The following is a 57,671-nucleotide window of genomic DNA, read 5'->3' on the forward strand; positions in this document are numbered from 1 at the left end:
CAATCATATGAAACTGGTAGAGAAGTTTAAAAGCAGGATTATCCTGCTTTTTTATTCTTTTAAAACTCCTACTATTCTAGCTTTTCTAAGTGTATCTCTATCTCCTTTTAAACATGAATAAAAAACTTCAGTTGCGTCTTTTCCTAGAGGAAATTTACAATTCCCATTAACGAATTCTTTAATTCCAGTAACATCATAAACAGTTCCATCAATAACTATGTATGCTAAGTTATTTCCTATTCCATTGTATTGAGATAACTCTTCCATAGTAAAATTTTTAATTTTACGTTTAAATTCATTTTCAATAAAAATAAGTTCCTCTAATTCTTCCATTACATATTTAATTTTTTCTATAATTACTTCCCTCTCTTCAATTCTTGCACTTAACATTCCTTTTAAAATATTTATTTCTCTATTTTTTCTTATAATTAAATTATTTAGTAACATATTTCCCCCATAAAAAATATTATTATATAACTATTCTATGTTAATTCCTTGATTTTGATTTAAAAATATTGTAAAATCATTTTAATATAATATTTCAATGAAACGTTGACGAGAAGAGTAAACTTAGGAAGTAGTTTTAGCGAATAAGGGATGGTGTAAGCCTTATACGAAGCCTATTTTGAAGAACATCTCTGAGTATCTAACCGAAAACTTTAAGTTAGTAGGCTTAGACGGAACTTCCAAACCGTTATAAATTTGGAAAGCATAAATTTTGTGTTTTAAAGCTGGTTTTCTTTTTTAGAAAACAAATTGGGTGGCACCGCGTATAGTATCCTTTCGTCCCATACATACTGGGAAGTGAAGGATTTTTTTTATATAATTTTTTATTAATAGGAGGAAAAATAATGGATAAAAACGTATTAGTTAGATCACTATACAGAAACACTTCTGACCATTTAGGAAAAGAAATAACAATAACAGGATGGATAAGAACTTTAAGAGCTTCAAACGCTTTTGGATTTATCGAAATTAATGATGGTTCTTTCTTTAAAAATATTCAAGTTGTATTTGATAATAAATTAGAAAACTTTAAAGAAATATCAAAACTACCTATAAGTTCATCATTAAAAGTTGTAGGGACTTTAGTTGAAACACCAAATGCTAAACAACCTTTTGAAATTCAAGCTAGCGAAATCGTAATTGAAGGTATGTCAGATTCTGACTATCCACTACAAAAGAAAAGACATACTTTTGAATATTTAAGAACTATAGCACACTTAAGACCAAGAAGTAATGCATTCTCAGCTGTATTCAGAGTTAGATCAGTTGCTGCTTATGCTATACACAAATTTTTCCAAGAACAACACTTCGTATACACTCACACTCCAATACTAACTGGAAGTGACTGTGAAGGTGCAGGAGAAATGTTTAGAGTAACTACTTTAGATTTACAAAACCCTCCAAAAACTGAAAATGGAGATATTGATTATTCAAAAGATTTCTTTGGAAAAGAAACTAACCTTACTGTTTCAGGACAATTAAATGGTGAAACTTATGCTTTAGCATTTAGAAATATTTATACTTTCGGACCAACTTTCAGAGCTGAAAATTCAAATACAGCAAGACATGCTGCTGAATTCTGGATGGTTGAACCTGAAATATCATTTGCTGATTTAGAAGATAACATGAAATTAGCTGAAGATATGTTAACTTATGTAATAAAATATGTTATGGATGAATGTCCTGAAGAAATTCAATTCTTTAACCAATTTATAGATAAAGGATTAGTAGAAAGATTAAATCATGTTGTAAACTCAGACTTTGCTAGAGTTACTTATACAGATGCAGTAGAAATATTAAAATCTTGTGGAAGAACTTTCGAATATCCAGTTGAATGGGGAATTGACCTTCAAACTGAACACGAAAGATATCTTACTGAAGAACACTTCAAAAAACCAGTTTTCGTAACTGATTATCCAAAAGATATAAAAGCATTCTACATGAGAATGAATGATGATAATAAAACTGTTGCTGCAATGGATCTTCTAGTACCAGGAATAGGTGAAATAATTGGAGGAAGCCAAAGAGAAGAAAGACTTGATCTTCTTAAGAAGAGAATGGCTGAACTTAACTTAAATGAAGAAGATTACTGGTGGTATTTAGAGCTTAGAAAATACGGAGAAACTAAACATTCAGGATATGGATTAGGATTTGAAAGATTAATCATGTACATTACTGGTATGACAAATATCAGAGACGTAATTCCATTCCCAAGAACAACTGGTCAATCTGATTTCTAATATTAATTAAAATATATAATAAAACTCCTTAGATAAACTAAGGAGTTTTATTTTGTAATTTTCTATCATTAAAATAAGTTATGTTTCTACATTTCTATTAACAGTTAATTAATAATCAATATTATACACCCATGTTATAATAAATAGTATTAAATATTAGGAGGAGAAGTTATGCTAATTCTTATCGGATTAATAGTTTTATTAATAATAATAGCATTAAACATTCCATTAGCATTAAAAACTCAAAAGAAATTTTTAAGCACTTGTGAAGGTGAATATAAAACATTTCAAGATGCTAATCTAAAAAAATTCACTATATTATTCTTCGTTATATTAATAATAGCAATTGGATTTGCAATTGTGTCTAAAAAATATATCTTCTTACTTGCAGCTGCACTTATGTTATTCCTTGTAGTTGGTGCAGTAAAAAATGCAATGATAGTTACTAAAGATAAATTATATTTTAGACAATGTACTGTTCCATTAACAGAAATAAAATCTGCAGAACTAACATATACTGCTCAACAAAAAATTATGATATTATTCACTATGCAAAATGATCATAAATTTGGATATGCTCACGGAAAAATAGATACTCCAAAAGCAATAGCAGAAGCTATAAAAGAAGTTGGAATTCCAGTAGAAAATAAATTAAATAAAAATACTGATATTAAATCAGAAAACTAAGAATAATAAGAAAAAAGTCTGTGCCATTATCATATGACATAGACCTTTTTCTTATATTTTTAATATTTAAACTCTTGCCAAAGACTAACTGCTTCTTTAGGATTCCATGATTCTTGTGAGGTATGATTTTGTATACATTTATAATTCCTACCTTCAAATACAACTTCATCATCTACTTTATACTCAATAGAATTTTTATTCCAATTATTAATATTATTTTCTGCTAAATTTACTTTGTCAATTTTTCTACTAAAAGAAAATCTTGATTCACTTCCATTAGATTTTGCTATTAATTCATAATAGTCATCTTCTTTACTTTCTAAGAATATTTTTATTCCATCTTTATTATTAAGTAATTTTCCTTCGAAAACTTTAATATCCTCTTCATTTTTCATTTTTTTATTAATTACTAAATCTATCTCATGTGGATAAGTGGATGTTACTTTTATATAATTTTTTGTTTCTACATCAACTTCTATATTTCCATCCAACTCAACTACCATATCTTTTTTATCATCTACACTTTCATTTTGTTTAGACCCACAACCTACTATTAAAAAAGAAGCTCCTACAAGCACCATTAGAATTACTCTCTTTATTTTTATATTATTATCTCTTTTCCTTCTAAACTTTAACAACTAATTATTTTCTCTCTGAAATATCCTCTTAATACTTACATCTTTAGCTTCAACATATAATTCATACCACTTATCTTTATTTGAAACTTTATCTTCTTTAACCGTAGCTTCATTGTTGTTTTTATCTAAAACTTCCTCTAATATTTTAATACTTTTTCCACTATCTGTTGCTTTACTTAGCTCTACTCTTACATCTTCATAATAACTACTTTTAATCTTTATGTATTCTTTATCTTCCAAATTAACTTTTATACTATTTTCTAATTCAGAAATTTTCTCCATACTCCTTTTTTCACTTCTAGTTAATCCATCAGAGTCCCTACATCCAACGAAAACTATAGAACTTAAAATTGTTATTCCTAAAACCCATTTTTTCAAAATCATTCCTCTCCCAAATAACCTTTTAATATAAAATCAAACCCTCATTTAATTTTACCAATTTATGTTAACTAATACAATAAAAAATACACTAATCCTAAATTTGATTAGTGTATTTTAATTAAATTCTTATTTTGAACTTCTTTTTTTCAATAACTCATATAAAGTATTTACTGGAATTCCTGTTCCACCTTTTGCTTTATAAGGTTTTGGTGAATCTGTCCAAGCTGTTCCTGCGATATCCATGTGAATCCATGAAGTTCCCTCTTTTATGAATTTCTCAATGAAAAGACCTGCTGTGATTGTTCCTGCATATCTTCCACCAATATTTTTTATATCAGCAATATCTGATTTTATTAACTCTCTATATTCATCAAATGCTGGTAATCTCCAAAGTTTTTCTCCACATTTTAATGAAGCTTCTTCAATTTCATTAAAGAATTTATCATTATTTGAAAGTATTGCAGTTGTTGTATCTCCAAGTGCAACTAAAGCAGCTCCAGTTAATGTTGCTAAATCTATTACTTCTTTAACATTTTCTTTTTCTTGAATATATGTTACTGCATCTGCAAGAGTTAATCTACCTTCTGCATCTGTATTAAGAACTTCTATAGTAGTTCCTTGCATACTTCCAATAATATCTCCTGGTTTATAAGCTCCACCTGAAATCATATTTTCACAGGCTGCAACTACTGAAACAACATTTACTTTTAAACCTCTTTTAGCTATTAAAGCCATTGTTCCTACTACTGCAGCAGCTCCTCCCATGTCTGATTTCATTGTATCCATACTAGCTGTAGGTTTTAATGAATATCCACCTGCATCAAAAGTTAATCCCTTACCAACTAATCCTGTTACATTTTCTTTATTAGAATCATCTCCAAAGTATCTCATAACAATTAGTTTTGGTTCTCTTATTGAACCTTTTCCAACAGTTAAGAAAGCTTCCATTCCAAGCTCTTCAATTTTTTCTTTTCCTAAAACTTCTACTTGGAATCCATATTCTTGTCCTAGTTTAGTAACTGAATTAGCTAAAACTTCTGGATACATTACATTTGCAGGTTCATTTACTAAATCTCTTGCAATTATAATTCCTTCTGCAATATTTTCTCCTTCTTTAACAGCTTCCTTAATAGAATCTAATTTTGAATTATCAATACTACATCCTGATAATGAAACAAGAACTTCTTTTTCTTCTTTGTTTGATGATTTATATTTATCAAATTTATAATCTGAAAGAACTAAAGAAACTGTCATAGCTTTTGCTCTTTCACATACATCAAATTTATCAGTAACTATCATTCTTACTACTAAATCATTTACTTTTAATTCTTTAGCTTTTTTATAAGCTTTTGAAAGATTTACTTTAATTCCTTCTAAAGTACATTTATCTTCTTTTCCAAGTCCTAATAAAATTACATCTTGAATTTTTCCTTCAACTTCACGAGTATAGTTATAAACTTCTCCTGATTTTCCTAAGAATTTTTCATTCTTACTTAAGTATTCTACCATTTTCTTTATTTCAGGATTTTTTATTTCTAAACTATCCTCAAATAAAGATACTATTAATCCTTCTGATTCTTTACACTTTTTTGATTTAACACTAACTTTCATTTATTTCACTCCTTACATATATTCTTCCATTAATATTATTTTTCCTAATCTTAAGGTTTCTTGAACATTTATTATTCTCTGATTAGATGAGCCTCTAAATTTTAAACCTTTTCTAGAGAGCATTTTTTCAAATTTACCATCAATAAGTACATCTATATTTTCTAAAAGGTCTCTAAAGCCTTTTCTATTATCTATTTCTTCTAATAAGTACTCAATTGTATAGCCAGTAAATGACCAAACACTTAAGTTATTTTCTTTAAACTTTTTAGCCATATATGCAAATTCCTCTGCCCTTTCAAAAGGATCTCCTCCACTAAAAGTAACTCCTTTTAAAATTGGATTATCTAAGACATCCTGAATAAGTTCATCCATGTCTTTTTCTTCTCCTCCTGTAAAACTATGAGTATCTGGATTAAAACATCCTATACAATTATGTCTACAACCTTGTGAAAAAAAAACTCTTCTCATTCCAGGACCATTAACTAAACTTTCATATGCTATTCCTGCAAGTCTTATCTTTTTCGCCAAAGAAATCAGCTCCTCTAATCTTTGTTTTATATTATACTACTTTACTCTGATTTAATAAATACATTTGATAACTATTATTAATTAATTCATTTTTTACACAACTTCTTTTATTTAATTATAACCTATTTTTCTATATTAATAACAATCAATTAATATACTCTAAAAACTATATACACAAAAATTTATAGGTGTATAATTAAAGCCGAAAAAACTAAACCAGTTCTTTAATTTAAAATTTTTATAATATTTTTCAGGAGATTTTTTTATGAAAAAACGAAGTATGTATATGCCAATTTTAATGGCAATTCCTAGTTTTGGGTTAGGTTTTATGTGGAATATGAAAAGTACTCTCCTTCCACTTTTAGTTAAGACTGTAACACCTTCTGATTTTAAACTAGGATTAATTGCCGCACTTTGCTCTTTTACTGGAATTTTCTTTCCATATATAGGCGGAGTTTTAAGTGATAAAAAAAGATTTAAAATGGGAAAAAGAAAACCATGGTCTCTTTTAGGAGGAATAATAGGTGGAATTTTTGTTTTTCTATTAGGATTTTCTAAGAGTTATATAGAAATGCTTATATGCGTTTTCGTAGCTTGGTCTTCCTTTAATTTTTTCCAAGGAGCATATTATTCTTGGATGCCAGAAAGTGTTGAACCAAATCAAGTTGGTTCTGTTAATGGATTAGGAAAATTATTTTATTCTTTCGGAGGATTATTATTTTATTTATTTGCTGTAATATTATTTAACATAAATCATAAATTACCTTTTATTTTAATCGCAATTTTAGCTTTACTACCAATATTATTTATTTGCTATTTAGTAAAAGAAAAAGATACAGAAACTACAACTCCCCCAAAACTTAATTTAGATTTTCTAAAAAATTTACCTGCTATGAAAGTATTTTTAACAGGTTCATGCTTTTATTTTGCTTATGGAATAATAACTCCATTTTGGATACCTTATTATGAAAAAAGAGATCACTTTAGTGGTACAGAAATAAGTTTTGCCTTAACTGCTCTAACATTAGTTGGGATGATTCTTTCCGTTTTCATAGGAATGCTTTGTGATAAGTGGAGAAAAGATAGAGTTTTTCTTATTTGTTGTATAGTTTACGGAATTGCATTTATTATTGGTTGGGATGTAACAAAACTATATATGCTTTGGATATTTGCAATAATTTCAGGAATTGCATTTATAATGTTCCAAGTAGCTTACTATTCATTAGTTCCTGAAATAGCTCCAAAAGGTCACATAGGTGAATATATGGGAGTAAATAATATATTTATATGTATTCCTCAAATTATTAGTAGTATTATAGGAGGAATTTTACTAAATAATAATGATGGTGTAATTATATTTCCTATTGCAATAATAATGATGATTATAGGTTCAATAATTATAGCAACTTATAAAAAACCTAAATTTGCTTAAAAGAAATGTGTTTTTAGCACATTTCTTTTTTAATTTCCTAATAAATTAATTTTATAATATTAAAAGTTATAATTTAATCGCTAAATATTATAATAGGTTAAATAAAGTAGTATAATCTATTATTGAATGGGGGGATTTTATGCCACTTTGGTTTATTTATGCTATTTTAGGTGCCGTATTTGCAAGCTTAGTAAGTATTTTCACTAAGCTTGGAGTAACAAATATTAGTCCTTCTTTAGCTGGTACTATTAAAGCTATTATTATGGCTATATTTTTTATTATAATTTCATCTTTTAATGGTGATTTCACAAAACTTTCAGGTATAACCAACTATAAGAAAGACCTTTTATTTTTGGTTCTAACTGGAATTTTTGGAGCACTTTCATGGTTATTTATGAATTTTGCCTTTAAACATGGTAGTGTAACTAAAGTTGTACCAATAGATAAAATGTCTATAGCAATCACTATTTTACTATCAGCACTAATATTAAAAGAACACTTATCAGCAAGAACTATAATTGGTGTTGCTTTCATAGTTATAGGTGGAATAGTTATAGCTTTACATTAAAAAAAGAAAGATACTTAAATTTTAAGTATCTTTCTTTTTTTAATTTTTATATTTTACATAATTCAGTCTTCCACCTGCATAAATAACTTCAATTTCTTTATAAGTTAAATCTACAGTTGCTTTGAATTCTATTCCCTTTGTATTATTTCTAAAAGTTACTTCTCCAAGCTTTAATTCATTCTTTATATTATCACAAATAATCTCATCCATTAAATCTATACAATCATAACTTTTTTCATCTTTAAATTCTAAAGGAATAATTCCATTATTTATAAGATTAGCCTTATGAATTCTTGCAAAATATTTTGCTAAAACGGCTTTTATTCCTAAATAAAGTGGTGCTAATGCTGCATGCTCTCTACTTGATCCTTGCCCATAATTATCTCCTGCAATTATTAATCCTCCGCCATTTTCTTTAGCTCTATTTGGAAATTCTTTGTCAACTGTATTAAAACAGAATTCTGAAAGATAAGGAATATTTGATCTAAATGGTAAAAGCTTTGAATTTGAAGGCATTATATGATCTGTTGTTATATTATCTTCAACCTTTAATAAAACTTTTCCACTTAATTTTTCATCTAAAGGTTTATTAACTGGAAATGGCTTTATATTTGGACCTCTTTTAACTTGTACCTCTTTATTAGTTTTTGCTGGAGTTAAAATCATTGAATCATCAATAATAAACTCTTCTGGCATTTCTATATTTAAATCAATTTTCATTTCTCTAGGATCTGTAAGAACTCCATTTATTGCTGAAACTGCTGCTGTTTCAGGGCTAACTAAATAAACTTTAGCTGATAAAGTCCCACTTCTACCATAAAAATTTCTATTAAATGTTCTTAATGATATTCCATCTGTACCAGGTGCTTGCCCCATTCCTATACATGGCCCACATGAATTTTCTAATACTCTAGCCCCTGAGCTTATTATATCTCCTAAAGCTCCATTTCTAGCTATCATCTCCATAACCTGTCTTGATCCTGGTGCAATAACAAGGCTAACATCTGGATGCACCTTTTTTCCTTTTAATATTTTAGCTACTTTCATTAAATCTTCGTAAGAAGAGTTTGTACAACTTCCTATAGCTACTTGATCAACTTTTATTTTACCTATTTTTGAAACTTCTAAAACATTATCTGGTGAATGTGGTCTAGCGGCTAAAGGTTCTAATTTATTTAAATCTATAGTTACTTCTCCATCATAAACTGCCTCTTCATCTGGTTCAAAATATATAAAATCTTTTTCTCTATTTTGCGATTTAAAAAATTCTAATGTTCTCTCATCACTTGGAAAAATAGAAGTAGTTGCCCCAAGCTCAGCTCCCATATTTGTAATAGTAGCTCTTTCTGGAACTGAAAGAGTTTTAACTCCTTCTCCTCCATATTCAAATATTTTCCCTACTCCACCTTTTACTGAAAATTTTCTTAAAACTTCTAAAATTATATCTTTAGCCGCAACCATTGATCCTAGTTTTCCTGTAAGATTTATTTTATAAACTTTAGGAGTATTTATATTATATGCACCTCCGGCCATAGCAAGTGCAACATCAAGTCCTCCTGCGCCCATTGCAAGCATTCCAACTCCCCCTGCTGTTGGAGTGTGGCTATCTGAGCCAATTAAAGTTTCACCTGGTTTTGAAAATCTCTCTAAAAATACTTGATGGCATATTCCATTTCCCGGTTTTGAAAAATAAACTCCATGTTTTGAAGCTACGGTTTGTATAAATTTATGATCATCTGCATTCTCAAAGCCTTGTTGTAGCATATTATGATCTACAAATGCGACAGATCTCTTAGTTTTTACTCTATCTATATCCATAGCCTCTAATTGTAAATATGCCATAGTCCCAGTAGAATCTTGAGTTAAAGTTTGATCTATTTTAATTCCTATTGGTTGTCCACTCTCTATTTTTCCTTCAACTAAATGCTTTTTTAAAATCTTTAAAACTAAATTATCCCCCATATAAAATTCCCCCTAACCTTTTATTCTAATTTCTAGCTTTTAAATCTTTATATTCTTTATAAAGTCTAACTAACTCTTTATCAAAAAGGCTTCTTTTAAGCCTAACAGCTATTGCTCTAACCATATCTAGTATACCCTCAGCTTCCTCTTTATTAAGTTCAATTCCATACTCCTTAAATTTATTTATAATAGCTGATTTACCAGAATGTTTTCCTATGACAATTTGTCTCTCTAGTCCAACAACTTTTGGATCAAAAGCTTCATAATTTTTTGGATTTTTTATAGCTCCATCCGCATGTATTCCTGATTCATGAGCAAACATATTATCTCCAACTATGGCTTTCCATGGAGGTAATTCTCTACCTGCTGCTCTTGATACATATTCTGAAACTTCTCTAAACATTTTTGTATCAAAATTAGTATCATGACAAAGTAATATTTTAAACGCCATAATCACTTCTTCTAAAGCAGCATTTCCAGCTCTTTCTCCTAATCCATTTACAGTTACACCAATATGATTTGCTCCTGCTTTAGTTCCTGCTAAAGCATTAGCTGTTGCCATTCCAAAATCATTATGTGTATGCATTTCTATATCAAATCCTGTATTTTTATATAAATATTCAATATCTTTTTTCAATCTAAAAGGCTCCATTATACCTACAGTATCACAATATCTAAATCTATCTGCTCCTGCTTTTTTTGCTGTATTCATAAATTGAACTAAAAAATCTTTATCTGCTCTTGATGCATCTTCTCCATTTACAGAAACATATAATCCATTTTTCTTCGCAAATTCAACTGACTTAACCATATTTTCTAGAACCCATTCTCTTGAAGTTTTTAGCTTATGTTTTATATGAATATCTGAAACAGATATAGATATTGCAACTGCATCAACTCCACAATCAATTGATTCTTCAATATCTGAAATTACTGCCCTATTCCAAGCCATTATACTACTTTTTAAATTTCTATTTGCTATATTTTTTATTGCTCTTTTTTCATCCCCACCCATAGTAGGAATTCCAACTTCTAATTGATCTACCCCAAGCTCACTTAACATTTCAGCTATAGCAACTTTTTCAGCATTTGCAAATACTACTCCTGCTGTTTGTTCACCATCTCTAAGGGTTGTATCTACTATATAAATTTTTTTCCCATTCTCAGGATTTATTATTGCCATTTATTACGCCCCCTCTTTAATCCCCAATTTAATTTCTAATTTATACCATAATATCATAATAAATACATTTATTCAATGATTTTTGCAGGATTATTTTTTTCTCTTGCATTTTAAAATATTTTTATTATTTTTTTATTCATAACGCAACACTTATTTGCAACTTTTTTTTATTTTATTGCATTTATTTAAAATTTTTATTTTTATAGAAAACATTTCTTTATTTTTGTACAAAAAAAGAACTCAAACTTTTAATTTGAGTTCTTTAATATTAGCAATTTCTATAATAATTAGTATGAGATGCAGTATGAGTTATTCTATCTTCTCTCTCATGATATTTACCAGGTCCAAATCTTTCATCAAGACTTAAATATCCTGTAACTCTTGAAACACCTTGTATATCATTTCCTTTGCAATTAGGACAAACTTTATCTTCATTTTTAAGATAAGTTCCACAATCTTTACAATATCTTATATGAAAGTTAATACCTAAATAACTTATATTAGTTTTTTTATAAGCATAATTTAAAATATCCATTATAGCTTCTCCTGTTGGACAATCATCAACTTCTAAGTAACTTATATGTCCTCCATTACATAAGCTATGATAAGGTGCTTCAATATCTATTTTTTTAGTTATTGATATTGGACATCCTACAGGAACATGGAAACTATTTGTATAGTATTCTTTATCAGTAACACCTTTTATTAATCCAAACATTTTTTGATCCTGTTTTATAAATTTTCCGGAAAGTCCTTCTGCTGGTGTAGCATAAGCACTCCAATTAAGATTTGTTTCATTACATAACTTATCACAGTATTGTCTTAAATAAGTTATTATTTTAACTCCTAATTCTCTAGCTTCTTCTGACTCACCATGATGACTTCCTATTAATGCAGTTAATGTCTCCGCAAGTCCTATAAATCCAATTCCCCAAGTTCCTTGTTTTAAAATTGGTTCTATTGAATCATCTTGATTTAAATTTTCAGAACCTTTCATTAAATGTTGTCCTGCAACAAAAGGTAAATCTTTAACTCTTAATTTTTTCAGTACACTATACCTATGCATTAGTGATTCTTTTGCAGTTTCCAATCTCTCATCTAATATATGGAAAAACTTATCAATGTTCCCTTCAGCTTGTATTCCGATTCTTGGAAGGTTTATAGTAGTAGGAGCTATATTTCCTCTACCTTTACATCCAGGTTCTCCATTTACATTTTTCATTAAATAAGTTCTACATCCCATAGTTGCTGGCATATATCCCTTATCATAATAATATTTATTGAAGTCAGCATCTATATTCATAAATGTAGGGTTCATTCTTTTTGCTGCTACTTTACAAGCTAATTCATATAAATAGTAATATTTATCTTCTTTTTCTCTATTTATACCTTCTTTAACTCTAAAGATTATATTTGGAAATATTGGCTGCTCACCTTTTCCTAGTCCTTTTTCGTATTCTAATAAGAATATTTCACAAACTAAAGCTGCATCTTCTGAATTTGGTATTCCTAAGTTAATTGATGAGAAAGGAACTTGTGAACCTGCTCTTGAGTGCATTGTATTAAGATTATATACAACTCCCTGCATTGCTTGGTGAATTCTCTTTCTTAATCTCTTTTCTACTAGTTCATTTAATTTACTTTCATCAATTCCTAGTTCAATAAATTCTTTTTTTATTTCATCTCTTGTCGGTTTAACAAATACTGCCATATCATTGTCAAAATCAGGATGACTTTGACCTCCAAACATATCATTTTGAGTTGACTGTAGAAGAATGCATGAAAGCTCTGCTGCTGTTTCTATTCTTCTTGGTGCATTTATAGTTCCATATCCAGTATTAAATCCTTTTTCTAATAATTCTCTAGTTGGAATATGAAGACAATTTGTTGTTAAGTTATAACTATCTAAATCATGATAGTATAAATCACCAACTTCATGTCCTTTTGATAAATGCTTTGGCATAGTTGCTAAATTGTGCCATTTGTTTGATTCAGATGCAATTCTTAAAAGTTTGGAGCTAAAATTATTTCCAACATTAGCATTATCTCTATCTGTTTCAACACCAATTTTTCCGATGGCTTTCATAAGGTCTGATTTAATTTCTCTAACTTTTGTTCTTTCTTTTCTGTAGTTTCTATAAGCTATAACAACACTTTTTAAACTTGTATCTCCTAATGCTTTTTCAACTAAGTTTTGAACTTCCTCAACAGAAACTCTGTCATTTCCCGTCATTTCTATATAATTTATTACCTTTTGAACTATGTCAAAAATTTGACTTGTTCTAAGTTTTACACCTACTTCTGTAGCTGCTTTCTGAATTGCATTAGCTATTTTAGATGAATTAAATTCAACCTCTCTGCCATCTCTCTTCACAACATATAGCATTTAAACTACCCCCATTACACAATATCTAGTATATTTATTACTGTATTATTATACTTCAAAATATATACAGGTGCAATTACCTTTTCCTATATATTTGTTTGATATAGTTATACTTATGTCTATTTATCTCTATTTTTTAGTTTATTTTGTACTTTTTCTTTTATGATTTAATAAACATTAAGTTATCTTTTTATAGTTCAAATTAATATACATAAAGTATATTAATTTTTGAAAAAGAAGGTGTTAAAATGAAAAAATTATTTTTTATTCTTACTATATTTTCTAGTTTCTTATTGATAGGTTGTAATAAGAATTTAGAAAATAAAGAATCTACTCAAACATCTGCAGGTGTTAATAATAATATTCCAAAAGAACCCCTTATTTATCCATACACTGGTGAAATTTCTTCAAATGATCCAAATTTGCAAACTGCTTACATGTCAATAATAGAAAATTCTTCTTTCGCAAGACCACAAAATGGATTATCAGAGGCAGATATTGTTTATGAAACTTCAGCAGAAGGTGGTATTCCTAGATTTTTAGCTTTATTCCATAAAAATTCTCCTGAAAAAATAGGACCTGTAAGAAGTGTTAGACCATATTTTTTAACTTTTGCTAAAGAACATGCTCTTCCTTTTGGACATTGTGGAGGTTCTTCTGCAGCAATTAGTGAAATTAAATCTGATTCTTCCTTAATGAGTTTAAATGAAATGTTTAATTCTAAAGCTTATTTTAGAGATAATAATAGAAAAGCTCCTCATAATTTATACACTAGCTCAGATAAGCTTAAAAATTTGATAAAAGAAAAAAACTTTAATATTTCCGCAAAGCAATTCTTTAAATATGATGAAAATGCATTAAATACTTCAAAAGAAACAGCAAATAATATTCATATTGAACCTAATAAAATTTATACAATAGACTATAAATTTGAAAATGGAAAATATACAAAATATATGGATAATGAAGCATCTATAGATGCTAATAATAATAATCCAGTAGCCTTTAAAAATGTAATAGTACAAAAAACTGATATTTATTTAAATGAAGATGGATCACATTTAGACATAGATTTAGTAGGTGAAGGAACAGGTTACTTATTTACTAATGGAAAAAAATCTGATATTACTTGGAATAAAATTTCTGAATATAGTCAAACAAAATTCTATGATTCTAAAGGAAATGAAATCAAACTCTCCCCTGGAAATACAATAATAAATGTTATTGATAAAGAAGCTAAAATTTCAATAGAATAAAAATTTAAATTTTCTAAACTCAATTTTTATTAAAATTATAAAATTTGAGTTTCTTTTTTTAGAATTTTTTAGAAATAAATTGCAAAACTATATCAGTAGTGATATAGTTTTAATTAGCAATAGTGATATAGATTAAATTAGCAATAATGATATAGTTTGTACTAAGGAGGATTTTAGTATGCAAAAAATTGCTTTAGTAACCGATAGTGGTTCTGATTTAACATTAGAAGAATTGAAGGAAAACAATATAGAACTTGTTCCTTTTAGAATAATATACCCAGAAAAAGAATATAATGATGTTTTAGAAATTTCACCAGATGATGTCTACAATAGATTAAAAGAACATATTCCTACAACTTCATTACCAAGTATTGATTACATGGAAGGAGTATTAAACAGATTAGAAAAAGAGGGATATACTCATGTAATTATGATTTCAATTTCAAGTCATTTCTCTGGTACTGGAAACTCATTTAGATTATTATTAGAAGATCATCCTAATTTAACATCTTTTGTTTTTGATTCAAAAACATTAAGTGCACCTCAAGGAACTCTTGTATTAATGACTGCTAAGATGATTAGAGATGGACTTTCATTTGAAGAAATATGTGAAAAGCTACCTGTTCTTAGAACTCAATCACATGGATACTTCACAATTGATACATTAGAGTATTTAAAAAAAGGTGGAAGAATAGGTTCTGTTGCAGGTACAATAGGTTCTGTTCTTAATATAAAACCTATTATATGGGTTTCTGATGAAGGTGTTTATGAAACATATGCAAAAGTTAGAGGACAAAAACAAGCTCTTTCAAGATTACAAAAAATAGCTAAACAAGAACTTGATAAATATGGTGATTGTGATGTAACTGTTTTATCAGGAGGCGCTGATGATCTTGCTCAAAAACTTTATGAAATGATAAAAGATTTTGAGCACATAAAAAGTATAAGATTTTCAAAAATAGGTCCTGCATTAGGTGTTAATACTGGACCTGGTACTGTGGGAGTATCATTACAAGAGGTTCATTAATATGAATGATAACTTTGAATACACTAGCTTAAAGGATATAAAATCCGAAGAGAAACGTTTATATAACGAATATAAAAAGAGGATGGCTGAACTAAAAAAAGCTAAAAAAGAAAAAATTAAGGCTACTAGTTCAGGGCAAGTATTTACCAAAGGATTATTACCTATATATGTTTTGCATATATTAAATTTAAATCCTACTAACGGTAACGAAATTGCACATAAAATTTCTCAAAGAACTGATGATAAATGGCGCCCAAGTACAGGTGGAATATACCCTATCTTAAAAAAGCTTGAAAGCGAAGGATTGATTATTGGTGAATGGGATGATCCTAAAAAGAAATTTAAAAAAATATATTCAATTACAGAAGAAGGTCATAAAGATTATTTAAGAAAAAAAGCTCTTTTAAAGCCTAAAATTGAAGAAGCACTAGATGTATTTAATTTAATATACAATGATATTTATTAATAAAAGGAATGCTATTTTAGCATTCCTTTTATATTTTAGAATAATTTTATTTTTTTCAGTAAATAATACTTTTATGGAGGTGCATTATGTTTGCGAAGATTATAGATTTAAATAATTCAGAAGCTTTTGTAATATCAGATTCAGATATTATCAAAGTTATTCCTATATCATATGTAAATAATAATAATATAGGAGATAAAATCTTTATACCTTCATCCATGGCAACCTCCTCCCATTCCTACATTAACACTACTAATAACTTAATTTAAATTGTTCTCTTAAAAACATTTCACACAAATGATAAAAGGCTATAAACTAAAAAGTTTATAGCCTTTTATTTTTATTCTACTGTTATCGCATTTACTGGACAGCTTACTTCAGCATCCTTAGCTTTTGCTATAATATCATCTGAACTTGGCTCTGCTTTTGCAACTGCCTTTCCATCATCATCCATTTCAAATACTTCTTCACATAATGTAGGACATAACCCACACCCTATACAAGTATCTTTATCCACTTCTGCATGCATAATTTAACGCCTCTTTTCTATTAAATTAAGAGGTATTTAATATAAGCCTTCGAATACAAGTGAATATAATGGATTATCTATAACATACTCTTCTGCCTTACCTTCTTCTAAAGCTTCAGTAAGCTCAAGATTTATAGGAAGCTCTCCAATTAAAGGTAATCCTAAATATTCAGCATGCTCTTCTGCTGACTTTTTACTAAACACTCTAATTTTAGTTTGGCAATTATCACATGAAATATACGCCATATTCTCAACTACACCTTTTATTTTAACTCCAACTTTTTGAGCCATTATAACAACTTTTTTAACTATCATTGAAACCATGTCTTGTGGAGTTGATACAATTACTAATTCTTTAACATTAAATTCTTGCATAACTGTTAATGCTATATCTCCTGTTCCTGGAGGCATATCTATTAGTAAATAATCTAAATCTCCCCATACAGTATCAAAATACATTTGATTTAAAACACCATTTATAACTGGTCCTCTCCAAATTACTGGATCATCTTCAACTTCAGTTAAAAGATTCATTGATATAACTTTTATTCCTGATTCAGTTTCAACAGGTATAAATTTTATATTATTTTCATCAACTTGCTTTATTCCAGCTCTTTTTTTATTAATTCCAAAAAATCTTGGCATTGAAGGTCCTGTTATATCAGCATCTAAAACTCCAACTTTATAACCTTTTTTTCTTAACATTGAAGCCATTATTCCTGTTATAGTTGATTTTCCTACTCCACCTTTTCCACTAATTACACCTATTACATTTTTTATATTTCCGTATTTAGGTGTTTTAGCTGATGGACATATTTCAATTCCTTTTGATGCACATGAACTTTGGCTTGCACATCCATCACAATTACTCATTTCCTTGTCCTCCTAAAGTATACCAATCATTTGGTACTTGATTTGGTTGGCTAACCTCTATATCCCATTTATTAAAATCAAATTTACCTATAACATAATATTTTTGATAAATATGATTTACTCTATCATCTACAGTTATTATTGTTTTAAATAAATTGCTGCTATACCCTCTATTGTTAGCACTGATAATTACATTAAAATCATTAAAATTACCATTTACAAGTTTTGCTCCTAGAACAACCTTTTGAAGTTCTTGTGAGAATTTTTGTAAATCCTCTGAGAACAGATATCTAACACATTCAACGTCCCCTAAGACATCTACTCCAACTTTGGCATTTCCTTTATCATAATAATGTTTAGTTAAGTCAATCACTTTCATAATACTTCCATAATAAATTTCATTAAAATCTCTCGGCTTCCTTATAAATGAAAGATTATTTATTATAGTATCATCTAAGTTTTTAGGCACTTGGAAAGCTTGATTTTTATCCCAGAAGTTTCCTTCTCCACTTTTATCTACGCCTACAACATAATCATATTTTTTAACTTTATCCCCAGTATAAACTTCAAATATGTAATCTGGAGGCAATGAACTTCCTTTTGGTCTAACACTACCATGAGATAATGTTTCATATAATTGATGAATAGCTTTTGGATCTGTAATTATAAATCTAAATCCTGGATCTCTACTATTTTGAATAACTATTTTATCTACTTTAGTTTGCACTATGTAATTAAAATCATTATTTCTAAATCCTAATTTAACTAGTATTCCATTAATAGGTGCAAAACCAATAAGTAAAAGTCCAGCAGCTACTATAATGACTATTGCAACTATTATCTTTTTACCATTCACTTCAATATCACCTTCTCTATTTATGTTTTTCATAAATTAATTAGGAGAAGCCTTAGGCTCCTCCTAATTATAATTATTATAATACTTTACACATTTTATGGCAACGAATTAACTTTTATTTAATAATCTTACTTTGTTGGCACTACTACAGTAGCTTTCTTATAATCATAGAACATTAGCCAATATCCATTACCATCATTTTCTTTACCTTTAATCCAGGTAACAAAACCAGATTTACCCATATAAGGTTGATCTTCTGCATTTTTTCTACCTTTTATAGCATAAATTATATGCTTTAAATTACCTTTATTATCACATTTATATCCAATTAAAAATTGTTTATTTTTTATTATATAAGGATAGTAGTTAATCATAGGATTATAAACAATTGAATGTTTGTCATGATTTTTAGCATCACACATATCATCAATGGTATTTACGGGAACTTTATACCATTTACAGTATTTTATCTCTTTGAAGCAACCTTTAACCTCTTCAAAGCCTTTTGCTATATTTTCAAAGAAGTTTCCAACTCCACCTCTAAGTTTAAAATTATCTGGATCTATATTAGCTTCTTCAATACTTCTTTCATAACACTCGAAGTCTTCTTTGCATTTCATGTTAATTTTGATTTGCTCTTCTATTTTATCTTTTTCATTACATTTCTCTTTACATTCTTCTTTAAACTTTTCTTTACAATCCTCTTTATCTTTGTCTTTTTCCTTATCTTTATTCTTGTCCTTTTCTTTATCTTTACACTTTTCTTCTTTTTTAGGTTTTTCTACTTTCTTAGGCTTTTCTTCTTCTTTTGGTTTTACAATTGATTTTTTATCATCACTTTTTATAACAGGACAATTTTTCCATCCAGTTCCTGGTTTTTCTCCATTCATAAAACCATATAACATGAAAACAAGTTTTCCACCTGTATTTTTACATATTCCAGCTCCTGAAATCTTATCAAATGACATATTTATTCCAGCTATATTTTCTGAATGATATTCTTTACTAGCTTCACCTTTTCCATTATCAGATACTAGTAGTGGACCCATATCTATTATTTGTTTAGTATCTTTTTTATAACAAATAAGTACTATGGAATAATTGTCTTCCTTTTTTAAATTTTGAGCATAAAAAGTGATTTTGCATTTGTCTCCCTTAGCTTCAATTTTTGAATAACCTGATACAGCTTTATCGCCGCTTGATGCATTATTTTCGTCCTCTTGTAATATTATGAAATTTCTATACAATTTATTATGTGCCAAGTTACTTTTACCTCCACATGTATATTTATTCCATATAATATATGCATCAATATCCTAAATATGATAATACTATTTTATTTATATGCATAAATTTTATCTGCAAGAATTGCAAATTCTTCTATTGTAAGAGTTTCTCCTCTTCTTTTAGGGTCAATGTTAGCCTCTTCAAAAGCTTTTTCTAAATCTGCCTTTCCAACTCCTAGATTTTTAACTCCATTCCATAAAGTTTTTCTTCTCATATTAAATACATCCCTTATTAAATCAAATAAAAACTTCTCATTTTCAACCTTTACTCTTGGTTTTTCTAATCTATCAAGTCTTATTATTATAGATTCAACCTTTGGTCTTGGCATAAATGAACTAGGCGCAACAGTTCTTATAACCTTAGTTTCAGCATAATATTGAACCATTAATGAAAGTGATCCATAATCTCTTGTATTTGGCTTAGCATCCATTCTATCTGCTACTTCCTTTTGAATCATTATAGTAATACTTTGAAATTTTGCTCCACTTTTTAAAAGTTGAGCTATTAAAGGTGTAGTAACATAGTATGGTAAGTTAGCTGCTACTTTAACACTCTTTTCTTCACCTATAAGTTCATCAAAATTAACTTTTAGTGCATCTTTATGTATAAGCTCAAAATTATCATAATCTTTTAATTCCTCTTCTAATATAGGTATTAAATCTTTATCTATTTCAATAGAAGTTACTTTTTTTGCTTTTTTAAGCATTTCTACTGTTAATGTTCCAACTCCAGGTCCTATTTCTATAACAAAATCTTCTGGCCCTATCTCTGCTCCATCTACAATATCCATTACAACTTGCTTATCTATCAAAAAGTTTTGTCCTAAACTTTTAGTAAAATTAAATCCATGCTTTTTTACTATATCCTGCGTTTTATAATTTGTTAAATCCATCTACTTATTTATCTCCTCTTCAACCTTTTTTACTGCCTCTACAAATTCCTCTTTTGATATTCCATAATTATTTAATCTTGAAATCATTTGCGCACTATTTCCATAACCAATTCCAAGTATTTTTCCTAAAAGAATTCTTCTTTTTTTAGAATCCTTATCACCAGTTAATTTAAAGTACATCATGTCTTCAACATTATACTCTTCTCTCTTTTCTTCAACAGTTATTTTTACATTTTCAAGAGCTTTTATTATTGTTTCTGGAGATGCATTTTCAACTCCAATATCGCCATCTTTTAAACCTTCATCTTGAGAAATATAAGCATGCTTTATTCCTTTTACCCTTTTTGAAATAATGCTTCTAATCTTTTCTCCAGCAAAATCTGGATCAGTAAAAACAATAACCCCTTTTCTCTTTTGTGCTTCTTTTATTCTTTCTATAACTTTTCTATTTATACCAAATCCACCAACTGCTATGCATTCAGCATCTACTGCTCTTTTTATAGCATCAATGTCATCTCTTCCTTCAACTACTATAACTTCTTTAATCATAATATAGACTTCCTTTCATGAAATTCCCCCAAATATAAATAACTGTCTTATATTTTAGTTAAAATGAACTTAATTATATTTGAAAAAACCCCACACTTCTTATTTATATATTAAATTTACATATATATATTAATTATGTCAAACTCAAAATATAAAGATCAATTTATTTTACAAACACTTATATTTAATAAAAATAGAGGATAAGATTAATCCTATCCTCTAAATTATTTACCATTCGCCTGGATATGCAACTATATAAGCATTTAGCCCATATCGTCTACCCCATTGTATGCACCTTTCATTCGATGTAAAATATACGTCAATTATATTTCCCTTGATAGCTCCACCAGTATCTGCTGCTCTTGCAAGTCCATATCCTTCTACATATACTAAACTTCCTAAAGGAATAACTCTAGGATCTACTGCTATTGTGCTAATTCCACCCGGGTTATATACTGGCTTAACTCCTGTTGCAGTAGTACCATGTAAAGCATAAGCTGTAGATTGAACTACTAATTTCTTTTTATACTTTAAAGGTGATCCACTTCCTCTATTAGGTATATATTTAACTGGATTTTTAGTACCTTGCATTACTAATGCATTAACTGGTTTTGAAAGTGTCTTTGATTGTACTTCTTTCTTAGAAACTTCTTTTCCATCTTTGTAAGTTACCTTATAAGTTACTTGTTTCTTTCCATTTGTACCTTCACTCTTAACTACTTTTTTTCCTTTTTCAAGGTTTGAATCATTTTTAACAACTGTTTCGTAAGGTATTGATTTTTCTTCCTTAACAGTTTTAATTTCCACATCTACTACCTTTACATTCATATTAGGTGTAATCTTTGTGTCAACGCCTGGATTTACTTCATCTAAATCCTTATTATAGTCAATTCCTTTTGATTTTAATTCTTCAATATCTGCTTCTAATGCTTGTCCCACAGTTTCTTCAGCGGTATGAAGGGCAATTTCCTTCCCACTCATCTTAACATTTACAGGAACAGCAGTTTTAACTATAATTTTATCATTCTCATCAATTTTAGATTCTAAAGAAGGTTCTACCTTATCTTTATCTTTAACTTCAATACCTTTAGATAGTAACACCTCTTCAACAGTTCCTTTGTAAGTAACTAAAGTTTCTTCTTCCCCATCAATAGTTACTTTAACAGTCTTTCTAACATTTACGATAACTATCGTAGCTAGAGCTAAACATACAGCTATAGCTAATGTTAGTTTTTTTGCATTAGGACTGTTAGAAAAATTCTCTTTACAAGCTTTAAATTTTTCTACCATTTTAACCTCCTTTGGCAATATAAGCAAATTTAATCTTTTTGTAACCTTTTAATTAAATTTATCCCTATTGCTCTTAGAACTATCGTATTTATCATAAATTTTATCTATGATTTTAGCTCTAATTTTCCAATTTAAGTTTTTAAACTAGGAGTTTCCCCCTAAATGGCATACGAATAGTAAAGCTATCACTTTTAATTACCATATTTTATTTTTTTATACAATCAAATCCATTATATTTTACTTTATATTTATATTCTCATCAACTTGAAAAAATTCTCATTTACTTGATTATTTAATTCTTTTGGGCTTATTTCTCTAATTTCCGCTATTTTTTCAATAATCTCTTTTATATAATCTGAACGATTTCTTTTTCCTCTGTTAGGAACAGGTGCCATAAAAGGTGCATCAGTCTCTACAAGGATTCTATCTACAGGAATCTCTTTAGCAACTTGAACTAATTTTTTTGCATTTTTAAATGTTATTACACCAGTGAATCCAATATAATATCCAAGTTTTATACATTCCTTTGCAAACTCAACACTTCCTGAAAAACAATGAACTGTCCCTCTAACCTCTGGGAATTCCTTCATTATATCTAAAGTATCCTTATGTGCATCTCTATCATGTATTACAACTGGAAGATTTAATTCTTTAGCTAAAGCCATTTGTTTTCTAAAAGTTTCTTTTTGAACTTCTTTTGGAGGATTTTCTTCCCAATAGTAATCTAATCCAATTTCACCTACTGCAATTACTTTATCATTGTTATTTATAAGCTCTTTTATTTCCTCTAATCTTTCATCTGTAAGCTCATCAGCATTTTCTGGATGAATCCCTAAAGCTCCATAAATAAAATCGTACTCATTAGTTAAATCATAAACTTCTTTTACACTTTCATATGAAGAAGCACAATTTAATATTCCTATTACTCCATTTTTACTCATTTCATTTAATAGTTCTTTTCTATCTTCATTATAATCTTCTGAATCATAATGAGCATGTGTATCAAAAATCTTATAATCCATTTTATTAACTCCCTTTTTTTCTAATAAACTTTATTTATCATTATACAGTATTATATAATACTAACAAAACTATTCATAAAGAAAGAAGGTGTATTTAATTATGGATTTAACTTTTACTATTTTAAAAGAAACAAATTTATTTAACCATTTTACTAATGAAGAGTTTGATAGATTTCTTAATAACCCTTTTGTAAAGCTAAAAAATTATTCAAAAGAAGAAACTATATTTTTAGAAGGAGACTCTTGTACTGGCATAAGTCTAATTATTGCTGGTGAAGTTCATATTCAACAAAATAATTCAATAGGGAATACACTTACAATATCTAAATTACACCCAAAAAATATTTTTGGTGAAAACATAATGTTTTCTAGTGACTGTGTTTATACAGTAGATGTTGTTTCAAAATCTAATTCAACTATTCTACATATAAATAAGAAAGTAATAACTGAAATGCTTATGAATAACGAAAAATTTCTAATTAAATTTTTAACTCTACTTTCAAATAAGTCAGTTGTTTTAAGTTCTAAATTGAGACAATTAAATATGAAATCTTTAAGGGAAAGAATTTCTACATTTTTATATTCAGAATATAAAAAACAAAATTCATGTACAATTAAACTTTATTCTACTAAAGAAGATTTAGCTAAAAACTTTGGAGTTCAAAGGCCATCATTATCACGTGAATTAATAAATATGAAAAATGATGGCATAATCACTTATGATCGTAAAAGTATAACTATTTTAGATATAGATAAATTAAATTCTTTTTAACTAACAAGAAAAATAATACTGATTTCAAAAATTATAACATGTAACTTTTTCTTATGGTTTTTGACACTAAACTGCCACAATTGTATCTTATAATAAATCTTGTAAAGTAGTTAAAGCATTATTATTTACCCCTTATAACCATCTTAATTGATTGGTTGCCTAGAATATCTCGTCCCCCTATTGTAGATATTCTAGGTTTTTTACTTTGTTTTTCTTTATTTTTAATAATCTAATCTCTTCATTTGCTAAGTTTTTATCTAAAGTCTTAAAAGTTTCTATATATTCTAATTTATCAGGAATATTTTCTACATGTATAAAGTTCCAACCACTTTCTTTTATTTCAAATAACTTTTTTATTTTCTCACTAAAAGTTGGAATAAAAGGTTCTAATAAATTTGCTATATTAATTAATTTTATAATTGAATAATTACGCTCTTCATTAAATTCTTTTACTAATGAAATTATATTTTTAAGAGCATTCTTTAACTCTCCTCTTTCAATCTTTTTTCCAATCTCTTCGTAATAATTTATTATCTTATCTTTTTCATATTTATTTTTATAAATATTACATTTACCTTTTTTATATAAACTAATTGTATTTATATAAAATCTCTCTAAAATTTCAACTAATTCATAATTATTGGCATTTATAAAATTTCTAAATCTAAAATCAGAATCACTTTTCTCAGGTGAATTTGTAATTAAATAATATCGAATTAAATCCACAGAATATCTCTCTAACACATCATTTATCCACAATGCCCAGTTCTTTATTGTTGAAAAGTTCTTTCCTTCTAGCTTTAAATGATTACTTGAAAATATTCTTAATTTAACATTTTTATATCCAAGTGCAGATAATATCCCAGTAAATATTATCGAGTGGAAAGGAATATTATCCTTGCCATGTACTAAATAAACTCTACTATCTTCACTATTAAAATAATCTTCTAATGTCTCTTCTTTATCATCTATACATTCTTGTGTTGCTGTAAGATATCCCATTAATGCTTCAATCCAAACAAATATTTTCTTGTCTTCATATCCATCTAAAGGAACATCAACTCCAAATGTTATATCTTTTGTTACTGATTTATCCCTAAGTCCTTCACTAATATATTTTTCTGTGATTTTTTTTGCATTTTCTCTCCAATACTCACCATTTTTAAAAATACTCTCAACTTCATCATTTAAACTTGATAGCCTGAACATTAAATTCTTATCATTATCAGTACAATCTTCATAAATATATCCTTTATTATATAGTTCTAATATTTTATCTTTTACCCACTCTTTATGATTTTTACTATCAGTATTTGAAAATAAATCAAATGAAAAATCTAAGCTATTAAAACACTTTTTAAATTCCTTATGATATTTATCAATTATTTCTAAAGGTTCTAAACCTTCTTCATTTGCCTTCTCTAATACTAAATTACCATGAGTATCACTTCCAGATACAAATATTACTTTATCTCCTTTTTTCCTATGATATCTAGCAATTATATCTCCAGGTAAAAGAACTACTATTCTTCCTAAGTGAAGTTTTCCATTTGTATATGGCCAAGCATTTCCTATTACAATTCTCATTTTTCAAATCCTTTCATAAAAAAATAGACTGTATCAAATTAAATTATTTTAAATTAATCTTTTGATACAGTCTTATATTTAATTAATTATCTTACTATGCTACCAGTTGGTAATTTTCCTGGATTAACTAGATTTAAAATAGTATCATTACTATCTGATGCAGCAATTATCATACCTTGTGACAATTCACCTCTTAATTTAACAGGTTTTAAGTTAGCTACTAAAACAACATATTTTCCTACTAAATCTTCTGGTTTATAGTGCATTGCTATTCCTGAAACCACTTGTCTGATTTCTCCACCTAAATCTACTTTTAATTTAAGTAATTTTTTAGCTTTTTTAATTGGCTCACATTCAACTACTTTAACAACTCTTAAATCTATTTTTTCGAAATCTTCTATTGTTATCTCTTCTTTTATTGGTTCCATTTCTACTTTTGCTTCAGCTGCTTCTTTTTTCTTAACTTCTTCTAATTGAGCTAATCTTAAAGCTTCAAGTTCTTCTAACTTTTTATCAACATCTATTCTTGGGAATAAAGCTTCACCTTTCTTAACTGTTGTTCCTGGTGCAGTTCCATCAAAACCTTCTAATGAAGCCCAATCTTTAGCAGTTACTGCTAATTGTTCATTTATTTTTTCTGAAGTTCTTGGAAGGAATGCTGATAATAATACTGATGAGAATCTTAATGCTTCAGCTAAATTATATAAAACAGTTCCTAATCTGTCTTTTTTAGTTTCATCCTTAGCTAATATCCAAGGAGTTGTTTCATCAATATATTTATTTGCTCTTCTTATTAATGTGAATATTGCTTCTAATGCATCTGGTATTTTTAAATCTTCAATTGCATTTTCAACTATTTTAGGAGTTTCTAATGCTAAGTTTATAAGCTCATCATCTACTTCTTCTTTACCTAAAGGTGCTGGAAGTACTCCATCAAAATATTTTTCAACCATTGCAACTGTTCTTGATAATAAATTTCCAAGATCATTACAAAGGTCTGAATTTATTTTCTTTATGAATATTTCATTATTAAATAATCCATCTGAACCAAAAGGTATTTCTTTTAATAAGTAGTATCTTACTGCATCTACTCCAAATCCTTCAACTAATGCAACAGGATCAACTACATTTCCTTTTGATTTTGACATTTTTCCACCATCAACTAATAACCATCCGTGTCCAAATACTTGCTTTGGTAGTGGTAAATCTAATGCCATCAACATTATTGGCCAGTAAATTGTGTGGAATCTTAATATATCTTTTCCTATTAAGTGAACATTAGCAGGCCAGAATTTTTTATATAATTCATCATTATCACTTCCATAACCTAATGCAGTTATATAGTTTGATAATGCATCTATCCATACATAAACAACATGATCTGTATCAAATGTTACTGGAACTCCCCAGTTAAAGCTTGTTCTTGAAACACAAAGGTCTTGTAATCCTGGTCTTAAGAAGTTATTTAACATTTCATTTTTTCTTGATTCTGGTTGAATGAAATCTGGATGATCTTCAATATATTTTATTAATCTATCAGCATATTTACTCATTTTGAAGAAATATGCTTCTTCTTTAGCTTCATGAACTGGTCTTCCACAATCAGGACAATTCCCATTAACTAATTGAGTTTCAGTCCAAAATGATTCACATGGTGTACAATATGAACCCTCATATGAACTTTTATATATATCCCCTTGATCATATAATTTTTTAAATATTTTCTGTACAGCTTTTACATGATAGTCATCTGTAGTTCTTATGAATTTATCATAACTAATGTCCATCATATCCCAAAGGCTTTTAATTCCTGCAACTATTTCATCTACATGCTCCTTTGGTGTTATTCCTTTTTCTTCTGCTATTGTTTGGATTTTTTGACCATGTTCATCTGTTCCAGTTAAGAACATTACATCATATCCTGTTAATCTTTTAAATCTTGATATAGCATCAGCAGCTACAGTAGTATACGTATTTCCAATATGTAGCTTCGTTGATGGATAATATATTGGCGTTGTAATGTAATATGGCTTTTTACACATAAATCTTTCCTCCTAAAATTTAAATTTTTCTAATCTTTTGCAATAAAAAAACCCTATGCCAAATTAGCATAGAGACGTAATAAACGTGTTACCACTCTACTTCACTCTTATCTTACAATAAGAATCTCAATAGGTAAAAATTCACCTTGCAATATAACGGTTGCATCCGTAAATCCCTAACACTTAACGCTCAAGACTTCTGCTCTGAGGCCATCTTCATTTTACTTCCTATCACAGGTTTTCAGCTTTCCCTGCTCTCTTATAGATATTCTATAAAACTACTCTTCTCTTCATAGCATTTTCATTTTAACTATATAATATTCTAAATAACTTTAACTGTCAACAACTTATAACTATATATATTACATTTTAACCTTTTTATGTAAATTAGCATTTTTTATAGCATATGATATAATATATAATACTTTAATAGGAGGTAATATAATGAAGCTTAATTTTCATAAAATTGGACTTAGAAATATAAAAACTGCTTTATCTGTAGTTATTTGTATGGTTATTTTTAGTGCAATAGGTGATGAAAATCCTTTTTATGCTTGTATAGCTGCCGTTATTTGTATGAAAGACACTGTCTCAAGTAGTTTTACAATGGGTAAAAATAGACTTATAGGAACTATCATAGGAGCACTATTTGGAACATTATTTATATATATTTTAATTCATATAACATTTTTAACTCACTATATTCCATTCATAAGTGGTATAGGTATTGTTATTGTTATATATACATGTAATTTATTTAATAAGCCGGGTTCTGTAACTATAGCTTGTATCGTATTCTTAGTTATAATGGTAAATTATAGTGGACCTCAATCTTACGCTTATGCTTTAAATAGAAGTATGGACACAGCCATTGGAATAATAGTTGCAATTCTTGTAAATAAATATTTTAATCCACCTGCTGAAGAAGCAAAAGTTGAAAAATAAATTATATATAATTCTTATTAAATAAAATTTGAAAAAAAATATCAACTACAAAATAATTTTGTAGTTGATATTTTTTATTATATTAAAAGAATTTTTATATTATTTTTAATATAAAAGCGAAGTAATTTTTAATAACTACTTCGCTTAAAAAAATACTATTCTTCTTCATAATCTAATACATCTATTATTACAGGATTCTCTTCTTTAAAATTATAAATTATTTTAGGAATTTCTAAATTTAACTTATGATTTTTAAATGAAACTTTTAAATTAGAAATATCATTATCAGGAATATAAAATTTCTTTTTATAATCATTAAATTGACTAATCATCATTACTGACATGTTTCCTCTATTTGAAAAAACTTTTTTTCTTTTTATTTTCATAAATAAATAATCATCTTTATAATCAATTTTTATATCTTTTTTTTGGATTCCTGGAAAAAATCCTTGTATCAAATATTTATCTTCTTCATTTTTAATCGATATTTCAATATCGCCTTGATCTACTTCTTCTTCAAAAAAATCTGAAGAATCAATTTCATTTAACATATCTAAATAAAGATTTTTGAAAAATCCAATCCCTTGGTTATTATTCATATTTGTCTCCCTAAACATACTCCTATAACTAGAATATTAGTTTTCCCTTTATTTTGATACTAAATTTAAATATTTTCTTTAATTTCTACTGGCTTTCCTATCAGCCTAATTAAAACAATTAAAATAACAATAGCAATTGGTAATATTATATACACTGGAACTCCAAAACCTGCTGGTATATATCCAAAGACTACAGTAACTATTGCTACAAAAATTGCATACCACATTTGGGTTCTAACATGCTCTATATGATTACATCCAGCCCCCATAGAAGAAAGAATTGTTGTATCTGATATAGGTGAACAATGATCTCCAAAAATTGCTCCAGTTAAAACTTCACTTGTACATACAATTACATATCCCATATCTGATGAAACTGAATATCCTAAAGGTATTGCAAGTGGCATCAAAATTCCCATAGTTCCATATGCTGTTCCTGTTGCAAATGAAATTATTGCTCCAAGAATAAAAATTATACTTGGAAGAAGAAAAGCTGGAATAGTATCTGATAAAAGTGTTACTAAATATTTAGCTGTTCCTAAATCTTTTATAACAGAGCTTAATGACCAAGCAAGTAAAAGTATTACTCCTGTTATTAAAAGCCCTTTCATTCCATCTATCCAAGCATCAACTGCTTCTGTTACTGTAAAAATTTTCTTCCATACTGCCATTCCTATTGCAACTATTGATGCTAGTATAGCTGATTGAAAAAGAGCTGTTGATGCATCTGCTGCTGAAAAAGCTTGTTGAATTGATGAAAATGAAAATGGTGAATTGTTTAATAATTCAATTAATGCAGTATTTTCTCCTAACATTATTGATGAATATCCACTATAATAAAAACTCGCTAAAGCTGATAATATAAGTGTTCCTATTGGAATTATTGCATTCCATATACTTAATTTAACACCTTCTTTAACCATCATTTCTTCTTCATTTTCTGCTTCTACAACTTCATTTATCCCTTTTCTTGCATTCGATTCTGCTTTTCTCATAGGCCCAAAGTCTCTAAGCATTATTGTTGTTATAACTACAAATGCAAGTATTAATATATTATAAAATCTAAAAGGTATTGTTTCTAAAAATACTCCAAAAGCATCTACACTCATTCCTATTTGAGTAAAAGAATCTTTTATAAGACCCACTTCTAATCCTATCCATGTTGAAATTATTGCAAGACCAGCAATTGGTGCTGCTGTAGCGTCTATAATAAAAGCTAGTCTTTCTCTTGATATTTTAAGTTTATCAGCAACTGGTCTCATTATAGGTCCAACAATTAATGAATTTGCATAATCATCAAAAAATACAAGTAATCCTAAAAACCAAGTTACAAGTTGTGCACTTCTCGGCGTTTTTGCTCTTTTCGCAAGTGCTTCTGCAATAGCTCTTGCTCCCCCCATTTTACCTACAAGACTTATAACACCTCCAATTGCTAAAACTTGAAGTATAATTCCTGCATTCCAAGGATCTGCTAGTGAATTTAAAATCCTTTGTATAAGGTCTAAAAAAGCCTGTACAAATCCTTCAAAAACATTCATTCCACAAATTTGAAGCATAAAACACCCTGCTAATGCTCCTATAAATAATGATATTATTACATTCTTTGTTATAAAGGCTAAAACTATTGCTACTAATGGTGGAACTATTGTCCAAATTCCAAATTTCTCTGCATTTAAAACTCCTGGGTCAACTTCTGCTGCAAATGCTGTTACTGATAAGCTCATTATTAAAATAAAGCTTAATAAAAATACTACTACTTTTCTTACTTTCATTAAAATGTCCCCCTTATTTTTATTACTCAGAGGCTTTATTACAAAAAATGTAAAAAGAACCTTGAGATAACACCCAAGCTTCTACAATATGCAAAATCCTAGAATGATAGCCCAACACAATTTCTTGTGACAGTCTTATGCATATTCTGCATAACCCCAGGATTATAAGATTAAAGCAATTTCTTATATCCTTCGGCGAATCTTCCTTTCCTATAGTTCCAATTTGCTTATAAAAACTATAGTACTCTTAAGATTCGCGCCTCTACCTCTTCGTATATTCAACTTTAATTTAAAGTTAGTATACAGTATATCCTATTCTTTCGCAATAGTTTGTTCATATTTTATTATTAAATTATTTACTCATGAATTTTTCTATTTCTTCAACAGTTTTAATCATATCTTTAGTTAATACTTCTCTTCCTGTTTCTGTTATAAGAATATCATCCTCTATTCTTACTCCAATTCCTTCTTCTGGAATATAAATTCCTGGTTCAACAGTATAAACCATTCCTGGTTCTAATATAGTATTTCTTCTTGGATTATCTATATCATGTGTATCAAGTCCTAAACTATGTCCTATGCTATGGAAGTAATATTTTCTAACTTCACTCTTATCTTTTATAAGACCTAATTTTATACATTCTTCAGCTATCCACTCAGTTGCTTGATTATTTAAATCTATAAAATTTACACCTGGTTTCATAGCTTCAATAACTCTTTCATTTACACTTAAAACAGCTTCATAAACTTCTTTTTGTCTTTCAGTGAATTTACCATTTATAGGGATAGTTCTTGAAATATCTCCATTATAGTAATTCCATTGAGCTCCAAGGTCAAATAACATTAAATCTCCATCTTTTAAAGTATCATTATTAGCTACATAATGAAGAGTTGTTGCATTTATACCTGCTGCTGCTATAGTTTTAAATGCATAATCTGATATTCCTCTACTTCTACATTCAAATTCATAGAAAGCCTCAGTTTCATATTCTTTCATACCTGGCTTTATACTTTTCATTATACATTCTACACCAGCTATTGTTATTTCTATGGCTTTTCTCATTTCTTCTATTTCTTCTGGGCTTTTTACAAGTCTTAATGGTGCAAATAAAGGAAAAGCATTTTTTATATTAACATGAGGATATTTCTTTCTTAATTTTTTAGCATATTCTCCAGCTATTGTTTGAAGACTATCAAAAGAATCTCTTTCTAAATCTAGGTATATAGTAAATTGTTCTTGTTCTCCTAATAATCTATTTAAAAATCCTTTAAGCTCTCCTAAATATCCAACTTCTTTTATTCCGTTTAATGGCTCTACTTCTTCTTGTCTTATAGTTTTTCCAAGCCATCTTTCCATTTCTAAATCTATTTCTTTTATAAACATTTTTTCAGTAACTTCACCATTAATTTTTGAAATAACTAAAATATGTTTTTCCTCTGCTAATCCTGTTAAATAATAAAAGTTTCTGTTTGGTGTAAAACCATACTTTTCATCTGCTGTTTTTTTAGGTGCTTCTCCTGCAAAAAGAATTAGTAAGGAATTATCATCCAATTTTTCTATTAATCTTTTTCTGTTTAATTCAAATACTTCTTTTTTCATTTCTACTCCCTCTTTCTTTTTATTTTTTACACTTTATCTTTTGATATAAAACAATTACTCTACTGCCAGTACTCTTACTTTTATTACTTCATCTATTTCACTTATCTTATACAAGAATTTTTTAACATCGCCTTTTATTTTAGCAACATCTAATGTTATTGTAACATTAGCTGTCATGTTTATAGGTATATCTTGACTAATTGTTAATATATTTAACTTATTTGTTGCAATAAAGTCTAATACTCTTGCTAATGCTCCTGATTTATGTGATAAAAGTAAAACTATAGTTATCTTTTTACTATTAACTCCTTCAGCCATTTGATAAACAGTATCTTTATATTTATAATAAGTACTTCTGCTTATTCCAACTACCTTTACTCCTTCTGAAATGTCTTTTACCTTTCCTGTATGAATAAGCTCTTTAACCTCTAATACTTTATAAAAAACATCAGGTAATACAGCTCCATTTACAATAAAAAATTTTTCTTCTTCCATAAATCATACCCCCTCTTAAAATGCCTTCCATTTACCCTTATTGAATATTTTACCATAAATAAATTATTATTAATATAAAATTAATTTATATTAATATTTTTTTCAATTAATATAAAAAATAAAAGCCTAAATAATTGATAATTTATCAAATTATTTAGACTTTCTTTGAATTATAACAAATTATATGTTTTTACTACTTTTTTATTCAAAATAAATAAAACTATGATTATACTTATTACTAATAATAGGAAATTAACTATAAAAGTTAAAAAAATACTCTTAGTCAAAAGAGCAAATCCCAATAGAATTCCTCCAAATATTACTGAAATTATTATATTTCCTAAGCTTTTAAAATTTCCTTTATAAAGATTCTTTTCAGTTTGCCATATTATTTTAGGTGATATATAATCACATAAAATTCCAATAACCGTTATTAAAAAACAAGTTAGTATTTGAATTATTAAACTTAATATAAAAATTTCTAATCTAACTTTTTCAATTGCAAGCAAACCAATCCCAATTATTAAAATTAGTGAATTTATAGTAAATGCAGAAATTATTTTTGCTAAAAGTTGAGTTTTATAACTTACAGGTATATATTTAGAAACTATAAAATTATTTCCTTCTCTACTTAAGGCAGTACTACCTGCTGACCCACTTGACATTCCAACTCCTATAACTAATGGTGTTCCTCCAATTATTAAATATCCTAAACTCCAATTTAAATCATTAGCCCCATTTGAAAATAATATAATCATATATAATACTGGTATATAAAATAACATGACTACACAATTTAAAAAGAAAGTTGGATTTCTAAAAATAATTTTAATTTCTTTAATAACCAAAGCTTTAAGTACTGATGAACTTTTCACTTTTGCCACTTTTACTTTTTCTTTATTAGAACTAATATCTCCAAACCCTTTTAAGCTTTTTAAATATAATTTTTCTGAAACAAAATATAATAATGCAAATAATATGATTACAATTAATAATACTATTCCCATATTTATATATCCTGTTGAACTTCCTGGATTAGATAAAGCCATTACTTCTAATTTATTATTTATAAATATTGAACTTATTAATTTTAATAAAGACTCTTTTCCTACTATTGCATTAGCTGTTCTTATTCCAATTCTATTTCCTTGAAAAAGTAAATTAATTAATATTATAAATACTATAAGTAAAATTGAAAAAATAACTTTTATAACATCTTTGTGTTTTGAAAGATTTGATATACTCATTAAAATAGTTGAGATTATAAATCCAATAATCATAGGTATTATAGGATTAAAAATATAAGCCAAAGCAACAAATATATAATAAATAGGATTAGAATTTGATACTGTTCCATAAGCTATAAGAGGTAAAACTATAATAAGTGAATATATATATAAATAAATTAAAATTCTTATTAGTTTACTTATAACTATCTCACTAGCTCTAAAAGGAAGTGAAATATAGATTTCATTATCTTCAGCTAAAAAGAAGTTATTTAATACACTAAATAATCCAATTACAAATGTAATCCCACTTCCTAATGCCAATATAAAATATAATAAAAGCTCTTGTTTACCTAACTTTTCTAAAATTCCATAAGCACTTGCAACTGCGCCTGCAACCCCACCTGATAAACAAAGTATAACTATTGCAAAGATTAAACTTCTAACTGGAGTTGGCATTTGGAATTTTCCTTTTGTTCTTTGTCCTTTAAATGAATATCTTAATAAAAGCCTAATATTCCTCATCATCTGTCATCTCCAAGAACATTCTTTCAAGTGAACTATCAGCTTTGAATTCTTCTCTAAGCTCATCTAAAGTTCCAACAAAAATCAATTCACCTTTTTTTATAATACCAACTCTATCACAAACTTTTTCTGCTACTTCTAATACATGAGTTGAAAAAAGAACTGCATTTCCCATATCTGCATGCTCTCTCATCATTCCTTTAAGTATAAAAGCAGATTTAGGGTCTAATCCTGTTAAAGGTTCATCTAAAATCCAAGCTTTTGGATTATGAACTAAAACTCCCATAATAACAACCTTTTGTCTCATTCCATGAGAATAGCTTTTAATAGTATCTCCTAAAGCATTCTCCATTCCAAATTTATTTGAAAGCTCTTTTATTCTAATTTCTCTATCTTTTTTAGATACTCTATAAACATCAGCCATAAAATTTATATATTCCATTCCAGTAAATTTTAAAAACATATCTGGACTATCAGGAACATATCCAAATTGAAGCTTTGCTTCTAAAGGATTTTTACATATATCATAGCCATTAATCTCCACTCGCCCTTCTGTTGGCTCTGTTATACCAGTAATCATCTTTATTGTAGTAGTTTTTCCTGCTCCATTTGGTCCTAATAAACCAAATATCTCTCCATCTTTTATTTCAATATTTAGATTACTTACAGCATTTCCTCTTCCGTAATTTTTACTAACCCCTTCAATTTTTATCATATGTTACACTCCTTTTAATTAAGGTGATATTTCAATATATATTATCATTATTTCCAACTTTATTAAACGGTATCTTTTATCTTTTAACTAATTATTAACAATCAATTAAGTTAACATCAACTTAACTACAGTTATAGCTGCAAAAATAGCTGCCATATCTGCAAAAACAGCACTCCAAAGAGTATGTCTTATTTTTTTTACTCTAACAGCCCCAAAATAAACTGTTATTGTATAAAAGATAGTTTCAGTTGTCCCCATAATTACGGAAGATAAATTTCCAATCAAGGAATCTGGTCCATAACTTCTTATTATGTCAGTAAAGATTCCAATTGCTCCGCTTCCTGAAATGGGTTTTATTAAAACAAGAGGTATAATCTCTTCTGGTAATCCAATTAAAGAAGCAATTGGAGATAAAATTTTATTTAAAAGTTCTAATAAATTTCCACTTTTAAATATTTGCACTGCTATAATCATAGCTAAAAGGCATGGAAATATATTTAAACAAACTTTAAGTCCATCTTTCGCACCTTCAAGAAACCATTCGTAAACTTTTCTTCCTTTTATCATTCCATAAACTAAAATAATAAGAACTATTATAGGAATTATACTTTTTGTAATATATCCAAACATAAAAAGCCTCCCCTAAAAATACCTCTGTAATATTTTGCAGCAAGTTACTCCAACAATAGCTGCTACTGAAGTAGAAATTATGGCTGGGAGTATTATTGCTCCTGCATTTGTTGAACCTTCAGAAGCTCTTATAGAAAGTATTGTTGTTGGAACCAATTGAATACAAGCTGCATTTAAGACCAGAAATAAAGCCATATCATTAGAAGCTGTTCCTTTTTCTTTATTTAGTCTATCCATTTCTTCCATAGCTTTTATTCCAAAAGGAGTAGCCGCATTTGATAATCCAAACATATTTGCAGTTAAGTTCATAACTATTGCTCCAAGTGCTTTTTCATCTTTTGCTGCTTCTTTAAATAAAATTTTTAAAATTGGTCTTAATATTTTTGCTAATATAGCTGTTAATCCACTCTTTTCAGCCACTTTCATTACACCACACCAAAAACACATTATTCCTACAAGCCCAATTACAAATTTAACAGTACTATCACTTCCTACAACAATAGCTTGTGTTACTTTATCTGCATTTCCAGTAAAAAGTGCTACTATTATTCCTAAAAAAATCATTGCAAACCAAATATAATTAATCATAAATCCTCCATTTAAGTAATACTAACAATTAAATATATTCATTGAACTTAACTTTTATTAGTGCTAGTATTAAATATATAAACAATATGTAAATGTATAAAGGAGTTTTACTTATGAAAGAATCAAACATTAAATTAGCTCAACAAGATATTGATGAAGCTTTAAAGACAGTTGAAGATTTAGAGAGAGTTATTGATGAGGATGGAGTATCAAAAGATACTTTAAAAGAAAAATTTATGACATTAAGTGAAAGACTTCAAAAATTAGAAGATCTACTAAAAAGTGAAGGTATACTTTAATTTATAAAAGGAACTGTATTACTACAGTTCCTTTAGTTATTTTATTTATAAAACATCTTCTTTAAATTTATCTAATCCAATTCTATCTATAAAAAATCCTAGCTTTTCACCTGGCTCTGCATTTTCACTATAATAAGCTAAAATATTATCTACTATTCTCATAGCTTCTTGTTCACTTATATCTTGGATTATTATATCTGCAACTCTTGGATTATATCCTGCTGAACCACCTGCAACAACCATCATTCCAGTTACATCAGCAATTATTCCAACATCTTTTGCATAAATACTTGAACAAGCATTTCTACATCCTGCTACTCCAATTTTAGTTCTACAAGGCATAGGCATCCATTGATATTTTTTAGATAATTTCATTCCCATTCCTATAGTATTATATTTTGATCTTTTACAAAATCCTGCTGGACACATTTCTACATTCTTAACTGTATTTTGACCTTTTACTGCTGGTTCCATTTGAAGCTCTTCCCATATTTGTGGTAAATCTTCACCTTTAAGATTTGTGATAAGTAATCTTTGTCCTGAAGTTATTTTTATAACACCATTATACTTTTTTGCAACAGCTGTTATTCTTTCTAATTCTTCTATTTTAATAAATCCTCCTGGTATATGAGGAGTTATTCCAAATGTTCTTCTTCCATCTCTTACTTTTTGCAAATTACCACCATGAGTTCCACTAACCATAAATGGTACATTTGGCATTTTATTATTTTCCATTTAATTTTACCTTACCCTTTCGCCTTAATATCTATCTTAAAATTTATTTTCTACTAATACTCTTAAATTATATCATTACTTAATATTTTTTATTGTAACCTCAGTTACAATAAAAGAGATGATTTTCATCATCTCTTTTATAAACTTATTCTTCTAATATTTCATTCATAATTTTATTACCAAAATTTTCTTATTCAAATTCTTCTTTGCTCATAGTTCTAATTTTTAAATTTCCTATTTTAATATAATAACTCTTTAATTTTCTCTTAATTTCTTTATTGTACTTAATTTCCCATAAAATTTTTAAAATTAAAAATTAAAGTGGTACTAAAATATATTTAAGTACCACTTCATTTAATTCTCAATTTTACAATTTATAATATACTTTTAATTTACACATTAACTTCTATCTCTTTTTGAATATTATCATTTTCTTTATTTAACTTTTTTAAAGAGTTATAAAATATACAACAAGTTATTATGGCAGATAATAAGTCACTTATAGCTCCAGCCATCCATATTCCATTTAACCCAAATATTCTAGGTAATATAATCATAAATGGTATTAATAATATAACTTGTCTTAAAAGACTTAAAAACATAGATATTTTAGCTTTTCCAACTGATTGAAAATAATTAGAACTTATTATTTGTAATCCTATAACTGGTATAAATAAAAGATAAATTCTTAATCCATTCTTAGCAATTTCTAAAAGCTCTGGATCATTGTTAAATATTTTTATAAGTAATTGTGGTGCTAATTGAACTACTAGCCATCCTATTGTAACTATTATAGTTGCAGTTATAGCTCCATAAAACACAGTTGTTTTTACTCTCTTATACTTTTTAGCACCAAAATTATATCCTATAATAGGCTGTGATCCTTGATTTAATCCAAATATAGGTGTTAAGAATATCATTCCTATACTTTGAACTATAGTCATAGCACCAATTGCTAAATCCCCTCCATAGTGTTTTAGAGAATTATTTGCTATTACTTGTACAATACATGCTGCTATTTGCATACTACAAGGACTAATTCCTATAGAAAATATACTAAGTACAATATACTTTTTTAATTTAAAGTTTTCTTTTTTAAGCTTTATTGAGCTTTGCCCTTTTGTAAAATAATATAATATCCATATAGTTGCTACAAATTGAGAAATTACTGTTGCAATGGCTGCCCCTCTAACTCCTAAATTAAATATGAATATTAATATTGGATCTAAAATTATATTTATTATAGCCCCTATAAGCATAGATAACATTGCTATTTTAGGACTTCCATCACTTCTTATAGAATGATTTAAGCCAAAGCTTAACATACTTACAATAGTTCCTGCAAATATTATCTGCATATATTGTCTAGCATATATCTCAGTACTACTACTAGCTCCAAAAACAACTAAGATTTTATCTAGAAAAGCTAATCCTATAATTGTTATTAATATACTAAAAATTATAATTAAAACAAAGGCATTCCCTATATGCTTCTCAGCTGTCTCTTTATCTCCTTTTCCTAAAAAAATAGAGATTCTTGAAGCTGTCCCTATTCCAACTAACATCCCAAATGCTAATATTATTGTCATTATAGGCATTGTTATACCTACTCCTGTTATTGCAAGTTTACCCACACCTTCAATATTTCCAATATACATTCTATCAATTATATTGTATAAAGTATTAACTAGCATTCCAATTATAGCTGGAACAGAAAAACTTATAAGAAGTTTTGATACCTTTTCAGTCCCAAGTTTATTTTCTTTTGTCATTCCTCATCCCCCTCTTCCTTAAATTCCAATACTAATTATAACAAACATTCATATTTTATTCTAAGTTTTTTAATTATTTATATTTAAAATTAATTTCCAATTCACTAATAAAATAAAAAAATAAAAGGTATCAAAAATTGATACCTTTTATTATATCTATTTAACACTTTCTCTATCTATTATAGTATGAGGTAATATAAAGTTTGCTTCCTCTAACTCTTGTTTATTTAAAAGTTTTATAAGCATTCTCATAGCAACTGATCCCATATCATAACTTGGTTGAGCTACTGTTGTTAATTTAGGATAGAATATTTCCCCTACATAGTTATTATTAAATCCTAAAACACTTACTTCATCTGGTACAGAAATATTGTGATTTCTAAATCCATTTATAACACCCATTGCTAATTCATCTGTAGCACAAACTACAGCATCAATTTTCTTACCTGATTCTATAAAGCTTTCTACTGCTGTTACACCATTTTTAGCTTTTAAGTTTGAAAGATATAATAATTCTTTATCTATTTCTAAATTAGCTTCTTTTAAAGCTTTTTCATATCCTATGTATCTATCATTCCAAGCATTTTTCCCATCTTTTTTTGCTCCTACAAAAGCTATGTTTTTGAAACCTTTATCTAAAAGATACCTAGTTCCTTCATATCCAGCTTTAACGTTATCAATAGTTACACTTGGTAGTTTACCATTCTTATCTTCAGTTTCAACTAAAACAGTTGTTATATCTAGTTCATTAATTAAATCAAGAATTTCTTCTTGAAGAGAACTACTCATATATATAACTCCATCAACCATTTTCTCTTTTAAAACTCTTAAATATTCTTTTTCTTTTTGAATATCAAAGTCTGAGTTTCCTAAAATTATATTGTAGTCATAAATGTTTGAAACATCTTCTGCTCCTCTTACTATTTCAGGATAAAACTGGCTTGAAATGTCCGGTATAAGAATTCCTATAGTCTTTGTTCTTTGAGTTTTTAAACTTCTTGCAACGATATTTGGTCTATATCCTAATTTTTTAATTGCATCTAATACTTTCTTTTTAGTATCTTCGTTTACAACGTCTATATCATTTAAAACTCTAGAAACTGTAGCAATTGAAACTCCAGCCTCTCTAGCAACGTCTTTAATAGATGTAGCCATATCTATTTACCTCCTACGTCCTTATTAATTTATTTATTATACTCACCTTTAAAATTTATTGCAAGTTTTTACTTTCATTGTTTACACTTTTTACATTTTTTACACACAACAATACATTTATTTTAATATTCTTTCTTATTTTCTATCAAATCATCTCTTAATTTATATTATATATTGAAATTTTTGTAAATCAAAGTGTTTTATCCAAAAATTTAGAGGTCTTAAATTTTAAGACCTCTAAATTAAATTTATTTTACTACTTTAACATTCATGTTTAACTTTTCACCGTTAATTGTTACTTCAGTATAATCTGAATCAGTATTGTAGAATATTTCTTTAGTTAAAGTTTCCTTCTTAATTGTATCTTGGAATTTCTTAATAACTTCGATTAACATATCATTATCAGCAACAAATAATTCTATGTTATCAGCAACTTCAAATCCTTTTTCTTTTCTCATATTTTGGATTTTTGAAATCATTTCTCTTACATGACCTTCTTCTTTTAACTCATCAGTTATATGAGTATCAAGAACTACTCCTGTATCTCCTTCACCAGCAAATGCAAATCCTTCAAGACCTTGCATTGTAACAAGTAAACTTTGAGCATTTAATTCAATTTCAGTTCCATCAACATTTATAATTTCAACTTCGCCTCTTTGAATTTTTTGAGCTAAATCCATTTGATTTCTAGCTGCTATTTCTTTTCTTATTCCTGGTATTAATTTACCATAAGCTCTTCCAAGCACAGGTAAATTTGGCTTAATTTCAAAGTTAACATATTTAGATAAGTCTGATCCAAATTCAATTTCTTTAATATTTAACTCATTAGCTATAATATCTCCATAATATTCAGGTAATGAAGATGTTGATACTAAGATTTTTGAAAGTGGCTGTCTATTCTTAACATTAGCTCCATTTCTAGCACTTCTTCCAAGTTTAACAATAGTGTAAGCTAAATCCATTTGCTTTTCTAAATCTTTATCTATTTCTTCTTCATTAGCTTGTGGCCATGGACATAAGTGAATACTTTCTATAGCATTTTCATCCATATTAACTACTAAGTTTTGATAAATTTCTTCTGTTATGAAAGGAACAAATGGTGCTGCAATCTTAGATAAAGTTACAAGAACTTTATTTAAAGTTACATAAGCTCCTATCTTATCATCAGTTAATTCTGCTGACCAGAATCTTGATCTATTTCTTCTTACATACCAATTTGATAATTCATCAGTAAATTCTTCTATAGCTAATGCTGAATTTGTAATTGAGTAATTATCAAGACCTTCTTCCACAGTTTTAATTAATGTATTTAATTTTGATAATATCCATTTATCCATTACATTTTCTGATACGAAATCTGCATACTTATTAGGATTGAATTTATCTAAATCTGCATATAAAACATAGAATGAATATACATTCCATAAAGTTCCTAAGAACTTTCTTCCTGCTTCTGCAACATCATCTATTGAGAATCTAGTTGGTAACCATGGTGCACTTGCAGTATAGAAATGCCATCTTGTAGCATCAGCTCCTTGGCTATCTAATACTTCAAATGGATCTACAACATTACCTTTTGATTTACTCATTTTTAAGCCTTTTTTATCAAGAACATGACCTAAAACGATACAATTTTCAAATGGATTTCTATCAAATATTGCAGTTGAAATTGCAAGTAAAGTATAGAACCATCCTCTAGTTTGGTCAACAGCTTCTGAAATAAATTGTGCTGGATAGTTTTTATCAAATAATTCTTTATTTTCAAATGGATAGTGAAGTTGTGCAAATGGCATTGATCCTGAATCGAACCAACAGTCAATAACTTCATGAGTTCTCTTCATTTCCTTTCCACATTTTTCACAATGTAAATGTACTTTATCTATAAATGGCTTATGAAGTTCAATATCTTCTGGTACATTTATTCCTTTTTGTTTTAACTCTTCAATGCTTCCAATACATTCTCTATGTCCGCATTCACATTCCCAAATTGGAAGTGGAGTTCCCCAATATCTATCTCTTGAAATACCCCAATCAATAACATTTTCAAGGAATTTTCCGAATCTTCCTGATTTAATATTATCTGGTAACCAATTTATTTTATCATTGTTAGCTAATAATTTATCTCTTAAAGTTGTCATTGCAACAAACCAGCTATCTTTTGGATAATAAAGAAGTGGTGTATTACATCTCCAACAATGTGGATATGAGTGAGTGTGTTTTTCTGCTTTAAATAACTTATTATTTTCTTTTAAATAATCACAAATTTGTTGATCGCATTTTTTAACAAATTTACCAGCCCAAGGAGTAACTTCTTCTGTAAAGTTTCCTTCTGTATCAACTAAGTTTATAAACGCCATTCCATTTTTCTTAGCAACAAAGCTATCATCTTCCCCATAAGCTGGAGCTATATGAACTATACCAGTACCATCTGATAATGTTACATAATCACCATGGATAACTTCAAAAGCTTTTCCTTCTGGCTTGTGGAATTGTAATAATTGCTCATATTTCATTCCTAAGATTTCTGAACCTTTAAACTCTTTAATTATTTCAGCTTCTTCTCCTAATACTTTTTCAACTAAGTCTTTAGCTAAAATATAAGTTTCATCTTCAAGCTTAGCTTCACAATAAGTATAAGCTTGATTTACACATAAAGCCACGTTTGAAGGTAATGTCCAAGGAGTTGTTGTCCAAGCTAAGAAATATTTATTTTCTTCTCCTACAACTTTGAATTTAGCAATTGCAGTTAAATCTTTTACATCTTTATATCCTTGTGATACTTCGTGTGATGAAAGAGCAGTTCCACATCTTGGACAATAAGGCATAACTTTATGACCTTTGTATAATAAATCTTTATCCCACATTTGTTTTAAAGCCCACCATACTGATTCTATGTATGGATTATGATAAGTTACATAAGGATTATCCATATCAACCCAATAACCAATTTGATTAGTCATTTTTTCCCACATGTTAACATATGTGAAAACACTATCTTTACATTCATGTACGAATTTTTCAACACCATATTCTTCAATTTGTTCTTTTCCTGAAATTCCAAGTTTTTTTTCAATTTCAAGTTCAACTGGAAGACCATGAGTATCCCAACCTGCTTTTCTTATAACTTTATATCCCTTCATAACTTTATATCTTGGGATAATATCCTTCATAACTCTTGTAAGAATATGTCCTACGTGAGGTTTTCCATTTGCTGTTGGAGGTCCATCATAAAATGTAAAATACTCTCCATCTTGATTCATGTCAAAGCTTTTTTGAATAACGTTTCTTGCTTTCCAAACGTTCTCCATGATTTCTTTTTCCATACCTACAAAACCACTTGTAAGTTCTACTTTTTTATACATGTCAAAACTCCTTCCATAATTAAAATTTATATTTTAAAATTTTTCTATAAAATAAAAAAACCCGCCCTACTAAACAGGACGAGAAAATATACTCGTTAAACCACCCATGGTGAAATATCAATACACTTAAATTCAGTTTTTCCTGAAAACATATATTGATTTAAATTCAGATACTATCATATCCTATCTCTTAACGCGAGATTACGTGTAAGCTTAATAAGAATTTTCCTTTCAGCCACCAACTCCTAGGTGATTTTCATTGAAATGTATTATGCTTTTACACCAGACAAGCACTCTCTTAAAATACAGTAAACAACTACTTTTCCTAATCATTGTCTTTTTAAAAAATATTATATATTACGCATATATAAAAGTCAATTGACTATAATATTATTTAATTTAATATTTTTATAAATTTATTTCAATTACAAAACTTTATTGTTTTAACTAATAAAAATTATTAATTAGTATTGATTTTTATTTTTTAAAATGATTTAATTAAACTATCAAATAGATTTTTAAAGATTAGATATAAATATTTTATGCTAAGGAGGAATTGTGTCTTGGAAAATAATAATATACAAAAAGAAGTCTTAGATAAATTAACTAAAACATGTGTATGTAAAGTAGTTTCTAGAGCCAAAGTTAAAGAAGCAATAAGAAACGGTGCTTTATCATTAGATGAAGTAAAAAAAGCCACTGGTGCTGCAACAGGATGTTGTGGTGGTGCTAGATGCGTATATAAAATACATGATTTAATTGATGAATACAAGGAAAATGGTGATTTCAAATAAAAATAAACCCGAACTTTTTAAGTTCGGGTTTTTTTATTATTTTTTAAACTATTCAGTTACATTATTAATCCAAATATAATACTTGATAAAATTATAAAAATAGACATTACTCTAATCACTTTTATAGTATTTTTTATTCCAATCCATTTATTAGTCTCTGGAGTTCCATATGGACATCTTATAAGTAATATTCCAAATAAACATCCAAAAGCTATTAATATACCTTTAGATAAAATTTCAAATTTTAATATTGACACAATGATATTTAATACAACATAAATAAAAACTAATCCAAATAATCCTATCAAAAACTTATTCTTATTTTTTTCTACATCATTTAAATATCTAATAAAATCTTTTTTGCAATTTTCACAACAAAAATGAAAACTTTCATCCATATTAAGTTCTCTATAATAAATGTTTTTTTCTATCCCATCATTATCTAACCTTTTACCACACCAAATACATTTCATTTTATCCCCCATAAAGTAGTTTTTATAATAACGTAACATATTCTTAAAATTAATTTTTCTATTATGTATTTATTGTTATTATATACCAATTTTAAATAATTAGAGTATAATTTTTATAATAAATAAAAAATATAATTAAAAAAAGATTTTTCTCAAATTGAGAAAAACCTTTTTTATCCACAGACTAAAAATATTATTTTTAACTTATTAATTTTCTTCACAATATTTTTCTATTGCATTAGCAACAGTTTTTGCATGATTTACTGCATGTACTACAGTCTTAGCTCCTGTAACAACATCTCCTGAAGCAAAAACACCTTTTTTAGTTGTTCTTCCTTCTTCATCAGTTACTACAAGACCCCATTTATTTGTCTCTAACTCTTTATCTCTTGAAGCTATTGTATTTCTTGGCTCTTGGCTTATAGCTATTATTGTAGTATCACATTTTATGAAAGATTCTTCATCTAACATTTTAGTTTGTATTTTCCCATCTACTTCGATATTTTCTGTTTTTACAACTTTTATTCCATCTTCAAGGATTTCTATAGGTGCTTTAAATAAATCAAATTCTACACCATCTTCTTTTGCTTCTTCAATTTCTTTATTAGTTGCTGTCATTTGTTCAAAGCCTTTTCTATAAACAACATAAACATGCTCTGCTCCACTTCTCTTAGCAACTCTAGCTGCATCCATAGCAACATTTCCTGCTCCTATAACACAAACTGTTTTTCCTAAATTATAAACTTCTGGTGCTTTTAAATAATCTATTGCATAATGAACATTTCCTAATGTTTCACCTTTTATATTTAATTTCTTAGCATTCCATACTCCAGTTCCAATAAAAACAGCTTTATATCCATCTTCTATAAGTCTATCAAGTGTTATAACTGGACCTATCATTATGTTAGGTCTTATTTGTACTCCTAATTGAACTAGTTTATTTGAAATACTATCAATCATTGAATTTGGTAATCTATATTCTGGTATACCATATCTTAAAACTCCACCTATTTTTTCATGAGCTTCAAATATAGTAACTTTAAATCCTTTTTGTGCAAGAATAAATGCTATTGTTATCCCAGCTGGTCCTCCACCTACTATAGCAATTCTATCTCTATTACCTTGTCCTTTTTCTAAATTTAAAGTTTCTAAATATTTTCCTGACACTTCTTCTTCTATTTCATAGAAATGTATTGGCTCTCCTTTTATACCTCTTATACAACTTCCAGCACATTGTTCCTCATGAGGGCAAACTATTGCACATACTGCTGATAATGGGTTATTTTCAAATAGCATTTTTCCTGCTTCCTCAAACTTATCTTCTCTATATAAGCTTATTACTTCAGGAATTGATGTATTTATAGGACATGCTTCTTTACATCTTGGCTTTTTGCATAATAAACATCTATTAGCCTCTTCTGTCAAAAATAAACTTTTCATCCTTTTATCCTCCATGTTATTTATTCTCTTTGTAAATACATTATATATCTTATGTCAAATCTTATTCTAGTCTTAAATTTTTATTTTTTACCTTGTCTATAGATTTTTAATTTATAACTTTATGTTATAATCGTAAAAGAATTATTTTGAAGGGAGCTAATCTAATGGCTAGTAAATTCTATCTTGAAAAATTAAGTAAAAAAGCTAAAGCAGAACAAGGAAGACCTTGGATTTATACAGATGAAATTAAAGAATATGAGGGAGAATATAAAAACGGAGATATAGTTGAAGTTTATAATCATAAACATTACTTTATAGGTAAAGGGTACATAAATGATGCTAGTAAAATAGCAATAAGAATTATGACTAGAGACATAAATGAAGAAATAAATAAAGAATTCTTTAGAAGAAAATTTAAGGCAGCATGGGAATATAGAAAAACTGTCATAGATACTTCTTCTTGCAGATTAATATTTGGAGAAGCTGACTTTTTACCTGGATTAACAGTTGATAAATTTGAAGACTATTATGTTATTCAAATATCAACTTTAGGAATGGACCAATTTAGAGATATAATTGTTCAAGTTCTTGTAGAAGACTTTGGAGCTAAAGGAGTTTATGAAAGAAGTGATATTAAAACTCGTGAAATAGAAGGTTTAGAGCAAACTAAAGGATTCTTAACAGAAGAATTTGATACAAATGTTCAAATAATAGAAAATGGTGTTAAATATATAGTTGACTTAGAAAATGGTCAAAAAACAGGATTCTTCTTAGACCAAAAAGAAAATAGAGCTGCAATCCACAGAATTTGTAAAGATAAAGAAGTTTTAGATTGCTTTACTCATACTGGTTCATTTGCACTTAATGCTGGTATTGCAGGAGCAAAATCTGTTCTTGGGATAGATGTATCACAACATGCAGTTGATTGTGCAACTAGAAATGCTGAATTAAATAATCTTCAAGATACTGTTAAGTTTGAATGCCATAACGCTTTTGATGTACTTGCTGATTGGTCAAGAGAAGGAATAAAATTTGATGTTGTTATACTTGACCCTCCTGCTTTTACAAAATCAAGAGGAACAATAAATGGAGCTAAGAGAGGCTATAAAGAAATAAATCTTAGAGGAATAAAAATGGTTAAAGAGGGTGGATATTTTGTAACATGTTCATGTTCTCATTATATGGCTGAAGATCTTTTAAGAAAAACTATAGCTGAAGCTGCACATGATGCGCATAGAAGTCTTAGACAAATTGAATTTAGAACTCAATCTTGTGACCACCCAATTTTATGGAATTCTGACGAATCATATTACTTAAAGTTCTTCGTTTTCCAAGTAGTTTAATATAAAATTTTTAGAGGTATTAAATTCCAAAGTTCGGCTTAAATAATTTATATAGTTTTAGTAAATACTATTTCATGATAACTTATTTAGGAGGTATATTATGAAATCATTAAAAAATACTAGAACTGCTGAAAATTTAATGAAAGCATTTGCTGGTGAAGCTCAAGCTAGAAATAGATATACTTATTTTGCTAGTAAAGCTAATAAGGAAAATTATCCTCAAATTGAAGAAATTTTTTTAGAAACTGCTGATAATGAAGCTGCACACGCAAAAAGATTTTACAAGTTTCTTGAAAAAGATTTTCAAGGAGTACAACTAAAAGTAGAAGCTGACTATCCTGTAGAATTACCAGAAACTACAGAAATAAACTTACGTTTTGCTGCTGATGGAGAACATAATGAAAACTCAAATCTTTATCCAGTTTTTGCAGATATAGCAGATGAAGAAGGGTTCCCTGAAATAGCTACTTGCTTTAGAATGGTTGCCCAAGCTGAAGTTGCTCATGAAAATAGATTTAGAAAACTTGCTGATAATATAAAAAATGGTACTGTATTTAAAAAAGATGATAAAGAAACTCTTTGGAAATGTGGTATCTGTGGATTTATATATGAAGGTCCCGAAGCTCCTAAGGCTTGTCCTTCTTGTAAACATCCACAAAAATTCTTTGAAGTATTTAAAGAAACTTATTAAAAATAAATGGATGTAATATCAAAATTACATCCATTTATTTTTTTATTCTACAATTATATGGTTATCTTTATATTCTGGCACTAAATTTGTAAAATCTTTTTTCATTGCATGTTCAACATCAGGCATTAAATCTAATTCTTTCATTCTTCCATAATGCTTTGCTTTAGAAATAAAACCTTCTAAATCTTTATTTTGCTCATAAATATATTGAGCAGTTTTACTTATATCAGTAAGTTCTATTTTATTTGTTATCTTACTTATCTCATCTATTATATATCCTGTGCATATGAAATCATCTATAGTAAATTCTCCATTAGTACCAGAGTTTAATATTATTATATCTTCATTTATTTCAGCTAATTTTTTTGCAATAGCTTTCCCATTTAATACACATCCAACAAATATTCTTTTTGCTCCTACTGATTTTGTTAACGCTTTTGTTCCATTACTTGTTGTAATTAAAATAGTTTTTCCTTCAACTACTTCTTTAGTATATTCAAGAGGTGAATTACTTAAATCAAATCCTTCTATTTTTTCAGCATTACGCTCTCCACCTAAGATACAATTTTCTCTACCTATCTCTTTTGCTTTTTCTAATACTTCTTCTACAGTTAAGAATGGTATTACTTCCTTACACCCATTTCCTATAGCTGTTACCATTACTGTTGTAGCTCTTAACATATCTATTACAACAACATTTTTTCCCTTTATATATTCTCTATCTATATATTCTGGTGTTATTATCACATCTATCTTCATTACATAATTACTCCTTATTTTTCAAATCAATATATTCATTAAAATTTATAACCTCTATTATAAATCTTATAAACTTAATATAACTAAATTATATACTAAAATAATTAACTTATAAAAAAGCAACTTAACTTTATAATTTAAAGTTAAGTTGCCTTTTTAATTTATTTAAAGTTTTTTCCTTGATATATATCATTATCTACAAATGCTTTATCTATTGCATTTAGAACTTCCCATTTTTTAAGGCTCCACATAGGTCCTATTAAAAGATCTCTTGGAGCATCTCCAGTTAATCTATGAACAACCATTTCTTCTGGAATCATTGTTATAGCCTTACAAAGAGTATCAATATACTCATCTTGTTCCATAAGTTTTAATCCACCTTTTTCATATAGACTTACAAGTGGTGTTCCTTCCATAAGGTGAAGTAAGTGAAATTTAACTCCTGTAGAACCTGTATGAGCTACAAATTCTACTGTTTTAAGCATATCTTCTTGAGTTTCTCCCGGAAGACCAAATATACAGTGAGTTACAAAATCAATTTTTCTCTTTTTTAGTCTTTCAATTGCATCAATATATACAGAAGTATCATATCCTCTATTTATCTTTCTTCCTGTTTTATCTGAAACTGTTTGAAGTCCTATCTCTATCCATACATAAAGCTTTTTATTCATTTCTTCTATTAAGTCTAGAACATCTTCCCCTAAACAATCTGGTCTTGTTGCTATTGCAAGTGCCACAACACCTTCTTGATTAATAGCCTCTTCATATTTTCTTTTAAGTTCATCTATTGGTGCATATGTATTTGTATAAGCTTGGAAATAAGCAATATATTTTCCTTGCTTCCATTTTTTATTCATCATGTCCTTAACATCAATAAATTGTTTTGTTATAGATATTTCTCTATTCCCAGCAAAATCTCCTGACCCTCTTTCACTACAGAAAGTGCATCCTCCTTTTGCTACTTTTCCATCTCTATTTGGGCAAGTGAAACCACCATCTAAAGAAATTTTAAATACTTTTTCACCAAATTTTTCTCTTAAAAAATGGTTTAAATTATGATATCTCTTGCCATTCCATTCTTTAGCCATTTTTGCCTCCAATTTATAAATTATTTTCTTATACTATAACACAACTATTAATTACTAACCAACAAATGAATTTTTAATTATAATTTATCTACCTCTTCTTTTTCTACATCCACTATATATTCTCCTAGAATATTTTGATTAATACCATTGACTCCTTCTTTCTTTTTAACATTTATTAAAATATTTGATTTTACTGACGCAACATACTCTACATTATATTTATCTAAAGGAAATATCTTATCAAGTTTTAAATCTAATAAATCTCCTCCAGGCATAGTATAAATTTTTAGACCTTTTGAATTATTACCTTCAATATATTGAACAATAAGTGCATTAGATTCTTCTGTAAACACAAAATTTGATATTTTTGCATTAGGTAATATATCACAATATACTATCTTTTGAGCTAATGGCTTTTCAAGTATTTTTTCCAAATCTCTTGGCGCTATTTGTTGACCTCCTCCTGAAGCAGCAGCTGGTCTTGCGTGTTCCATTAAAGCAACAGCAATAAAACAATTTTTACCATCTGTTGTACTAAAAGCTATTTTATTTGAATCTAGACTTATCCCAACAGTCTGATAACTTTGTTTCGGTATCTGTTGTACATCAATCATAGGTTCTTGCCCTTTAGGATATAATGTATCTGGTAAATCATTAAGATTAGTTATTTTTTCTTTATAAGATGCTTCGGCATCTATAATATCTAATGAATTTCCATCAGAAACTACTTGTTGTTTATTAGTACTTTTAATTTCAGATATTTTATAACTTTGAGACTCTTTTTCAACTTTTAATACCCATTTGTCTAATGTGCACTTTGCTCCTTCACCTTGAGTTTTTACAACTTTCATTTCAACATATGCACCATCTTTTAACTCTGATATTCTATCTACTGTATATGACACTACACTCATTTCGTTGTTTCCTAAATCTTCTTTAGTTGCAAGTTCTTTTGTTGATATTTCGTTTGCGCCTTCTATATCTCCTATTTTCATCTTAAACATATATTCTAAAGCTTTTTGTCTTGCCACATCAGAATTAAATATCTTTATATCTCTATTTTCTTTTTGACATCCAAATAAAATTACTACAAAAATTAATAATACTATTATTAAATTTTTCCTCATTTGATTTCCTCCTATCTAAACTATCAAAATTAGTTTTCCTTATAATACCCCTCTTATTCACTATTGTTAGAATATTTCAGTAAATTTACTTATATATTGTTAAGAATACTAATTTTTTTTAAAGGAGTTTTTATGCTAAAATATTTTTCTAAAATTTTTCAGATTGCCGCTGTTTTTATTGGAACTATAGTAGGTGCAGGACTAGCTTCAGGCCAAGAAATAACTCATTTCTTCACATCTTTCGGTCCACTAAGCTTTATATTTATAGTTCTATGCGGGATTTTTTATATTATAATAACCTCAATTATAATTAAGATAAGTAGTCATAAAAATCTCAACTCTTATAGTGATTTTATAAATGTTATAAGCCCAAATTTTTTTGGTAAAATAACTGGTGTAACTATGACTTTTTATCTTATCTCAAGTGCATCTATAATACTCGCTGGAAGCGGAGCTTTAATTCATCAATTTTCAGGAATTCCTAAGATTGTTGGTACATTTTTAATGATTGCTATTGCAATATTTTTTCTATATCGTGGGACTGAAGGATTAATAGAAATAAATTCTTTTATAGTTCCAACATTAATTTTTACAATAGTTACAATCACAGGTTTATATTTATTCTTATGTATGGATACAATAGACTTCACTCAAATATTAGGAAGTTTTGCTAAAAAAGAAGGCAATTTAGCAATTTCAACTATTCTATATGCAGGGTATAATGTTTTTTGTTGTTGTGGTGTTCTAGTTCCGTTATGTACTAGCGTTAAAAACAATAAAATTATGAAAAAAGGTGTAATTGTTGGGGCAGTAGGCCTTACATTATTATCTTTAATGATTAACTTTTTACTTACTGTAAATGTTCCTTATATTTTTGAATATGAAGTTCCATTACTTTTTGTATCTAAAAGATTTGGAACTATAATACAAGCATTATTACTTATAGTTATTCTTATGGAAATGTTCTCTACAGAAGTTTCAGATGTATATTCAATAAGCAGAACTTTAGAACACACCTTTAAAATTCCATTTAAGAAAAGTGTTATTTTAGTTTTATTAATTGCTTTCCCTATTTCTCTTATAGGATTTGGTAAATTAATTTCAACATTATATCCTATCTTTGGAATGTTAAGCTTAATATTTGTTTTTTGTTGTGTGAAATACTATATTAAAAATAAAAATAATTTAAAGTAAAATAAAGCAGTACTTTAGTACTGCTTTATTCTTTATTAATTAAGTTCTGCAATTTTAGTAACTCCAGTATAAATGGCAGAAATCTTATACCAAGTTTTATAATCTACTACACCAGTTTGAGGTAATCCAAAAATACTTTGGAATACTTTAACCTGTTGTGCTGATTTTGGTCCATATATTCCATCTACTGCTACTTTAGGAATTAAAGGATAGTTAATTGAAATCCTATTTAAAAATTCCTGTGTACTTCTAACTGGATTTCCTTTAGATCCTATTGTCAGAGAAAATCCTGGATATGATTTAGGACTTCCTTTAACTTCAGGTGCTGTAGTAAGTTCAATATTACTTCCATAATAATATTTTAAAATATCTATGGCATTTCTACCTTGATCTCCTAAATACTTACTTCCCCATTGACTAAGCCAATTTGGGCATGTAACTGTTGTTCCATTACAATATTGTGAAAAAAGTGGTTGTTTTCTACCTATTCTCTTTATATAAGTTGAAAATATCTCATCAACAATAACATTAATATTATCATATGTGTTTCTTCCATAAGAAAAGGCTTGGTCAAATGCAGTTGAATTAGTTATATCAAAATTATATCCTCTTGACCTATACCATTCTGTATATATTCTATTTAACGTAAATGATATTATACAAAAAATATTTGCCTCTAATGCACTTCTTGGCCAAGTTGAATAAATTTCACTTGAAGCTACATTTTTTATATAATCTCTGTATAAAATTGTATGATTTCTCCCTGAAGAAGCTGGCGCACCTTCATGTACTGTAATAAACTCTGGAACTACTGGATTTGGAAGTACAACTCCACTAGAAGGTGGTGGTAGTGGCTTAGTTTCCTCTTCTGGAATTTTATCTGGGAAATCTCCATTAAGCCTATTTGGTTGTACTGTTATTACTTCTGGTCTAACACTTATCTTTTCCTCTTCTTCTAAATGGGCTGGTTGATATGCAGTTTCATCAGCAAATACCTGACATCCATCAATAACAAAGTCTCTAAAACCTTCTTTTTCAATTCTTATATTGTATAAACTATATGGATTTTCACCAGATGGAGATTCTGAATTAGCTCTTGGTGGTGCATCTAATTCTATAGTTTCAGTTAAACCAGAAGAATCTGTTTGCAATATTACTTCAGTTACTCTCTTAGAACGTTTCCTTTGTAAACCTGTTTGATCTACAGCTGTTATAGTAGCCTTGCAACCATCTATTGGTATAAAATTTCGATATTGAAAACACTGAATTCTTAATCTTCCTTTTTCAGCCATAATATAACTCCTTAATATTTCTCTTATAATCAATCTATTCCACTTTAAATTATTTGTTCTTTAATTCTTTAGTTTTCTAACAAATAATCCATTAACATCATATTCTTGATAGTTGCCTCTTGTATTACTTGCTCTCATACTATCAAAAACCCCTTTAATATCTAGCATTCCATATCCCCATTCTCTATTAGGATATATATCTCCTTCTCTCATTTTAGCTCCTCTTATAATGTAAGCTTTCATCTTTACAGAATACATAGTAGGATCATTATCCTCTACAATTCCCCATTGCATTAATAAAGCACAACATCCTGCTAAAACTGCTCCTGCAACTGATGAACCACTGGATATTTGAGTTCCTCCTCCTGGTGTAATTGTTAATGCATCAACTCCTCCAGCAGCTATATCTGGCTTTATTCTTCCATCTCTAGTAAATCCCCTTCCTGATTTACCAACAGTGGCCATATTATTTTGATTATAATATGCAGCAACAATAGTACTCTCTGCTGTAGATGGCATATTTAGTGTTATATATTGACTCGAATTTAAGAATTTTGTTCCTGGAGATATAAGCTGTCTTTGAGGCAACCAAGCATTATATCTTCCATCAATAATATAATCACCTATTAATCTAAATTGCCAAATTCCTTCCTTCAAATCTTTAATTTTAATTCTTATAGCTTCATCTCCTGTTATTTCCTCAGGTATTAAATATTGCACATACATTATAGTTTTTTCAAAAACAAATCTTATCTCTTCTATTTGATTTAATCTAGCTGGTATTTTTTCTATTACTTCTCCTGATGGAGATATTATTGATAATGCTACTTTATCTGGTTTTCTAAACCAAATTTCAAAATTTAAATTTGTTTGATTTTTATCTGCAACTAACTCTATTGTTTTTATATCTCCATTTCCAGTCAAAGTTCCTTCTGTATGAATATCTGAATCTCCTTCATTTCCAGTACATGTTACAATAACAACTCCTCTTCTTTTAGAAAGATCATCAATATATCTTTCTATAATTGTATGTCCATCATGTGAGCCCATTGATGTTCCAAGTGGAATATATAATATTAATGGCATAAGTTTTTGCCTAGCTACTTCAATTATATGTCTTATTCCTAATACAATATCTGCATTCTCATATCTTCCTCTTCCTTCAATTGTAACTCCTGCTTCTGATAAATAACCAGGTGATGCCTCTTTTAACTTAACTATTATAAATTCACAATCTGGTGCTGCTCCTATTAACTCTGGATTTATTCCTCTTGCTCCTACTAATCCTGCAACCATAGTTCCATGACCAATTTCATCTTTTGAATTTACTATAGTATAAGGATCTCCTCCACTAAGACTTAATTTTATAGCTTCATTTATCTCATTTTCTTCAAATACTCTTCCATAATCATGCCAAGTTACTGGATTTCCAGATACAGTTTGATCCCATAAAGAAACAATTCTAGTAGTATCATCTTCTATCATAAATTCTTTATTTAGATAGTCAATTCCACTATCAATTATTCCTACTAATACTCCTCTTCCTGTCAAAGAAAGATATGGATTGTTATGAAATAAATTAGCTCCAGATGCTTCTACTGGAGATAATAAATTCAAAGTATATACTGGAGATGATTCAACATAAACTATTTCACTTACATTTTTTAATATTTCAACTAGAACATTATATGGCGCTTCTATAACAGCAGTTCTCTCATCTAATATAATAACTGTAGCTTCTGGAAAATTTGCTATTCTTGAAGTTATATCTCCATAATATTCTATTATTCTTCTTGCTCTATTTATTCTATTTCCTACCATAGGTATATTTAATTCCTCTCTTAAAATTTCTAAAGAATTATATGCACACAAAGTTCCATATCCCCATATTGGATTTGGATATATTTCATCTGGCCTATCTCTTTTTGCTCCTCTTACTAAATAATTTTTAAGCCTTTCACCAAATAAAAATTTATCATTTCCTTTTACTATTCCCCATTCCATAAAAAGAGCTACTACTCCAGTAACATGTGGTGTTGCCATAGATGTTCCTGTTTTTGTATCAAATCCTCCTGGTGACAAAGATGTTATATTTTCTCCCGGTGCTATAAGTTCTGGTTTTATATTTCCATTAGAAAATAATTGTCCTCTCCCACTAAAAGGAGAAATATTATTTGTTACATTATTATAACTTCCAACTGATATAACATTACTAACTGTAGCTGGTATTCCTAAAGTATTGAATAAAGTTGGATTCAAAAACTTTGTATTAGGATTTAATCCTTCTGAAATAGGAAGCCAAATATCATATCTTCCTGTATATTTATTTAAACTTTTTATTTTTAACACCCATGTTCCAGAAATTAATTCCTCTCCCCTTGCAACTAAACTTATTAATATTTCTCCTGTTAAATCAAAAGGCTTAGGTCCTGAAACATAAAAAAGTACTCTATCTCCATCTAACCCAAATTCATTAAATCCTTGTCTTAATGTAAATTCTCCAGTAGTTTTAGCTGCTGGATTTGTAATTTGAATACTAATTCTACTTAAAACACTTAAGAACAATGATAAATTTAAAGATTTTTCTCCTAATTCAACATTAATATCTATATTTTGTTCTTCTCTTAACTCTCCTCCAACATGATGTGATGCAGCTCCTTCATTTCCTGCTGCTATTACTATAGTTACTCTTTCTAAATCACAAACTGTTTGAATATATTTTTCTAAAAGTGAACTTCCATTATGAGCTCCATCATTTGTACTTAAACTTATATTTATTGCAAGAGGCATATTTAATTCTCTGGATTTATCAACTAAAAATTTAATTCCTCTCATAATTTGTGTACTTATACTAAACCTTCCCCTTGTAGCTTTAACCATTGCAATAGATGCTTTAGATGCAACTCCATATCTATCTCTTGGTATTTTACCTCCTGCACATGCAATTCCAGCAACATGAGTCCCATGACCTATCAAATCATA

Annotated in this window: 53 protein-coding genes, 1 riboswitch and 2 other annotated features (2 of these 56 cut by a window edge); of the genes, 15 read left to right on the forward strand and 38 right to left on the reverse strand. The window is 28.1% G+C overall.

Annotation, left to right across the window (positions count from 1 at the left end):
* Positions 1-30: the final stretch of a metallophosphoesterase family protein gene (locus HMPREF1092_RS12345; protein WP_002599001.1), read on the forward strand. The gene continues 675 nt to the left of window position 1, outside the view; the window shows 30 of its 705 coding nt (coding positions 676-705); its start codon lies beyond the left edge, outside the window; it ends in the stop codon at positions 28-30.
* Between the two features lie 21 nt (positions 31-51).
* Here HMPREF1092_RS12345 and HMPREF1092_RS12350 read toward each other — a convergent pair whose 3' ends face one another.
* Positions 52-447: a cytochrome b5 domain-containing protein gene (locus HMPREF1092_RS12350; RefSeq protein ID WP_002599002.1), complete on the reverse strand. Its 396-nt coding sequence runs from the start codon at positions 445-447 to the stop codon at positions 52-54.
* Between the two features lie 96 nt (positions 448-543).
* Positions 544-794, forward strand: a binding site (T-box leader).
* 57 nt (positions 795-851) lie between these two features.
* Here HMPREF1092_RS12350 and asnS point away from each other — a divergent pair.
* Both asnS and HMPREF1092_RS12360 read left to right on the forward strand, forming a co-directional pair.
* Entirely contained in the window at positions 852-2,246 is a 1,395-nt protein-coding gene (gene asnS / locus HMPREF1092_RS12355) for an asparagine--tRNA ligase (protein WP_002599003.1), read from the forward strand.
* A 171-nt stretch (positions 2,247-2,417) separates the two neighbouring features.
* Positions 2,418-2,933 carry a hypothetical protein gene (locus tag HMPREF1092_RS12360; protein ID WP_002599004.1) on the forward strand — a complete coding sequence of 172 codons (516 nt, stop codon included), beginning with the start codon at positions 2,418-2,420 and terminating at the stop codon, positions 2,931-2,933.
* Positions 2,934-2,992: 59 nt separating this feature from the next.
* Here HMPREF1092_RS12360 and HMPREF1092_RS12365 read toward each other — a convergent pair whose 3' ends face one another.
* The 4 genes from HMPREF1092_RS12365 to nrdG form a co-directional block, all read right to left on the reverse strand.
* A complete protein-coding gene (locus HMPREF1092_RS12365; protein WP_002599005.1) occupies positions 2,993-3,514 on the reverse strand; it encodes a carbohydrate-binding protein in 522 nt (173 codons plus the stop codon).
* 57 nt (positions 3,515-3,571) lie between these two features.
* Positions 3,572-3,949: a hypothetical protein gene (locus HMPREF1092_RS12370; RefSeq protein WP_002599006.1), complete on the reverse strand. Its 378-nt coding sequence runs from the start codon at positions 3,947-3,949 to the stop codon at positions 3,572-3,574.
* Between the two features lie 129 nt (positions 3,950-4,078).
* On the reverse strand, positions 4,079-5,563 hold the full coding sequence (locus HMPREF1092_RS12375; protein WP_002599007.1) for a leucyl aminopeptidase: 1,485 nt from the start codon (positions 5,561-5,563) through the stop codon (positions 4,079-4,081).
* 12 nt (positions 5,564-5,575) lie between these two features.
* On the reverse strand, positions 5,576-6,091 hold the full coding sequence (gene nrdG, locus HMPREF1092_RS12380) for an anaerobic ribonucleoside-triphosphate reductase activating protein (RefSeq protein ID WP_002599008.1): 516 nt from the start codon (positions 6,089-6,091) through the stop codon (positions 5,576-5,578).
* Positions 6,092-6,356: 265 nt separating this feature from the next.
* Here nrdG and HMPREF1092_RS12385 point away from each other — a divergent pair, with 265 nt between their 5' ends.
* Both HMPREF1092_RS12385 and HMPREF1092_RS12390 read left to right on the forward strand, forming a co-directional pair.
* Complete coding sequence (locus tag HMPREF1092_RS12385) at positions 6,357-7,523, forward strand: MFS transporter (protein WP_002599009.1); 1,167 nt, start codon at positions 6,357-6,359, stop codon at positions 7,521-7,523.
* 139 nt (positions 7,524-7,662) lie between these two features.
* A complete protein-coding gene (locus HMPREF1092_RS12390; RefSeq protein WP_002599010.1) occupies positions 7,663-8,091 on the forward strand; it encodes an EamA family transporter in 429 nt (142 codons plus the stop codon).
* A gap of 39 nt (positions 8,092-8,130) precedes the next feature.
* Here the strand turns inward: HMPREF1092_RS12390 and HMPREF1092_RS12395 are convergent, their stop codons facing one another.
* From HMPREF1092_RS12395 to nrdD, 3 genes are all read right to left on the reverse strand, one after another.
* Positions 8,131-10,053, reverse strand: coding sequence for an aconitate hydratase (locus HMPREF1092_RS12395; RefSeq protein WP_002599011.1), 1,923 nt, complete (start codon positions 10,051-10,053; stop codon positions 8,131-8,133).
* Positions 10,054-10,078: 25 nt separating this feature from the next.
* Complete coding sequence (nifV, locus tag HMPREF1092_RS12400; RefSeq protein WP_002599012.1) at positions 10,079-11,236, reverse strand: homocitrate synthase; 1,158 nt, start codon at positions 11,234-11,236, stop codon at positions 10,079-10,081.
* Positions 11,237-11,504: 268 nt separating this feature from the next.
* Positions 11,505-13,622, reverse strand: coding sequence for an anaerobic ribonucleoside-triphosphate reductase (nrdD, locus tag HMPREF1092_RS12405; RefSeq protein ID WP_002599013.1), 2,118 nt, complete (start codon positions 13,620-13,622; stop codon positions 11,505-11,507).
* Positions 13,623-13,870: 248 nt separating this feature from the next.
* Between nrdD and HMPREF1092_RS12410 the strand changes: the two genes are divergently transcribed.
* From HMPREF1092_RS12410 to HMPREF1092_RS12420, 3 genes are all read left to right on the forward strand, one after another.
* The gene (locus HMPREF1092_RS12410) at positions 13,871-14,878 is read left to right on the forward strand and encodes a DUF3048 domain-containing protein (RefSeq protein WP_002599014.1); all 1,008 of its coding nucleotides are present in this window, start codon (positions 13,871-13,873) and stop codon (positions 14,876-14,878) included.
* 178 nt (positions 14,879-15,056) lie between these two features.
* Positions 15,057-15,905 (forward strand): DegV family protein, encoded by an 849-nt coding sequence (locus HMPREF1092_RS12415; RefSeq protein ID WP_002599015.1) that lies wholly within the window; start codon positions 15,057-15,059, stop codon positions 15,903-15,905.
* A gap of 1 nt (position 15,906) precedes the next feature.
* Complete coding sequence (locus HMPREF1092_RS12420) at positions 15,907-16,371, forward strand: PadR family transcriptional regulator (RefSeq protein ID WP_002599016.1); 465 nt, start codon at positions 15,907-15,909, stop codon at positions 16,369-16,371.
* A 55-nt stretch (positions 16,372-16,426) separates the two neighbouring features.
* Here the strand turns inward: HMPREF1092_RS12420 and HMPREF1092_RS17275 are convergent, their stop codons facing one another.
* The 9 genes from HMPREF1092_RS17275 to HMPREF1092_RS12460 all read right to left on the reverse strand — a co-directional run bounded on the left by HMPREF1092_RS17275 (position 16,427) and on the right by HMPREF1092_RS12460 (position 23,669).
* The gene (locus tag HMPREF1092_RS17275) at positions 16,427-16,591 is read right to left on the reverse strand and encodes a hypothetical protein (protein ID WP_002599017.1); all 165 of its coding nucleotides are present in this window, start codon (positions 16,589-16,591) and stop codon (positions 16,427-16,429) included.
* Between the two features lie 120 nt (positions 16,592-16,711).
* The gene (locus tag HMPREF1092_RS12425; RefSeq protein WP_002599018.1) at positions 16,712-16,900 is read right to left on the reverse strand and encodes a ferredoxin; all 189 of its coding nucleotides are present in this window, start codon (positions 16,898-16,900) and stop codon (positions 16,712-16,714) included.
* Between the two features lie 36 nt (positions 16,901-16,936).
* The gene (locus tag HMPREF1092_RS12430; RefSeq protein ID WP_002599019.1) at positions 16,937-17,773 is read right to left on the reverse strand and encodes an Mrp/NBP35 family ATP-binding protein; all 837 of its coding nucleotides are present in this window, start codon (positions 17,771-17,773) and stop codon (positions 16,937-16,939) included.
* Entirely contained in the window at positions 17,766-18,662 is an 897-nt protein-coding gene (locus tag HMPREF1092_RS12435; RefSeq protein ID WP_051070327.1) for a YhfM domain-containing protein, read from the reverse strand. The genes HMPREF1092_RS12430 and HMPREF1092_RS12435 overlap by 8 nt, the downstream gene beginning before the upstream one ends.
* A 95-nt stretch (positions 18,663-18,757) precedes the next feature.
* Positions 18,758-19,891: a hypothetical protein gene (locus tag HMPREF1092_RS12440; protein WP_002599021.1), complete on the reverse strand. Its 1,134-nt coding sequence runs from the start codon at positions 19,889-19,891 to the stop codon at positions 18,758-18,760.
* 74 nt (positions 19,892-19,965) lie between these two features.
* The gene (gene rsmA, locus HMPREF1092_RS12445; RefSeq protein WP_002599022.1) at positions 19,966-20,808 is read right to left on the reverse strand and encodes a 16S rRNA (adenine(1518)-N(6)/adenine(1519)-N(6))-dimethyltransferase RsmA; all 843 of its coding nucleotides are present in this window, start codon (positions 20,806-20,808) and stop codon (positions 19,966-19,968) included.
* On the reverse strand, positions 20,809-21,357 hold the full coding sequence (rnmV, locus tag HMPREF1092_RS12450; RefSeq protein ID WP_002599023.1) for a ribonuclease M5: 549 nt from the start codon (positions 21,355-21,357) through the stop codon (positions 20,809-20,811). It abuts the gene before it with no gap.
* 228 nt (positions 21,358-21,585) lie between these two features.
* Complete coding sequence (locus HMPREF1092_RS12455) at positions 21,586-22,647, reverse strand: G5 and 3D domain-containing protein (RefSeq protein ID WP_002599024.1); 1,062 nt, start codon at positions 22,645-22,647, stop codon at positions 21,586-21,588.
* Between the two features lie 248 nt (positions 22,648-22,895).
* Positions 22,896-23,669 (reverse strand): TatD family hydrolase, encoded by a 774-nt coding sequence (locus HMPREF1092_RS12460; protein WP_002599025.1) that lies wholly within the window; start codon positions 23,667-23,669, stop codon positions 22,896-22,898.
* Positions 23,670-23,769: 100 nt separating this feature from the next.
* Between HMPREF1092_RS12460 and HMPREF1092_RS12465 the strand changes: the two genes are divergently transcribed.
* Positions 23,770-24,441 (forward strand): Crp/Fnr family transcriptional regulator, encoded by a 672-nt coding sequence (locus tag HMPREF1092_RS12465; RefSeq protein ID WP_002599026.1) that lies wholly within the window; start codon positions 23,770-23,772, stop codon positions 24,439-24,441.
* A gap of 177 nt (positions 24,442-24,618) precedes the next feature.
* Here HMPREF1092_RS12465 and HMPREF1092_RS12470 read toward each other — a convergent pair whose 3' ends face one another.
* Together HMPREF1092_RS12470 and metG are read right to left on the reverse strand one after the other, a co-directional pair.
* Positions 24,619-26,028, reverse strand: a complete 1,410-nt coding sequence (locus HMPREF1092_RS12470) for a methionine--tRNA ligase (protein WP_002599027.1) — start codon at positions 26,026-26,028, stop codon at positions 24,619-24,621.
* A gap of 86 nt (positions 26,029-26,114) precedes the next feature.
* Positions 26,115-28,070 carry a methionine--tRNA ligase gene (gene metG / locus HMPREF1092_RS12475; RefSeq protein ID WP_002599028.1) on the reverse strand — a complete coding sequence of 652 codons (1,956 nt, stop codon included), beginning with the start codon at positions 28,068-28,070 and terminating at the stop codon, positions 26,115-26,117.
* A 67-nt stretch (positions 28,071-28,137) separates the two neighbouring features.
* Positions 28,138-28,373, reverse strand: a binding site (T-box leader).
* A 141-nt stretch (positions 28,374-28,514) separates the two neighbouring features.
* Here metG and HMPREF1092_RS12480 point away from each other — a divergent pair.
* Positions 28,515-29,015 carry an FUSC family protein gene (locus tag HMPREF1092_RS12480; protein WP_002599029.1) on the forward strand — a complete coding sequence of 167 codons (501 nt, stop codon included), beginning with the start codon at positions 28,515-28,517 and terminating at the stop codon, positions 29,013-29,015.
* A 155-nt stretch (positions 29,016-29,170) separates the two neighbouring features.
* Here the strand turns inward: HMPREF1092_RS12480 and HMPREF1092_RS12485 are convergent, their stop codons facing one another.
* From HMPREF1092_RS12485 to HMPREF1092_RS12520, 8 genes are all read right to left on the reverse strand, one after another.
* Positions 29,171-29,614: an Hsp20/alpha crystallin family protein gene (locus tag HMPREF1092_RS12485; protein WP_002599030.1), complete on the reverse strand. Its 444-nt coding sequence runs from the start codon at positions 29,612-29,614 to the stop codon at positions 29,171-29,173.
* Positions 29,615-29,679: 65 nt separating this feature from the next.
* Positions 29,680-31,386: a Na+/H+ antiporter NhaC family protein gene (locus HMPREF1092_RS12490; RefSeq protein ID WP_002599031.1), complete on the reverse strand. Its 1,707-nt coding sequence runs from the start codon at positions 31,384-31,386 to the stop codon at positions 29,680-29,682.
* A gap of 99 nt (positions 31,387-31,485) precedes the next feature.
* Positions 31,486-31,659: riboswitch (Lysine riboswitch) on the reverse strand.
* 79 nt (positions 31,660-31,738) lie between these two features.
* Positions 31,739-32,986 carry an aminopeptidase P family protein gene (locus tag HMPREF1092_RS12495; protein WP_002599032.1) on the reverse strand — a complete coding sequence of 416 codons (1,248 nt, stop codon included), beginning with the start codon at positions 32,984-32,986 and terminating at the stop codon, positions 31,739-31,741.
* Positions 32,987-33,040: 54 nt separating this feature from the next.
* Positions 33,041-33,481 carry an ACT domain-containing protein gene (locus tag HMPREF1092_RS12500; RefSeq protein WP_002599033.1) on the reverse strand — a complete coding sequence of 147 codons (441 nt, stop codon included), beginning with the start codon at positions 33,479-33,481 and terminating at the stop codon, positions 33,041-33,043.
* Positions 33,482-33,651: 170 nt separating this feature from the next.
* Entirely contained in the window at positions 33,652-35,235 is a 1,584-nt protein-coding gene (locus tag HMPREF1092_RS12505; RefSeq protein WP_002599034.1) for a putative ABC transporter permease subunit, read from the reverse strand.
* The gene (locus HMPREF1092_RS12510) at positions 35,219-35,947 is read right to left on the reverse strand and encodes an ABC transporter ATP-binding protein (RefSeq protein ID WP_002599035.1); all 729 of its coding nucleotides are present in this window, start codon (positions 35,945-35,947) and stop codon (positions 35,219-35,221) included. The genes HMPREF1092_RS12505 and HMPREF1092_RS12510 overlap by 17 nt, the downstream gene beginning before the upstream one ends.
* Before the next feature lie 105 nt (positions 35,948-36,052).
* Positions 36,053-36,577: a spore maturation protein gene (locus tag HMPREF1092_RS12515; protein WP_002599036.1), complete on the reverse strand. Its 525-nt coding sequence runs from the start codon at positions 36,575-36,577 to the stop codon at positions 36,053-36,055.
* Between the two features lie 12 nt (positions 36,578-36,589).
* Positions 36,590-37,165 carry a nucleoside recognition domain-containing protein gene (locus HMPREF1092_RS12520; protein ID WP_002599037.1) on the reverse strand — a complete coding sequence of 192 codons (576 nt, stop codon included), beginning with the start codon at positions 37,163-37,165 and terminating at the stop codon, positions 36,590-36,592.
* 113 nt (positions 37,166-37,278) lie between these two features.
* On the opposite strand from HMPREF1092_RS12520, the gene HMPREF1092_RS12525 reads away from it, so the two are divergent.
* A complete protein-coding gene (locus tag HMPREF1092_RS12525; protein WP_002599038.1) occupies positions 37,279-37,464 on the forward strand; it encodes a hypothetical protein in 186 nt (61 codons plus the stop codon).
* Between the two features lie 45 nt (positions 37,465-37,509).
* On the opposite strand, the gene HMPREF1092_RS12530 is transcribed toward HMPREF1092_RS12525, so the two are convergent.
* The 4 genes from HMPREF1092_RS12530 to ileS all read right to left on the reverse strand — a co-directional run bounded on the left by HMPREF1092_RS12530 (position 37,510) and on the right by ileS (position 44,488).
* On the reverse strand, positions 37,510-38,199 hold the full coding sequence (locus tag HMPREF1092_RS12530) for a nitrite/sulfite reductase domain-containing protein (RefSeq protein ID WP_002599039.1): 690 nt from the start codon (positions 38,197-38,199) through the stop codon (positions 37,510-37,512).
* Between the two features lie 392 nt (positions 38,200-38,591).
* Entirely contained in the window at positions 38,592-39,971 is a 1,380-nt protein-coding gene (locus HMPREF1092_RS12535) for an MATE family efflux transporter (protein WP_002599040.1), read from the reverse strand.
* Positions 39,972-40,127: 156 nt separating this feature from the next.
* The gene (locus tag HMPREF1092_RS12540; RefSeq protein WP_002599041.1) at positions 40,128-41,126 is read right to left on the reverse strand and encodes a LacI family DNA-binding transcriptional regulator; all 999 of its coding nucleotides are present in this window, start codon (positions 41,124-41,126) and stop codon (positions 40,128-40,130) included.
* 248 nt (positions 41,127-41,374) lie between these two features.
* Positions 41,375-44,488, reverse strand: coding sequence for an isoleucine--tRNA ligase (gene ileS, locus HMPREF1092_RS12545; protein ID WP_002599042.1), 3,114 nt, complete (start codon positions 44,486-44,488; stop codon positions 41,375-41,377).
* 542 nt (positions 44,489-45,030) lie between these two features.
* On the opposite strand from ileS, the gene HMPREF1092_RS12550 reads away from it, so the two are divergent.
* Positions 45,031-45,282 carry a (2Fe-2S)-binding protein gene (locus tag HMPREF1092_RS12550; protein ID WP_040413727.1) on the forward strand — a complete coding sequence of 84 codons (252 nt, stop codon included), beginning with the start codon at positions 45,031-45,033 and terminating at the stop codon, positions 45,280-45,282.
* Positions 45,283-45,338: 56 nt separating this feature from the next.
* On the opposite strand, the gene HMPREF1092_RS12555 is transcribed toward HMPREF1092_RS12550, so the two are convergent.
* Complete coding sequence (locus HMPREF1092_RS12555) at positions 45,339-45,755, reverse strand: hypothetical protein (protein ID WP_002599044.1); 417 nt, start codon at positions 45,753-45,755, stop codon at positions 45,339-45,341.
* A gap of 207 nt (positions 45,756-45,962) precedes the next feature.
* Positions 45,963-47,195, reverse strand: coding sequence for an NAD(P)-dependent oxidoreductase (locus HMPREF1092_RS12560; RefSeq protein ID WP_002599045.1), 1,233 nt, complete (start codon positions 47,193-47,195; stop codon positions 45,963-45,965).
* Between the two features lie 164 nt (positions 47,196-47,359).
* Between HMPREF1092_RS12560 and HMPREF1092_RS12565 the strand changes: the two genes are divergently transcribed.
* Together HMPREF1092_RS12565 and rbr are read left to right on the forward strand one after the other, a co-directional pair.
* Positions 47,360-48,538 carry a class I SAM-dependent rRNA methyltransferase gene (locus HMPREF1092_RS12565; RefSeq protein ID WP_002599046.1) on the forward strand — a complete coding sequence of 393 codons (1,179 nt, stop codon included), beginning with the start codon at positions 47,360-47,362 and terminating at the stop codon, positions 48,536-48,538.
* A gap of 100 nt (positions 48,539-48,638) precedes the next feature.
* Entirely contained in the window at positions 48,639-49,229 is a 591-nt protein-coding gene (rbr, locus tag HMPREF1092_RS12570; protein ID WP_002599047.1) for a rubrerythrin, read from the forward strand.
* Positions 49,230-49,271: 42 nt separating this feature from the next.
* On the opposite strand, the gene HMPREF1092_RS12575 is transcribed toward rbr, so the two are convergent.
* From HMPREF1092_RS12575 to HMPREF1092_RS12585, 3 genes are all read right to left on the reverse strand, one after another.
* Complete coding sequence (locus tag HMPREF1092_RS12575; RefSeq protein WP_002599048.1) at positions 49,272-49,988, reverse strand: 2-phosphosulfolactate phosphatase family protein; 717 nt, start codon at positions 49,986-49,988, stop codon at positions 49,272-49,274.
* Between the two features lie 161 nt (positions 49,989-50,149).
* Entirely contained in the window at positions 50,150-51,076 is a 927-nt protein-coding gene (mnmL, locus tag HMPREF1092_RS12580) for a tRNA modification radical SAM protein MnmL/YtqA (protein WP_002599049.1), read from the reverse strand.
* 77 nt (positions 51,077-51,153) lie between these two features.
* Positions 51,154-52,203: a hypothetical protein gene (locus tag HMPREF1092_RS12585; protein ID WP_002599050.1), complete on the reverse strand. Its 1,050-nt coding sequence runs from the start codon at positions 52,201-52,203 to the stop codon at positions 51,154-51,156.
* 132 nt (positions 52,204-52,335) lie between these two features.
* Between HMPREF1092_RS12585 and HMPREF1092_RS12590 the strand changes: the two genes are divergently transcribed.
* Positions 52,336-53,397 carry a YkvI family membrane protein gene (locus HMPREF1092_RS12590; RefSeq protein ID WP_002599051.1) on the forward strand — a complete coding sequence of 354 codons (1,062 nt, stop codon included), beginning with the start codon at positions 52,336-52,338 and terminating at the stop codon, positions 53,395-53,397.
* A gap of 35 nt (positions 53,398-53,432) precedes the next feature.
* Here the strand turns inward: HMPREF1092_RS12590 and HMPREF1092_RS12595 are convergent, their stop codons facing one another.
* Together HMPREF1092_RS12595 and HMPREF1092_RS12600 are read right to left on the reverse strand one after the other, a co-directional pair.
* The gene (locus tag HMPREF1092_RS12595; protein ID WP_002599052.1) at positions 53,433-54,689 is read right to left on the reverse strand and encodes a peptidoglycan-binding protein; all 1,257 of its coding nucleotides are present in this window, start codon (positions 54,687-54,689) and stop codon (positions 53,433-53,435) included.
* Between the two features lie 60 nt (positions 54,690-54,749).
* Positions 54,750-57,671, reverse strand: partial view of a S8 family serine peptidase gene (locus HMPREF1092_RS12600; RefSeq protein ID WP_002599053.1) — the 3' portion only. The gene runs 489 nt beyond the window's last position; 2,922 of the gene's 3,411 nt are visible here — the last part of the coding sequence; its start codon lies beyond the right edge, outside the window — the gene reads right to left on this strand; the stop codon is at positions 54,750-54,752.

This window comes from Clostridium thermobutyricum (assembly GCF_000371465.1).
GTDB classification, from domain to species: domain Bacteria; phylum Bacillota; class Clostridia; order Clostridiales; family Clostridiaceae; genus Clostridium; species Clostridium thermobutyricum.

What these genes read in the sequence shown, in the direction of transcription:
- mnmL (WP_002599049.1), bottom strand. Translation starts at nt 51,076, where the DNA reads ATGGCTAAAGAATGGAATGGCAAGAGATATCATAATTTAAACCATTTT.
- HMPREF1092_RS12505 (WP_002599034.1), bottom strand. Translation starts at nt 35,235, where the DNA reads ATGATGAGGAATATTAGGCTTTTATTAAGATATTCATTTAAAGGACAA.
- HMPREF1092_RS12550 (WP_040413727.1), top strand. Translation starts at nt 45,031, where the DNA reads ATGCTAAGGAGGAATTGTGTCTTGGAAAATAATAATATACAAAAAGAA.
- HMPREF1092_RS12590 (WP_002599051.1), top strand. Translation starts at nt 52,336, where the DNA reads ATGCTAAAATATTTTTCTAAAATTTTTCAGATTGCCGCTGTTTTTATT.
- HMPREF1092_RS12420 (WP_002599016.1), top strand. Translation starts at nt 15,907, where the DNA reads ATGAATGATAACTTTGAATACACTAGCTTAAAGGATATAAAATCCGAA.
- HMPREF1092_RS12435 (WP_051070327.1), bottom strand. Translation starts at nt 18,662, where the DNA reads ATGAAAAACATAAATAGAGAAGGTGATATTGAAGTGAATGGTAAAAAG.
- HMPREF1092_RS12470 (WP_002599027.1), bottom strand. Translation starts at nt 26,028, where the DNA reads ATGAGAATTGTAATAGGAAATGCTTGGCCATATACAAATGGAAAACTT.
- nrdD (WP_002599013.1), bottom strand. Translation starts at nt 13,622, where the DNA reads ATGCTATATGTTGTGAAGAGAGATGGCAGAGAGGTTGAATTTAATTCA.
- HMPREF1092_RS12395 (WP_002599011.1), bottom strand. Translation starts at nt 10,053, where the DNA reads ATGGGGGATAATTTAGTTTTAAAGATTTTAAAAAAGCATTTAGTTGAA.
- rbr (WP_002599047.1), top strand. Translation starts at nt 48,639, where the DNA reads ATGAAATCATTAAAAAATACTAGAACTGCTGAAAATTTAATGAAAGCA.
- nifV (WP_002599012.1), bottom strand. Translation starts at nt 11,236, where the DNA reads ATGGCAATAATAAATCCTGAGAATGGGAAAAAAATTTATATAGTAGAT.
- rnmV (WP_002599023.1), bottom strand. Translation starts at nt 21,357, where the DNA reads ATGATTAAAGAAGTTATAGTAGTTGAAGGAAGAGATGACATTGATGCT.
- HMPREF1092_RS12390 (WP_002599010.1), top strand. Translation starts at nt 7,663, where the DNA reads ATGCCACTTTGGTTTATTTATGCTATTTTAGGTGCCGTATTTGCAAGC.
- HMPREF1092_RS12480 (WP_002599029.1), top strand. Translation starts at nt 28,515, where the DNA reads ATGAAGCTTAATTTTCATAAAATTGGACTTAGAAATATAAAAACTGCT.
- HMPREF1092_RS12595 (WP_002599052.1), bottom strand. Translation starts at nt 54,689, where the DNA reads ATGGCTGAAAAAGGAAGATTAAGAATTCAGTGTTTTCAATATCGAAAT.
- HMPREF1092_RS12490 (WP_002599031.1), bottom strand. Translation starts at nt 31,386, where the DNA reads ATGAAAGTAAGAAAAGTAGTAGTATTTTTATTAAGCTTTATTTTAATA.
- HMPREF1092_RS12465 (WP_002599026.1), top strand. Translation starts at nt 23,770, where the DNA reads ATGGATTTAACTTTTACTATTTTAAAAGAAACAAATTTATTTAACCAT.
- HMPREF1092_RS12485 (WP_002599030.1), bottom strand. Translation starts at nt 29,614, where the DNA reads ATGAATAATAACCAAGGGATTGGATTTTTCAAAAATCTTTATTTAGAT.
- HMPREF1092_RS12410 (WP_002599014.1), top strand. Translation starts at nt 13,871, where the DNA reads ATGAAAAAATTATTTTTTATTCTTACTATATTTTCTAGTTTCTTATTG.
- HMPREF1092_RS12455 (WP_002599024.1), bottom strand. Translation starts at nt 22,647, where the DNA reads ATGGTAGAAAAATTTAAAGCTTGTAAAGAGAATTTTTCTAACAGTCCT.
- HMPREF1092_RS12500 (WP_002599033.1), bottom strand. Translation starts at nt 33,481, where the DNA reads ATGGAAGAAGAAAAATTTTTTATTGTAAATGGAGCTGTATTACCTGAT.
- metG (WP_002599028.1), bottom strand. Translation starts at nt 28,070, where the DNA reads ATGTGTAAAAAGCCATATTACATTACAACGCCAATATATTATCCATCA.
- HMPREF1092_RS12560 (WP_002599045.1), bottom strand. Translation starts at nt 47,195, where the DNA reads ATGAAAAGTTTATTTTTGACAGAAGAGGCTAATAGATGTTTATTATGC.
- HMPREF1092_RS12540 (WP_002599041.1), bottom strand. Translation starts at nt 41,126, where the DNA reads ATGGCTACATCTATTAAAGACGTTGCTAGAGAGGCTGGAGTTTCAATT.
- HMPREF1092_RS12430 (WP_002599019.1), bottom strand. Translation starts at nt 17,773, where the DNA reads ATGAGTAATTGTGATGGATGTGCAAGCCAAAGTTCATGTGCATCAAAA.
- HMPREF1092_RS12425 (WP_002599018.1), bottom strand. Translation starts at nt 16,900, where the DNA reads ATGCATGCAGAAGTGGATAAAGATACTTGTATAGGGTGTGGGTTATGT.
- HMPREF1092_RS12520 (WP_002599037.1), bottom strand. Translation starts at nt 37,165, where the DNA reads ATGATTAATTATATTTGGTTTGCAATGATTTTTTTAGGAATAATAGTA.
- HMPREF1092_RS12385 (WP_002599009.1), top strand. Translation starts at nt 6,357, where the DNA reads ATGAAAAAACGAAGTATGTATATGCCAATTTTAATGGCAATTCCTAGT.
- HMPREF1092_RS12525 (WP_002599038.1), top strand. Translation starts at nt 37,279, where the DNA reads ATGAAAGAATCAAACATTAAATTAGCTCAACAAGATATTGATGAAGCT.
- HMPREF1092_RS12510 (WP_002599035.1), bottom strand. Translation starts at nt 35,947, where the DNA reads ATGATAAAAATTGAAGGGGTTAGTAAAAATTACGGAAGAGGAAATGCT.
- HMPREF1092_RS12460 (WP_002599025.1), bottom strand. Translation starts at nt 23,669, where the DNA reads ATGGATTATAAGATTTTTGATACACATGCTCATTATGATTCAGAAGAT.
- asnS (WP_002599003.1), top strand. Translation starts at nt 852, where the DNA reads ATGGATAAAAACGTATTAGTTAGATCACTATACAGAAACACTTCTGAC.
- HMPREF1092_RS12530 (WP_002599039.1), bottom strand. Translation starts at nt 38,199, where the DNA reads ATGGAAAATAATAAAATGCCAAATGTACCATTTATGGTTAGTGGAACT.
- ileS (WP_002599042.1), bottom strand. Translation starts at nt 44,488, where the DNA reads ATGTATAAAAAAGTAGAACTTACAAGTGGTTTTGTAGGTATGGAAAAA.
- HMPREF1092_RS12360 (WP_002599004.1), top strand. Translation starts at nt 2,418, where the DNA reads ATGCTAATTCTTATCGGATTAATAGTTTTATTAATAATAATAGCATTA.
- HMPREF1092_RS12365 (WP_002599005.1), bottom strand. Translation starts at nt 3,514, where the DNA reads ATGGTGCTTGTAGGAGCTTCTTTTTTAATAGTAGGTTGTGGGTCTAAA.
- HMPREF1092_RS12515 (WP_002599036.1), bottom strand. Translation starts at nt 36,577, where the DNA reads ATGTTTGGATATATTACAAAAAGTATAATTCCTATAATAGTTCTTATT.
- HMPREF1092_RS12415 (WP_002599015.1), top strand. Translation starts at nt 15,057, where the DNA reads ATGCAAAAAATTGCTTTAGTAACCGATAGTGGTTCTGATTTAACATTA.
- rsmA (WP_002599022.1), bottom strand. Translation starts at nt 20,808, where the DNA reads ATGGATTTAACAAATTATAAAACGCAGGATATAGTAAAAAAGCATGGA.
- HMPREF1092_RS12375 (WP_002599007.1), bottom strand. Translation starts at nt 5,563, where the DNA reads ATGAAAGTTAGTGTTAAATCAAAAAAGTGTAAAGAATCAGAAGGATTA.
- HMPREF1092_RS12585 (WP_002599050.1), bottom strand. Translation starts at nt 52,203, where the DNA reads ATGAGGAAAAATTTAATAATAGTATTATTAATTTTTGTAGTAATTTTA.
- HMPREF1092_RS12555 (WP_002599044.1), bottom strand. Translation starts at nt 45,755, where the DNA reads ATGAAATGTATTTGGTGTGGTAAAAGGTTAGATAATGATGGGATAGAA.
- HMPREF1092_RS12495 (WP_002599032.1), bottom strand. Translation starts at nt 32,986, where the DNA reads ATGAAAAAAGAAGTATTTGAATTAAACAGAAAAAGATTAATAGAAAAA.
- HMPREF1092_RS12350 (WP_002599002.1), bottom strand. Translation starts at nt 447, where the DNA reads ATGTTACTAAATAATTTAATTATAAGAAAAAATAGAGAAATAAATATT.
- HMPREF1092_RS17275 (WP_002599017.1), bottom strand. Translation starts at nt 16,591, where the DNA reads ATGGATGAAGGTATAAAGATTTTATCTCCTATATTATTATTATTTACA.
- HMPREF1092_RS12535 (WP_002599040.1), bottom strand. Translation starts at nt 39,971, where the DNA reads ATGACAAAAGAAAATAAACTTGGGACTGAAAAGGTATCAAAACTTCTT.
- HMPREF1092_RS12565 (WP_002599046.1), top strand. Translation starts at nt 47,360, where the DNA reads ATGGCTAGTAAATTCTATCTTGAAAAATTAAGTAAAAAAGCTAAAGCA.
- HMPREF1092_RS12575 (WP_002599048.1), bottom strand. Translation starts at nt 49,988, where the DNA reads ATGAAGATAGATGTGATAATAACACCAGAATATATAGATAGAGAATAT.